General features: G+C 65.0%; 46 protein-coding genes. 27 read left to right on the forward strand and 19 right to left on the reverse strand.

Annotation, left to right across the window (positions count from 1 at the left end; genetic code table 11):
• From PSV33_RS04620 to PSV33_RS04640, 5 genes are all read left to right on the forward strand, one after another.
• Nucleotides 1–506 (forward strand): c-type cytochrome (locus tag PSV33_RS04620; RefSeq protein WP_300559257.1); only part of this gene is annotated, 506 nt, incomplete at its 5' end.
• A gap of 20 nt (nucleotides 507–526) precedes the next feature.
• Nucleotides 527–1,945, forward strand: a complete 1,419-nt coding sequence (ccoG, locus tag PSV33_RS04625; RefSeq protein ID WP_300559258.1) for a cytochrome c oxidase accessory protein CcoG — start codon at nucleotides 527–529, stop codon at nucleotides 1,943–1,945.
• Between the two features lie 26 nt (nucleotides 1,946–1,971).
• On the forward strand, nucleotides 1,972–2,271 hold the full coding sequence (locus PSV33_RS04630; RefSeq protein ID WP_300559261.1) for a FixH family protein: 300 nt from the start codon (nucleotides 1,972–1,974) through the stop codon (nucleotides 2,269–2,271).
• A 23-nt stretch (nucleotides 2,272–2,294) separates the two neighbouring features.
• Nucleotides 2,295–2,576, forward strand: coding sequence for a hypothetical protein (locus tag PSV33_RS04635; protein ID WP_300559263.1), 282 nt, complete (start codon nucleotides 2,295–2,297; stop codon nucleotides 2,574–2,576).
• A gap of 43 nt (nucleotides 2,577–2,619) precedes the next feature.
• Complete coding sequence (locus tag PSV33_RS04640; protein ID WP_300559265.1) at nucleotides 2,620–3,258, forward strand: phosphoribosyltransferase; 639 nt, start codon at nucleotides 2,620–2,622, stop codon at nucleotides 3,256–3,258.
• 54 nt (nucleotides 3,259–3,312) lie between these two features.
• On the opposite strand, the gene PSV33_RS04645 is transcribed toward PSV33_RS04640, so the two are convergent.
• Nucleotides 3,313–3,783 (reverse strand): universal stress protein, encoded by a 471-nt coding sequence (locus PSV33_RS04645; protein WP_300559268.1) that lies wholly within the window; start codon nucleotides 3,781–3,783, stop codon nucleotides 3,313–3,315.
• A gap of 188 nt (nucleotides 3,784–3,971) precedes the next feature.
• Between PSV33_RS04645 and PSV33_RS04650 the strand changes: the two genes are divergently transcribed.
• From PSV33_RS04650 to PSV33_RS04680, 7 genes are all read left to right on the forward strand, one after another.
• Nucleotides 3,972–5,441, forward strand: a complete 1,470-nt coding sequence (locus tag PSV33_RS04650; RefSeq protein WP_300559270.1) for a PAS domain-containing sensor histidine kinase — start codon at nucleotides 3,972–3,974, stop codon at nucleotides 5,439–5,441.
• Nucleotides 5,438–6,082: a response regulator transcription factor gene (locus PSV33_RS04655; protein WP_300559273.1), complete on the forward strand. Its 645-nt coding sequence runs from the start codon at nucleotides 5,438–5,440 to the stop codon at nucleotides 6,080–6,082. The genes PSV33_RS04650 and PSV33_RS04655 overlap by 4 nt, the downstream gene beginning before the upstream one ends.
• Nucleotides 6,083–6,170: 88 nt before the next feature.
• Complete coding sequence (locus PSV33_RS04660; protein WP_300559276.1) at nucleotides 6,171–7,010, forward strand: universal stress protein; 840 nt, start codon at nucleotides 6,171–6,173, stop codon at nucleotides 7,008–7,010.
• Between the two features lie 173 nt (nucleotides 7,011–7,183).
• Nucleotides 7,184–7,573: a response regulator transcription factor gene (locus PSV33_RS04665; protein ID WP_300559279.1), complete on the forward strand. Its 390-nt coding sequence runs from the start codon at nucleotides 7,184–7,186 to the stop codon at nucleotides 7,571–7,573.
• A 26-nt stretch (nucleotides 7,574–7,599) separates the two neighbouring features.
• Nucleotides 7,600–8,388, forward strand: a complete 789-nt coding sequence (gene fnr, locus PSV33_RS04670; RefSeq protein WP_300559282.1) for a fumarate/nitrate reduction transcriptional regulator Fnr — start codon at nucleotides 7,600–7,602, stop codon at nucleotides 8,386–8,388.
• 26 nt (nucleotides 8,389–8,414) lie between these two features.
• On the forward strand, nucleotides 8,415–9,341 hold the full coding sequence (locus PSV33_RS04675) for a DnaJ C-terminal domain-containing protein (RefSeq protein ID WP_300559284.1): 927 nt from the start codon (nucleotides 8,415–8,417) through the stop codon (nucleotides 9,339–9,341).
• Entirely contained in the window at nucleotides 9,322–9,651 is a 330-nt protein-coding gene (locus tag PSV33_RS04680; RefSeq protein WP_300559287.1) for a chaperone modulator CbpM, read from the forward strand. Before PSV33_RS04675 ends, PSV33_RS04680 begins: the two co-directional genes overlap by 20 nt.
• A gap of 21 nt (nucleotides 9,652–9,672) precedes the next feature.
• Here PSV33_RS04680 and PSV33_RS04685 read toward each other — a convergent pair whose 3' ends face one another.
• Entirely contained in the window at nucleotides 9,673–10,005 is a 333-nt protein-coding gene (locus tag PSV33_RS04685; RefSeq protein ID WP_300513338.1) for a metalloregulator ArsR/SmtB family transcription factor, read from the reverse strand.
• Between the two features lie 102 nt (nucleotides 10,006–10,107).
• On the opposite strand from PSV33_RS04685, the gene PSV33_RS04690 reads away from it, so the two are divergent.
• From PSV33_RS04690 to PSV33_RS04730, 9 genes are all read left to right on the forward strand, one after another.
• Nucleotides 10,108–10,968, forward strand: coding sequence for an MBL fold metallo-hydrolase (locus tag PSV33_RS04690; RefSeq protein ID WP_300559290.1), 861 nt, complete (start codon nucleotides 10,108–10,110; stop codon nucleotides 10,966–10,968).
• 162 nt (nucleotides 10,969–11,130) lie between these two features.
• The gene (locus tag PSV33_RS04695; protein WP_300559293.1) at nucleotides 11,131–12,210 is read left to right on the forward strand and encodes an efflux RND transporter periplasmic adaptor subunit; all 1,080 of its coding nucleotides are present in this window, start codon (nucleotides 11,131–11,133) and stop codon (nucleotides 12,208–12,210) included.
• A gap of 7 nt (nucleotides 12,211–12,217) precedes the next feature.
• Complete coding sequence (locus PSV33_RS04700; protein ID WP_300559296.1) at nucleotides 12,218–15,514, forward strand: efflux RND transporter permease subunit; 3,297 nt, start codon at nucleotides 12,218–12,220, stop codon at nucleotides 15,512–15,514.
• A 41-nt stretch (nucleotides 15,515–15,555) separates the two neighbouring features.
• On the forward strand, nucleotides 15,556–16,827 hold the full coding sequence (locus PSV33_RS04705) for an FAD/NAD(P)-binding oxidoreductase (RefSeq protein WP_300559299.1): 1,272 nt from the start codon (nucleotides 15,556–15,558) through the stop codon (nucleotides 16,825–16,827).
• 36 nt (nucleotides 16,828–16,863) lie between these two features.
• Nucleotides 16,864–17,088, forward strand: a complete 225-nt coding sequence (locus PSV33_RS04710) for a DUF2892 domain-containing protein (RefSeq protein ID WP_300559301.1) — start codon at nucleotides 16,864–16,866, stop codon at nucleotides 17,086–17,088.
• Nucleotides 17,089–17,090: 2 nt separating this feature from the next.
• Entirely contained in the window at nucleotides 17,091–17,537 is a 447-nt protein-coding gene (locus PSV33_RS04715) for an OsmC family protein (protein WP_300559303.1), read from the forward strand.
• 114 nt (nucleotides 17,538–17,651) lie between these two features.
• Nucleotides 17,652–18,998: a DUF3422 family protein gene (locus PSV33_RS04720; protein WP_300559306.1), complete on the forward strand. Its 1,347-nt coding sequence runs from the start codon at nucleotides 17,652–17,654 to the stop codon at nucleotides 18,996–18,998.
• Nucleotides 18,999–19,084: 86 nt separating this feature from the next.
• Complete coding sequence (locus PSV33_RS04725) at nucleotides 19,085–19,465, forward strand: rhodanese-like domain-containing protein (protein WP_300559309.1); 381 nt, start codon at nucleotides 19,085–19,087, stop codon at nucleotides 19,463–19,465.
• A gap of 51 nt (nucleotides 19,466–19,516) precedes the next feature.
• On the forward strand, nucleotides 19,517–19,756 hold the full coding sequence (locus tag PSV33_RS04730; RefSeq protein WP_300559311.1) for a hypothetical protein: 240 nt from the start codon (nucleotides 19,517–19,519) through the stop codon (nucleotides 19,754–19,756).
• Between the two features lie 302 nt (nucleotides 19,757–20,058).
• On the opposite strand, the gene katG is transcribed toward PSV33_RS04730, so the two are convergent.
• The 12 genes from katG to PSV33_RS04790 form a co-directional block, all read right to left on the reverse strand.
• Nucleotides 20,059–22,233: a catalase/peroxidase HPI gene (katG, locus tag PSV33_RS04735; protein WP_300559315.1), complete on the reverse strand. Its 2,175-nt coding sequence runs from the start codon at nucleotides 22,231–22,233 to the stop codon at nucleotides 20,059–20,061.
• Nucleotides 22,234–22,530: 297 nt separating this feature from the next.
• Nucleotides 22,531–23,181, reverse strand: coding sequence for a SagB/ThcOx family dehydrogenase (locus tag PSV33_RS04740; protein ID WP_300559317.1), 651 nt, complete (start codon nucleotides 23,179–23,181; stop codon nucleotides 22,531–22,533).
• A 32-nt stretch (nucleotides 23,182–23,213) separates the two neighbouring features.
• Nucleotides 23,214–24,740 (reverse strand): DASS family sodium-coupled anion symporter, encoded by a 1,527-nt coding sequence (locus PSV33_RS04745; protein ID WP_300559320.1) that lies wholly within the window; start codon nucleotides 24,738–24,740, stop codon nucleotides 23,214–23,216.
• 56 nt (nucleotides 24,741–24,796) lie between these two features.
• Nucleotides 24,797–25,390: an NAD(P)H-dependent oxidoreductase gene (locus PSV33_RS04750; protein ID WP_300559323.1), complete on the reverse strand. Its 594-nt coding sequence runs from the start codon at nucleotides 25,388–25,390 to the stop codon at nucleotides 24,797–24,799.
• Nucleotides 25,387–26,289: a ribose-phosphate pyrophosphokinase gene (locus PSV33_RS04755; RefSeq protein ID WP_300559326.1), complete on the reverse strand. Its 903-nt coding sequence runs from the start codon at nucleotides 26,287–26,289 to the stop codon at nucleotides 25,387–25,389. The genes PSV33_RS04750 and PSV33_RS04755 overlap by 4 nt, the downstream gene beginning before the upstream one ends.
• The gene (locus tag PSV33_RS04760) at nucleotides 26,289–27,827 is read right to left on the reverse strand and encodes a thymidine phosphorylase family protein (RefSeq protein WP_300559329.1); all 1,539 of its coding nucleotides are present in this window, start codon (nucleotides 27,825–27,827) and stop codon (nucleotides 26,289–26,291) included. The genes PSV33_RS04755 and PSV33_RS04760 overlap by 1 nt, the downstream gene beginning before the upstream one ends.
• A gap of 122 nt (nucleotides 27,828–27,949) precedes the next feature.
• A complete protein-coding gene (locus PSV33_RS04765) occupies nucleotides 27,950–29,419 on the reverse strand; it encodes a bifunctional aminoglycoside phosphotransferase/ATP-binding protein (protein ID WP_300559332.1) in 1,470 nt (489 codons plus the stop codon).
• A 10-nt stretch (nucleotides 29,420–29,429) separates the two neighbouring features.
• Complete coding sequence (locus PSV33_RS04770; protein WP_300559335.1) at nucleotides 29,430–30,629, reverse strand: HlyD family efflux transporter periplasmic adaptor subunit; 1,200 nt, start codon at nucleotides 30,627–30,629, stop codon at nucleotides 29,430–29,432.
• A gap of 20 nt (nucleotides 30,630–30,649) precedes the next feature.
• On the reverse strand, nucleotides 30,650–33,031 hold the full coding sequence (locus PSV33_RS04775) for an ABC transporter permease (RefSeq protein WP_300559338.1): 2,382 nt from the start codon (nucleotides 33,029–33,031) through the stop codon (nucleotides 30,650–30,652).
• 4 nt (nucleotides 33,032–33,035) lie between these two features.
• Complete coding sequence (locus tag PSV33_RS04780) at nucleotides 33,036–33,761, reverse strand: ABC transporter ATP-binding protein (RefSeq protein WP_300559341.1); 726 nt, start codon at nucleotides 33,759–33,761, stop codon at nucleotides 33,036–33,038.
• Nucleotides 33,762–33,772: 11 nt separating this feature from the next.
• A complete protein-coding gene (locus PSV33_RS04785) occupies nucleotides 33,773–34,201 on the reverse strand; it encodes an Hsp20/alpha crystallin family protein (protein ID WP_300559343.1) in 429 nt (142 codons plus the stop codon).
• Between the two features lie 52 nt (nucleotides 34,202–34,253).
• Nucleotides 34,254–34,907 (reverse strand): BON domain-containing protein, encoded by a 654-nt coding sequence (locus PSV33_RS04790; protein ID WP_300559346.1) that lies wholly within the window; start codon nucleotides 34,905–34,907, stop codon nucleotides 34,254–34,256.
• 348 nt (nucleotides 34,908–35,255) lie between these two features.
• On the opposite strand from PSV33_RS04790, the gene PSV33_RS04795 reads away from it, so the two are divergent.
• Nucleotides 35,256–37,010: an alpha/beta fold hydrolase gene (locus PSV33_RS04795; protein ID WP_300559349.1), complete on the forward strand. Its 1,755-nt coding sequence runs from the start codon at nucleotides 35,256–35,258 to the stop codon at nucleotides 37,008–37,010.
• Between the two features lie 59 nt (nucleotides 37,011–37,069).
• On the opposite strand, the gene PSV33_RS04800 is transcribed toward PSV33_RS04795, so the two are convergent.
• Both PSV33_RS04800 and PSV33_RS19865 read right to left on the reverse strand, forming a co-directional pair.
• Nucleotides 37,070–37,540, reverse strand: coding sequence for a phasin family protein (locus tag PSV33_RS04800; RefSeq protein ID WP_300559351.1), 471 nt, complete (start codon nucleotides 37,538–37,540; stop codon nucleotides 37,070–37,072).
• Between the two features lie 39 nt (nucleotides 37,541–37,579).
• Nucleotides 37,580–37,741, reverse strand: coding sequence for a TraR/DksA C4-type zinc finger protein (locus PSV33_RS19865; protein WP_366945581.1), 162 nt, complete (start codon nucleotides 37,739–37,741; stop codon nucleotides 37,580–37,582).
• 264 nt (nucleotides 37,742–38,005) lie between these two features.
• On the opposite strand from PSV33_RS19865, the gene PSV33_RS04810 reads away from it, so the two are divergent.
• Complete coding sequence (locus tag PSV33_RS04810) at nucleotides 38,006–40,681, forward strand: bifunctional acetate--CoA ligase family protein/GNAT family N-acetyltransferase (RefSeq protein WP_300559356.1); 2,676 nt, start codon at nucleotides 38,006–38,008, stop codon at nucleotides 40,679–40,681.
• Between the two features lie 23 nt (nucleotides 40,682–40,704).
• Nucleotides 40,705–41,169 (forward strand): universal stress protein, encoded by a 465-nt coding sequence (locus PSV33_RS04815; RefSeq protein ID WP_300559359.1) that lies wholly within the window; start codon nucleotides 40,705–40,707, stop codon nucleotides 41,167–41,169.
• Between the two features lie 263 nt (nucleotides 41,170–41,432).
• On the opposite strand, the gene PSV33_RS04820 is transcribed toward PSV33_RS04815, so the two are convergent.
• Nucleotides 41,433–42,176: a helix-turn-helix domain-containing protein gene (locus PSV33_RS04820; RefSeq protein ID WP_300559374.1), complete on the reverse strand. Its 744-nt coding sequence runs from the start codon at nucleotides 42,174–42,176 to the stop codon at nucleotides 41,433–41,435.
• 163 nt (nucleotides 42,177–42,339) lie between these two features.
• Here PSV33_RS04820 and hemN point away from each other — a divergent pair, with 163 nt between their 5' ends.
• Nucleotides 42,340–43,722, forward strand: a complete 1,383-nt coding sequence (gene hemN, locus PSV33_RS04825; protein WP_300559362.1) for an oxygen-independent coproporphyrinogen III oxidase — start codon at nucleotides 42,340–42,342, stop codon at nucleotides 43,720–43,722.
• A 13-nt stretch (nucleotides 43,723–43,735) separates the two neighbouring features.
• Complete coding sequence (locus tag PSV33_RS04830; protein WP_300559365.1) at nucleotides 43,736–44,428, forward strand: sulfite exporter TauE/SafE family protein; 693 nt, start codon at nucleotides 43,736–43,738, stop codon at nucleotides 44,426–44,428.
• Nucleotides 44,429–44,602: 174 nt separating this feature from the next.
• On the opposite strand, the gene PSV33_RS04835 is transcribed toward PSV33_RS04830, so the two are convergent.
• Both PSV33_RS04835 and PSV33_RS04840 read right to left on the reverse strand, forming a co-directional pair.
• Nucleotides 44,603–45,961 (reverse strand): MBL fold metallo-hydrolase, encoded by a 1,359-nt coding sequence (locus tag PSV33_RS04835; protein WP_300559367.1) that lies wholly within the window; start codon nucleotides 45,959–45,961, stop codon nucleotides 44,603–44,605.
• Between the two features lie 74 nt (nucleotides 45,962–46,035).
• Complete coding sequence (locus tag PSV33_RS04840; RefSeq protein ID WP_300559369.1) at nucleotides 46,036–46,950, reverse strand: delta(1)-pyrroline-2-carboxylate reductase family protein; 915 nt, start codon at nucleotides 46,948–46,950, stop codon at nucleotides 46,036–46,038.
• 182 nt (nucleotides 46,951–47,132) lie between these two features.
• Here PSV33_RS04840 and PSV33_RS04845 point away from each other — a divergent pair, with 182 nt between their 5' ends.
• Nucleotides 47,133–47,504: a hypothetical protein gene (locus PSV33_RS04845; protein WP_300559371.1), complete on the forward strand. Its 372-nt coding sequence runs from the start codon at nucleotides 47,133–47,135 to the stop codon at nucleotides 47,502–47,504.
• Nucleotides 47,505–47,638 lie beyond the last annotated feature (134 nt).

Below are 47,638 nucleotides of genomic sequence, written 5' to 3' on the forward strand. Positions count from 1 at the left end.
ACAACTGCGCCCAGTGCCACGGCTCGGACGCACGCGGCAGCAAGGGTTTCCCCAATCTGACCGATGGTGACTGGCTGCACGGCGGTGCGCCTGCCAAGCTTGTCGAGACCCTCACTCTGGGCCGGCAGGGCAACATGCCGCCCATGGCAGCGGCCGTGGGTACCCCCGATGACGTGAAGAATGTGGCTCACTATGTGCTCAGCCTGTCCGGCAGTCCGCACGACTCGCTGCGCTCCCAGCTCGGCAAGGCCAAGTTCACGGCTTGTGCCGCCTGTCACGGGATGGACGGCAAAGGCAACCAGGCCCTGGGTGCGCCCAACCTCACGGACGACATATGGCTGCACGGCTGGGGCGAACAGGCCATCGTCAGCATGGTCAATAACGGCAAGGTCAATGTCATGCCGGCCCAGGCAGGCAAACTGACCGAAGCGCAGATCCATGTGTTGTCGGCCTACGTCTGGGGCCTGTCCAACAAGCCGGCGACGCTCGCGACCGCGCGCCCCTGATAACCGAAAGAGTTCACGCCGTGCAGGAAACCCCGGTCCGCAAGATCATCCCCATCGTTCCCGAGGAAGAGATATCGCTGTACGAGGCGCAGAAGAAGCTGTATCCGCGTTCGGTGACCGGGTTGTTCGCCCGTTGGCGCTGGTTTTTCGTGTTCCTGACCCAACTGGTGTTTTACGGGCTGCCCTGGCTGGAATGGGGTCAGCGGCAGGCGGTGTTGTTTGACCTGGGGGCGCGCCGCTTCTACCTGTTCGGCGTCGTTTTGTATCCTCAGGACTTCATCTACCTGACAGGTCTGTTGGTCATCAGCGCGCTGTCATTGTTCCTTTTTACGGCGGTGGCGGGCCGGCTGTGGTGCGGGTTCACCTGCCCGCAGACCGTCTATACCGAGATCTTCCTCTGGATCGAGCGCAAGGTCGAGGGTGATCGTAGCGCGCGCATGCGACTGGATGCGGAGCCGGCTTCGGCGCGCAAGCTGCTGAAAAAGGGTAGCAAACACTTTTTATGGATCGCCCTGTCGCTGTGGACCGGCTTCACCTTTGTGGGCTACTTCACCCCGATCCAGACTTTATGGGCGCAGGCTTTCACGCTGTCGTTCGGCCCCTGGGAGTGGTTCTGGGTGAACTTCTACGCCATCGCCACCTACGGAAACGCCGGTTTTCTTCGCGAGCAGGTGTGCAAATACATGTGTCCTTATGCCCGCTTCCAGAGCGCCATGTTTGACCGGGACACCTTGATCGTGAGTTATGACACCGCTCGTGGTGAGCCCCGCGGCGCTCGCTCGCGCAAGGCCGACCTGTCCACGCTCGCGTTGGGGGCCTGTGTGGATTGCACCCTGTGCGTGCAGGTCTGCCCGACGGGCATCGACATCCGCGAGGGACTGCAGTACGAATGTATCGGTTGCGCGGCGTGCGTTGACGTGTGCGATACCGTGATGGACAAGATGAATTACCCCCGCGGGCTGATCCGCTTCAGCACCCAGAACGCCATGGCTGGTCAGTGGAATAAGGCCGAGTTGTGGCGCAGGGTGCGGCGCCCGCGTGTGCTGGTCTACAGTGTGATTCTTCTGGCGCTCTGTGTCGGACTCATGTGGAGCCTGCTTGAACGCACGCCGCTGAAGGTGGACGTGGTGAGGGACCGCGCAGCGTTATCGCGCATCGTGGCCGGCGGCAAGCTGGAGAACGTGTATCGGCTGCAGATCATGAACGCCACCGAGCAGCCGCAGCGTTACCGCATCACGGCGTCCGGTCTGGAAGGTCTGGCACTGGCTTCGGAGTCCGAAGTCGATATCGGGCCCGCCGAGTCGCGCTGGGTGCCGGTACGCCTGCAGATCGGCTACGGGTCGGCTACCCCCGGATCCCACGCGATCGAGTTCAAAGTCAGTGACCTTGCAGGCGAGAGCCATGTGAGCGAGAAGTCCATTTTCCTTGTCCCGCGATGATGGAGAGCACCATGAAGGAAAACAACATGAGTATTGTCCAGGCCCCCCGGGCCCCCCAGATGGCGCCCGCACCCTGGTGGAAATTCGGCTATGTCTGGATGGTGATTGCCGGTCCCGCCATCGTGGTGGTGGCCGGTTTTGCAACGCTCTGGCTTGCCTTGGTCAACCCCGAAACCCTGGTGGACGAAGACTACTACCGGAAAGGCATCGAAATCAACAAGACGCTTGCCGCAGAGAAGGACAAATCCCTCATGCCAGCGGTGCAGGGGCGCAACCATGCCGCCACGCCGCCCGGTGCCACTCCTGCGCCGGCCGGACAGCGCTGAACCACCAACAGACGGAGACAGCCATGTGGAACCAGAAACTGATGTGGATCGCGTGGCCCGCGTTCCTGGGTGCTTGCGCGCTTGAGCTGCTTGTTTTTGCAGTGGTGGATCCGGGAGATCTGCACTGGTCCGGCCAGCCGCTTGGGCTTTCGCGGCAGGGCGTGTACACCGCGTCTTTTTTTATATTCTGGATGGTGTGCATGGTGTCGAGCGCATTGACCGCGCTGCTGGGAATGTCTTCTGCCGAGGTCAACCGCTGTCCCGTCCCCACGGGCGATCGTCCGGACAGTTGCCGCCCGCGGTAATGCGGATACGGGGTGCACTGGCGTATTTCAGCACGGCACGGTCATGACCACCCTGTTCGAAGACCGCGCCGACGCTGGTCGTGTCTTGGCCTCCCACCTGCAGGCATATGCGGGACGCGACGATGTCGTTGTGCTGGCACTGGCGCGTGGCGGCGTGCCGGTGGCGTGGGAAGTGGCCCGGGCGCTGATTGCCGAACTTGACTTGCTGGTTGTGCGGAAGATGGGGGTTTCGGGCCGTCCCGATCTGGCCCTGGGTGCCATTGCCAGCGGCGGCGCAAGGTACATCGATCCCAAGGTACTGGTTGCCAGCGGGCTGAGCCCGCAGCAGCTCGAGGAGATCGTCGCGACCCAGAGCCGGGAACTGGCGCGCATCGATGCGCTGTATCGCGGGTCAAGGAAAGCCGTACGCATCGAAGGTCGCACGGTCATTGTGGTGGACGATGGTGTAGCCACCGGAGCCTCGATGTGCGCCGCGCTGATGGCTTTGCGGTCGGCCAAGCCCGCCTGGATTGTGGTGGCTGTGCCGGTCGCGCCCCCCGGTGCGCAGGAATGGATTGGGACCGCGGCGGATGAGTTTGTCTGCGCCCTGAGTCCGCCGGATTTCTGCGGTGTCGGAAGCTGCTACCGCAACTTCACACCGGTCGGCGACGAGAAGGTACGCACGCTGCTGGCCGCGTCCTGAAGCGCGCTCCCAGGTCAGCCCGCCCAAGTCAGCCCGTGTATCCTTGCCCCCACTTCAGTGAGCGGCTGGCTGGCTTTCCGTCTCCGATCGGATCACCAGCACCGGCACCGGGGCAAGCCGGATGACCTGCTCGGCTCCGCTACCCAGCAACATGCGCCCGACGCCGCGTCGGCCATGGGTACCGACAACCACCAGATCTGCTTTCCATTGCCTGGCTGCCTCGGCCACCGTCTCGGCGAGACGCTCTCCCAGAGTGTCGAAAAGCATCGTGTCCGCCTCCACGCCGGCGGCGGCGGCGATGGCCTTGGCGTCATTGAGGATCTGCGTCCCGGAGTCGCGCATGATCCGGGTCATGTCTCCAGAATAGCCGCCAAACTGTTCATAACCGCTCAGGTAACTCAACTCCTCCAGCACATGAACAAGACGGACCCGGCCACCAGCATCCCTGGCGAGTTGCAGGGCCGCTGTCAGGGCCTTGTTGGAGGTATCGCTGCCATCGACGGGGACAAGTATGCGCTGGTACATGATCGATTCCTTCAAAGGCTGCCTTGGTTGGATTCAGTGTGAAGGGGTGGTGGAGGAAAGCCATTGATGTGGATCAACGGCCTTTGATCGGGGAACTGGACAGAGGGAGAGTGTCAGCCTGGTCCCGGGTTGTCGCCACCCGGTTTGGGACAAAAAATGAGTACTTTTGGTCATTGCTACACTGAGGCATGGATTTTTCTCCTATCGGTCTCCTGGACACAGCCTCACTTGCTGATAACCCCGGCAGCGCAGCGGCTCTGCTTGCGGGGGTGCTGGACTCGGCCATGGATGCCATCATCACGGTGGATGAGAACCAGAACATTGTCTTGTACAACCGCGCAGCCGAAACAATCTTCGGATGGCCGCAGCAGGAGGTCATGCACCAGTCCCTCCAGAGGTTGATTCCCGGCCGTTTCCGGCAAGGACATGCCGGGCATGTCGAGCGTTTCGGAACCACTGGCGTGACATCGCGGCGTATGGGCACGCGCAATGTGGTTTACGGCCTGCGCGCCAACGGGGAGGAGTTTCCGCTGGATGCTTCTATTTCGCATCTGGACACACCGGACGGGAAGCTGTTCACGGTGATTCTGCGCGACATCACCGGTCGGCTGCTTGCGGAAGACGAACATGCGCGCCTGGCGGCCCTGCTGGACTCCGCCATGGACGGAATCATCACCGTGAACGACAAGCAGCAGATCGTGATGTACAACCGCGCGGCTGAAAAAATCTTCGGCTGGCCGAGCGGGCGGGCCCTGGGCCAGCCTCTGGGCGAGCTCATGCCCGAACGCTTTCGCGCCGGTCACGATGAACACGTACGCCGGTTCTCGGCAACCGGCGTCACCTCCCGACGCATGGGTGATGGCTCCTTGATTTACGGATTGCGCGCCAGCGGGGAGGAATTCCCGATGGACGCCTCCATCTCCCAGCTCGACACGGCCGACGGGAAACTTTACACGGTGATCCTGCGCGACGTGACCGAGCGGGTCCGGGCCCAGCAGGAACGCAGTGCCTTTGCAGCTGCCGTGAATGCCGCGCGCGAGGAAGAAAAAACCCGGGTGGCCCGTGAGTTGCACGACGAGCTGGCGCAGTCGCTGACGGCGCTGAAGATGGACACCATCTGGGTGCGCGACAACACCCGCGAGGCGCCCGATCTGGCCGCGGCCAAACTGACTGACATGCTGACGATGGTGGATGGCATGGTGGCTTCCACGCGCCGCATTGCCGCTGACCTGCGGCCGTTGTTGCTGGACGACCTGGGCTTGCTGGCCGCCATCGAGTGGCTGGTCCATAACTTCAGCCAGCGCACGGGTGTGGCCTGCACGCTTTCAGCCCACGAGGACCTGGAGCTGCAGGAGCCTTATGCCACTGCCGTTTTTCGCATCGTTCAGGAGGCGCTGGCCAATGTTGCCAAACACGCCGGCGCGAGCGAAGTGGCTGTAGCCATCGACAGCCTGCCTGGCCAGATCATGCTGTCGGTACGCGACAACGGCCAGGGATTCGTGACGGGGATGCCGCGCAAGCCGCAGTCGTTGGGGCTGATGGGTTTGCATGAGCGGGCGCAATTGCTCAACGGACGCGTCAGCATTGACAGTGCGCCGGGGCAAGGTACGCGCATCGACGTGACCATTCCTGTGCCCGAAGCGGAGACTGCCCGGTGATCAGGATAGTGATTGCCGATGACCACGCTATTGTTCGCGAAGGTCTCAAGCGCATCGTCTCTTCAGCGGATGACCTGCGGGTGCTGGCCGAAGCGGCCGACGGAACCGAGGTCATGCAGCGCGTGCGTGAATTCGAGTTTGATGTCCTGGTGCTGGACCTGTCCATGCCGGGCCGCAGCGGCATGGAACTGATCAAGCTGGTGCGCAGTGAAAAACCGAAAGTGCGGATTCTTGTGCTCAGCATGCATCAGGAGCTTCAGTATGCCGTGCGCGCCATCAAGTCCGGGGCCAGCGGCTACCTGACCAAGGAGAGTGCCCCTGGGCAGTTGGAGCAGGCCATCCGCAAGATCGCGGCTGGCGGGGCCTTCATCAGCGCCGAAGTCGCCGAGCAGCTTGCCCTGAGTGCGATGCCAGGCGGAACCTCGGCACCGCACGAGTCGCTGTCGAACCGCGAATTCGAGGTGTTTCGCCTGATTGCTGCCGGCATTTCCGTGACGGACATCGCCACGCGCCTGAAACTTTCGGTGAAAACCATCAGCACCCACAAGGCCAACCTGATGCAGAAGATGGGTCTGCAAAACCAGAGCGAGTTGATCCGTTACGCCATCAAGCACGGCGTGTCGGAGCCGCTGGAGCCCTGAGCCCTTGACCGGCGCTTGACCTTCGTCAAGCCGCTGGCGGCGTCTGTCCCCTAAGGTGGCGGGAACGCAATGGTCAAGGAGCCGCTCCATGAAAACATTCCTCACGCAACTGCTGGTTCATCTGGACGCCTCGCCGCAGGCCCCGCAACGCCTGGAAGCAGGGTGCCGTATCGGGCAGGCTTACGGCGCGGCCGTGACCGGCCTTTACGCCGTGACCCCCAGTTTCGTGGCGCTGCCTTTTGCGCCCGAGGTCGGTCCGGGCGTGGCAGCGGCCTTGCGCGAGATGGATGACGAATTGCGCTCGCGCGCCCGCGCAGCTTTCGATCGCGTGCAGACGATGCCAGGCATGCAGGCTGCCTGGGCCGAAGCGGGCGATGATCCGGTCATGGGGGTCTTTGCCGAGCAGGCCCTGTATGCGGACCTGCTGGTGCTCGGCCAGCACGATCCCGCCAGTACGCCCGCGACCGGCGTGCCGGTCGATTTTGCCGAGTCTGTGATGGTCGCCAGCGGCAAACCGGCCCTGATCCTGCCCTACATCGGCGCCCCATCGTCCATCGGAGACACCGTGGTGCTTGCCTGGAAACCGACGCGCGAGGCGGCCCGGGCGGTCAGTGCTGCGCTGCCCATGCTGCAACGGGCCAGGCGCGTGCATGTCCTTTCCTGGTCGGACACGGACGAGGCGGTGAGCGGTCAGCGACTGGACCTGGACAGTTATCTCAAACTGCACGGGGTGGACGCGACCTGGCATCGCGAGACGGGAGAGCCCGAGTTGCTCGGTGAGTTGCTGCTGTCGCGTGCCTTCGACCTCGGGGCCGACCTGCTGGTGATGGGCTGCTACGGCCACAGCCGCGCGCGCGAGTGGGTGCTGGGCGGCACGTCCCGTACCGTGTTGCGGTCCATGACCCTGCCGGTGCTCATGGCGCACTGACGGAGCGGTCACGGCGTGACGTTTGAGGGGGCGCCAATGCCCGGCACCTCCCTGCGCTCGGATTATTCCTAGAAGGGGTAGGCGCTCCGGTCTTCTGAATCCGGACTTCTCCGAGGGGTGCATTCAGCCGCTGCCTATGGCCGCCAGGTCCGGTTGCGGCCACAGTAGGAGCCATGTCTTCCCGCCAAGCGCCTCTCAAAGTTTTTATCGCCGATGACTCGGTCCTGATCCGGGACCGTGTTACCGCCATGCTCGAAGCCAGCGCAATACGCGTCGTCGGTTCGGCTGCCACGCCGCAGGATGCCATTGACGGCATCCTGGCCGCGTCGCCCGATGTGGTGGTGCTGGACGTCCAGCTCGAAGGCGGCTCCGGGCTGCAGGTTCTGCGCGCCGTCCACCTGGCCGCACCGGGCATCGCCTTTGTGGTGTTCAGCAGCAATTCCGGCCCCGCCTACCGAAAACGTTATTTCGGGGAGGGCGCCGAAGCTTTTCTCGACAAAAGCACCGAATTTGATCAGCTCGTTCAGACGGTGGCGAAAGTCGCCCCGTATGTCGCGTGCTGACGCCTGAATCCCCCAAGGAGAATCCCATGTCTGCAGCCATCCTCAACACCGTCGCCGCCCCTGTCCGCATCGTGCCCCGGCAAGCTGTTCCCGCGACCGCAGCGGTCGCGCCGCTCATGACCCATTGCTCGACCTGCCATCTGCGCGACCTGTGTCTTCCCTGTGGCATGACAGGCAGCGACGTGGAGCGGCTGGACGGCCTGATGTTCAGCCGGCGCAAGGTGAAAGCTGCCCAGACGCTGTACCGCGAAGGGGACCGTTTCCAGTTCATCTATGCCGTGCGCAGCGGCACCTTCAAGTCCAGCCTGATGCTGGCAGATGGCCGTGAGCAGGTGGGCGGTTTTTACATGGCTGGTGAACTGATGGGCCTGGATGGCGTCGCCAACGGCGCCCATGCCAGCAGCACCACCGCGCTGGAAGACACCGAGGTGTGCGCCATACCCTTTGCCCATTTCGCCGAAGTGGCGGCTGGCAACCCCGGCATGCAGCATGTGGTCACCCGGCTGATGAGCCGCGAGATCGTGCGCGAGCACAGCCTCATGGTATTGCTGGGCAGCATGAATGCCGAGGAGAGGCTGGCGGCATTTTTGTTGAACCTGTCGCAGCGCATGAAGGCGCGCGGGTATTCTGCCACCGAGTTCCATCTGCGCATGTCGCGCGCCGAGATCGGCAGTTATCTCGGCATGACCCTTGAAACCGTGAGCCGGACTTTCTCGGCCTTTCAGCAGCAGCGCCTGCTGGAGGTGGACAAGCGCCACATCCGAATCACCGACCTGGACGGCCTGACCCGGGCTTTCGAGACACGCGTTCACTGAACGCGGGTTGAGCGGCGAGCCCTGGCATGAAGTACAAGGACTATTACGCTGCCCTGGGTGTGCCCCGCGATGCGGACGCCGAGCAGATCAAGAAGGCCTACCGCAAGCTCGCGCGCCAGCACCATCCCGACGTGTCCAAGGCGCCCGATGCCGAGGCCCGCTTCAAGGAAGCAGGTGAAGCGTATGCGACGCTCAAGGACCCCGAAAAACGTGCGGCTTACGACCAGTTGGGACGCCGTCCTGCCGGGGAGGAGTTTGCACCGCCGCCGCAGTGGCGCCATGATTTCGGTGCGGACGGCCAGGGGTTCGAGGGGGTTGATCTGGCCGATCTGCTGGCGGCGATGGGCCGGGGGCAAAGGTCGGCCCGGGAACCTGTCCCGGTGCGCGGGCGTGACTATGAGACCAGCATTCGCATCACGCTGGAAGACGCGCACCGGGGCGCCAGCGTCAATCTCAATCTGGCCGATGATGAAGGTGAACGCGCGCTGGAGGTCACCATTCCGCCTGGCGTGACCGAGGGCCAGAAGTTGCGCTTGCGGGGCAAGGGTGGAAAGGGCAGCAACGGGGGTACGGATGGCGACATTTACCTGCACATCACGCTGGCAGCGCATCAGGTGTTTCGTCCGGATCACCACGACCTGTACTTTGATCTGGCGCTGACACCCTGGGAAGCAGCGCTCGGTGCGGACGTGGAAGTGCCGACGCTGGACGGGCCGGTGCTTCTCACCGTGCCGCCGGGAACACACTCGGGCCGCAAGCTGCGCCTGCGGGGCCGGGGTCTGACCGATGGCCGCAGCGGGCGTGGCGACCTGTACGCCGCCGTGCGCATCGACGTGCCCGCCCACCTGACCGAACGGGAGCGCGAGCTCTTCGGGGAGTTGGCAAAAACCTCGCATTTCAACCCGCGCGAACCAGCGGGGAGGGAGAAGTCTCATGGAAAAACAGCTGTTTGACGTTGCCTGGCTCGATGCACGCGAGGCGGTGACCCTGGCTGAACTCGCACAAATCTGCGCCATGAGCGTGGATGAACTGGACGAACTGACGGACTATGGCGTCCTTGTGCCGACGGGGGATGGGCGGCAGGAGCGCCTGTTCAGTGCCGAATGCGTCGTGCCGCTCCGCACGGCTGGCAAGCTGCGCCAGGATTTCGACCTGGATCTGTTCACGGTCGGGCTCCTGCTTGGTTACCTGAACCGCATCGAGGTGCTGGAGCGCCAGCTGCTGTCCCTGCAGGCGCAACTGCCCGGCAACGCGCCGGCCTAACCCCGCCAGGTTCAGCGGGGGTCAGCGCTTTTTCTTGCCGGGAACGCTGCAGAACTGGTCGTAGAGAACCTTCATCACGTCGAGCGCCTGCGGGCTGTCGATGCGGTAATAAATGGCCTTGCCGTCGCGGCGGGTGCTGACCAGGCCCTCGTCGCGCAACACACCAAGCTGTTGCGACAGTGTGGGCTGCAGGATGCCGACCGACTCCTCCAGCTCGCCGACGCGCATCTCGCCCTGGGCCAGCTGGCACAGCAAGAGCAGGCGATCCGGATTGGAAAGCACTTTCATCAGTCGGCAGGCGGCATCGGCAGAACTGCGCAGGTTGCCGAGATCCATCACGGTGTCTGCGGGCATGAAAAAACTCCTTTTGATTTGCGACAATGATATTATATTGACAAATATAATGTATTTAAATATACTTTAGAAATCAAAACGGAACAAACCGGAAAACAAGACATGACACCGATTGTCACCAGCTTTTTTGACCCCGACACCTGGACCGTCAGCCACGTGGTCCAGGAGAAGCAGGGCGGGGCCTGCGCCATCGTCGACCCCGTGCTGGACTACGACGCCAGGTCCGGCCGCACCCGGACCACCTCTGCCGACAAACTGGCGGCTTTCGTGCAGGACAACAGGCTGCAGGTGGCGTGGATCCTGGAAACCCATGCCCATGCGGACCACCTGTCTGCCGCGCACTATCTGCGCGGGAAGCTGGGCGGGAAGATCGCCATCGGGGCGGCCATCACCCAGGTTCAGGCCACGTTCAAGCGTATCTTCAACCTCGAGCCCGGATTCCTGACCGATGGTCGCCAGTTCGACCACCTGGTGCAGGATGGCGAGACCCTGGCCATGGGTGCACTCGAGATGCGCGCCTTGTGCGTCCCCGGCCATACGCCGGCCTGCATGGCCTACCGACTCGGCGATGCCGTATTCGTCGGCGACACGCTGTTCATGCCCGATGTCGGCACGGCGCGCTGTGACTTTCCTGGCGGGGACGCCTCCGCTCTGTACCGTTCCGTGCGCAAGCTGCTGGACTTTCCGCCTGAAACCCGCCTGTTCATGTGCCATGACTACCCGCCCGCAGGCCGGTCTCCAGCTTGGGAAACCACGGTTGCCGAGCAGCGCGCCAGGAACATCCATGTCCATGACGGCGTGGGCGAAGAAGAGTTCGTGAAGATGCGCACCGCCCGGGACGCCACCCTTGACATGCCCAACCTGATCCTGCCGTCGGTGCAGGTCAATATCCGCGCTGGCGAGATGCCCCCCGCGGAGGACAACGGCGTGTCCTACCTCAAGATTCCGCTCAATGCGCTGTGATTCAGCGCGACTTCCCATTCGGAAAAAGAAGATGCCTGGCTGCAAAAGAAGCGGGACATTGACATGAAGCAAGTGCAGAAACAGCTGTTGAACCCACTATGGAAAAACAGGTTGCAGCTCTGGACGCTGGCGCCCGGCGACCTCGCGCATGACAAAGGACAAATGATGAAAAAGTTGCGGTTTCCCGCTTTTCCGGTGCTCGCCGTGCTGCTGGGCCTGACGCTCAGCGCTGCTTCGGCGCGCGCTGTCACGGCCGTCGAGGTGCCGGTGGTACAGATCCGGGCGAAGGCCGTGCCCACGGGCTTCGAGCTCGATGGTGTGGTCCAGCCGGTGCAGCAAAGCACCTTGTCGGCGCAGGCGTCGGGACGTGTGGCGTCCCTGCTGGTGAAGGCGGGGGACCGGGTTCGTGCCGGACAGTTGCTGGCCACCATTGATGATCGCGAGACCCAGACCGGCGTGCAGCGCAGCCAGGCGCAGGTGGCGCAGGCCGAGGCCGAGTTGCGCAATGCCCGGGCCAACGCCGAGCGTTCCCGTGAGCTGCAGGCCATGGGCTTTGTCAGCAAGGCTGCACTCGACACCGCCAATACGCAGCTTAACGCCGCGCAGGCCGGGCGCGACCAGGCCGCCGCCGGTTCCCGCCAGTCGGCACTGGCGCAAGGCTTCACGCGCGTGACCGCTCCTTATGACGGCTGGGTGTTGCAGACCCTGAGCGAAGCGGGTGATCTGGCCATGCCGGGGACGCCCCTCCTGACGCTTTATGCGCCGCTGCCTTTGCGTGCCGTGGTGCAGGTACCGGCGTCGCTGGGCGACATTGCCCGGTCGGCCAGCCGGGTGGACATCCAGGGTCCGGCCGGCAAGACCGGATCGCAGTGGCTCGTCCCGGTGGCCCGCAGTGTGCTGCCCTCGGCGGACCCGGTATCGCAGACCATCGAGTGGCGGCTGGAGCTGCCGAGCGCCGGCGCGGAGGGCCTGGTGCCGGGCCAGCAGGTGCGTGTGCGTTTTGTCGGTGGCGCGTCCGAGCGCATGGTGGTACCGGCTTCGGCCGTGGTCCGGCGTGGTGAGTTGACGGCGGTGTATGTGGTGGCCGGGCAGGGTTTCGCGCTCAGGGCAGTGCGGTTGGGTGCCGACCATGGATCGGCTGGTGTGGAGGTGCTGGCGGGCCTGTCCGCCGGGGACAGCGTGGCGCTGGACCCGGTGCGCGCCGGTCTGTCCGGTGCCCGTCCGCAGGCCACTGCGCGCTGAGGTGACCATGAACGAGCCCACCTCTTCCGGTTCAACCCGTCTCGGCGCATCGGGCCGCATGGCGGCGGCCTTTCAGTCCAATGCCATCACGCCGCTGCTGGCCCTGGTGGCCTTGCTGCTGGGGCTGTTTGCCGTGCTCGTCACGCCGCGCGAGGAGGAGCCGCAGATCAACGTGACCATGGCCAACGTGCTGATCCCGTTCCCCGGCGCCAGCAGCGAAAACGTGCAGAACATGGTGGCCCGGCCCGCCGAGCAGGTGCTCAGCCAGATTGCCGGCATCGAGCATACCTATTCTGTGGCCCGTCCCGGCCTGGCCGTGCTGACGGTGCAATTCAAGGTAGGTGTGCCGCGCACCGAGGCGCTGGTGCGCCTGTACGACGTGCTCAACGCCAACCAGGACTGGCTGCCGCGTGACCTGGGCACACTCGCGCCCATCGTCAAGCCCAAGGGCATTGACGACGTGCCAGTGCTGGCCGTCACGCTCTGGAGTGGCGATGCACTGGCCGCCAACGATATCGAGCGGGTGGCGCGCACCCTGGAGATGGAACTCAAGCGCGTGCCGGGCGCACGCGAAGTGCAAACCATAGGCGGCCCGGGCCGGGCCGTGTTTGTGTGGCTGGACCCGGTGCGCCTGAGGGAACGCGGGGTGGATGTGCTGGGGCTCAAGCAGACGCTGGCCGCTGCCAATTTCGGCATGCCCTCGGGCTCGGTGCTGGACCCGTCGGGCCCGATCCCGCAGATGCTCAGTGTGGAGACCGGCGAGTTCCTTTCCTCCGCCGAGGAGATCGGCTCCCTGGTCGTTGGTGTCAGCAACGGCAAGCCGGTTTATCTGAGCGAGGTGGCCCGCATCGAGGCCGGCGCCCAGTTGCCGCAGCGTTATGTGTGGTTCACGCCGGGCGCCGCCGTGACCGACGGCAGCCCGACGGCCGCAGCGCCACCGGCGGCGGGCCAGGTCTATCCGGCAGTGACGCTGACCGTGACCAAGAAGCCGGGCGAAAACGCCGTGGATGTGGCGCGTGCGGCCAATGCCCGCCTGGAGGAACTGCGCAACACGGTGATCCCGGCCAACATCCAGACCACCGTCACGCGCGACTATGGAGAGACCGCCGCAGAAAAAGCAAACAAGCTGATCCAGAAGCTGGCCTTTGCAACCGGTTCGGTGATTCTGCTGGTGGGCTTCGCCCTGGGACGCCGGGAGGCCGTGATAGTTGGCGCAGCCGTGATCCTGACGCTGATGGCCACGCTGTTTGCCAGCTGGGCCTGGGGCTTCACGCTGAACCGCGTGTCGCTGTTCGCGCTCATTTTTTCCATCGGAATCCTGGTGGACGATGCCATTGTGGTGGTGGAAAACATCCACCGCCACCAGCAGCTCTACCCGGAGAAGTCGCTGGCCGACATCATTCCCGGTGCGGTCGACGAGGTCGGCGGGCCGACCATTCTGGCCACCCTCACGGTGATTGCCGCACTGCTGCCCATGGCTTTTGTGAGTGGCCTGATGGGCCCCTACATGAGCCCGATCCCGATCAACTCCAGCCTCGGCATGGCGATTTCACTGGCGATTGCTTTCACGGTCACGCCCTGGCTGGCGCTCAAACTCATGAAGCCGCACGGCGCCGGGCACGGCCATGAGGCAACGGCAAAGCCCGGGGGGTTGGGCCCCAGGCTGCAGCGCTTTTTCACACGCATCCTCACACCCCTGCTCGACAGCGCGCGCAAACGCTGGCTGTTGCTTGGCGGCATCCTGGTGGCCTTGCTGCTGTCGGTCGGCCTGACCATGGTGCAGTGGGTGGTGCTCAAGATGCTGCCCTTTGACAACAAGAGCGAGTTCCAGGTGGTGGTGGACATGCCGGCCGGCACGCCGCTGGAAAATACCGCAGCCGCCCTGCACGAGCTGGGCGCTTTCCTGGCGCAGCAACCCGAGGTGCGTGACCTGCAGGGTTATGCCGGCACGGCCAGCCCGATCACCTTCAACGGCCTGGTGCGCCAGTATTACCTGCGTGCCGAGGCCGAGCAGGGCGACCTGCAGGTCAACCTGGTCGACAAGCATCACCGCAGCGACAAGAGCCACGTGATTGCCCAGCGCCTGCGCCCGGAACTGGAAAAAATCGGTGCGCGGCATCAGGCCCGGGTCAAGGTGGTGGAAGTGCCGCCCGGCCCGCCGGTCATGAGCCCGCTGGTGGCCGAGGTCTACGGCCCGGACGAGGCCGGGCGCCAGGCACTGGCCCGGCGCATCGCCGCCGCCTTTGCGGCCACGCCCGACATCGTGGGCATCGACACCTCGCTCAAGGAAGACGCGCCGCGCGCGCACCTCACGGTGCGCCGCCAGCGCGCCGAGTCGCTGGGCATTCCGGTGGCGGCGATTGCCCAGACGGTGCAGGGCGCACTCTCGGGTGCTGATGCCGCCTACATGCACGATGGCCAGTCCAAGAACCCGGTGCCGGTTCGCCTGCAACTTCCGCTGGACAGCCAGGTGGGGCTCGATGCCCTGCTGGCGCTGCCCATGAAGGCCGCCAACGGCCGCATGGTGCCCTTGTCCGAACTCGTGCGCGTGGACCGGGGCGTGATCAACAAGCCGCTGTTCACCAAGGACCTGCAGCCGGTCAGCTATGTGTTTGGCGACATGGCGGGCAAGCTCGACTCGCCGCTCTACGGCCTGTTCGGCATCCGGCCCAAGCTGGCAGAGGCGGCGCTGCCCAACACCGGCGAGCTCGGTGAATACTGGATCCACCAGCCCTCCGATCCCTACCGCCAGTACGCCATCAAATGGGACGGCGAGTCGCAGATCACCTATGAAACTTTCCGCGACATGGGCACCGCCTACGGCGTGGGCCTGATCCTGATCTACCTGCTGGTGGTGGCGCAGTTCAGGAGTTACCTCGCGCCGCTGGTGATCATGGCGCCCATTCCGCTGACCATCATTGGCGTGATGCCGGGACACGCGCTGCTCAATGCCCAGTTCACGGCCACCAGCATGATCGGCATGATCGCGCTGGCCGGCATCATCGTGCGCAACTCCATCCTGCTGGTGGACTTCATTGAGCTGCAGGTCGCGCAGGGCATGGCCTTCAAGGAGGCCGTGGTCAGCTCGGCCGCCGTGCGCGCCCAGCCGATTGCGCTGACCGGCCTGGCCGCCATGATTGGCGCCTTCTTCATCCTGGACGACCCCATCTTCAACGGCCTGGCCATTGCACTGATCTTCGGCATTCTGGTGTCCACGCTGCTGACACTGGTGGTCATTCCGGTTCTCTATTTCGCGCTGTACCAGCACCGGGCGGCGCCGCCGGCTACGCGCAGTGAAGCCTGAGCGACGAACTGACTTTTCAACCTGAACCAAGGAGACATGACATGGCCAACATCATCATCATGGGTGCCGGGATAGGCGGCATGCCCGCGGCCTACGAAATGCGGGAACTGCTGCCGCCTGAACACAAGATCACGGTGGTCAGCGCGGTGGACTATTTCCAGTTCGTGCCTTCCAACCCCTGGGTGGCGGTGGGTTGGCGCAAGCGGGACGACATCGTTCTCAAGATCGCGCCCCTGCTGGAGCGCAAGGGCATCGCCTTTGTGCCCAAGGCCGTCACCACCATCGACCCCGAAGCCAGGCGCCTGACGCTGGAAGGCGGCGACAGCCTGGACTACGACTACCTGGTCATCACCACCGGGCCCAAGCTCAGTTTTGACGAGGTTCCGGGCGCCGGCCCCCACGGCGGACACACCCATTCCGTGTGCACCGTGGCGCACGCGGAGGCCTTCTGGGCGGAGTATCAGGAGTTCCTCAAGAACCCCGGCCCGGTTGTCGTCGGCGCCATGCCGATGGCCAGCTGTTTCGGGCCGGCCTACGAATTCGCCTTCATCCTTGACGCCGACCTGCGCAAGCGCAAGCTGCGCCATCTGGTGCCCATCACCTTTGTGACCAGCGAGCCTTACATCGGCCACTTGGGCCTGGGCGGTGTCGGTGACAGCAAGTCCATGATGGAGTCGGAGATGCGTGGCCACGACATGAAGTGGATCACCAACGCCAAAACCACGCGCGTCGAGGACGGAAAAATGTTTGTTACCCAGGTCGATGACCTCGGCAACCTGTACAAGGAGCATGAAGTCCCGTTCAAGCTGTCCATGATGCTGCCGGCCTTCAAGGGCGTGGACGCGGTGGCGGCGGTGCCGGGGCTGTGCAACCCGCGCGGCTTTGTGCTGATCGACGAACACCAGCGCAGCAAGGCCTGGCCCAGCATCTTTGCGGCCGGCGTCTGCGTCGCCATCCCGCCGGTGGAGGTCACGCCGGTACCGACGGGTGCGCCCAAGACCGGCTACATGATAGAGACCATGGTGACCGCGATCACCCACAACATCGCCGACGAAATTGCAGGCCGGCCGGTGCAGGCGAAAGCCACCTGGAACGCGATCTGCCTGGCCGACATGGGCGACACGGGAGCAGCTTTTGTGGCCCTGCCGCAGATACCACCGCGTAACGTGAACTGGTTCAAGAAGGGCAAATGGGTGCACCTGGCCAAGATCGCGTTCGAGAAGTATTTCATCCGCAAGATGAAAACCGGCAACTCGGAGCCGGTGTATGAGAAGTACGTGCTCAAGCTCCTGGGCATCGTGCGCCTGAAATAGAACCGCTTTTTTCTTTTTAACTCTCTGGAGAATTTCATGACCGTCGAACGTTACATCCGCATCCTTGCCGGCCTCTTCATCCTGGCCTCCCTCGCGCTCGGCGTTGAGGGCAGCCCGCTGTTTGTGAGCAAGTGGGCCCTGGCCTTCACCGCCTTTGTGGGGGCCAACCTGTTCCAGTTTGGTTTCACCAACGTCTGCCCGCTCGGCTTCATGCTGAAGAAGCTGGGCGTGCCCGAGTCCAAAGTGTCCTGCGGCGCCTGACCATGAGCGACACCCTCGTCCAGGTCAGCCTGGTCCAGCAGCACGACTACCGGTTTGACATCCACTTCGGTGGCGACATTCCGCTGCTGACCGGTGATGAGCCGGCGCCACTGGGGACGGGTCTCGGGCCCTCGCCGGTGCAGCTGCTCAGCGCGGCCGTTGGCAACTGCCTGAGCGATTCGCTGCTGTTTGCGCTGCGCAAGTTCAAGCAGACCCCGGAGCCGATGCGCTGCGACATCACCTCGCAGGTGGGCCGCAACCCTGAAGGGCGCCTGCGTGTGCTGGCCATGACCGCCCGGTTGACGCTGGGCGTGCCTGCGGCCTCGCTGCAGCACCTGGAGCGCGTGATCGAGCAGTTCGAGGCCTTCTGCACCGTCACCCAGAGTGTGGGGCAGGGCATCCCGATCACCATCGAGATTTCCGACAGTACCGGGCAGCGCCTGAAATAAACCGTGTCGATCTTCCACGCCTTCCGCTTCCCGTTGGTGAGGGACCCTCATGAAAACTGGCCTTAGCCCTTATAGGGAAAGCGCAGACCGCTATCAAAACGGTAGTATCCGGCCATGACTTCCAGCCTGCCTTCCACTGCTGCCTTCTCCGCTGCGTCTTTTGCACTGCTGCCGCCCGACGACGCGCAGCGTGCCGTGCTGCACAACGAGTTGCATGCGCGGCCATCGGCCCGCGTGTGCCTGCCGGCACTCATCGTCTATGTGGCGGTGCTCAACGCCGGCGTGACGCGCGAGCAGGAATGTGAGCATCTGCGCCGGCTGCCGGGCCAGCAGGATTTGCCGCAGGACAGCCTGAACGGCAACTTCCTGAGCCTGCACTGTGAGGGCTACAACGTGCAGTGGGAACGTCACACCGAGTTCACGCGTTACGCCGTCGTGCAGGCGCTGCCTGACAGCGCGCTGCTGGGTGCCACGGAGCCACCCCTGCTGGCTGCCCCGGTGGTGGCGCCGGGCTGGTTGCCGGGCATCCCCGGACGCACGGTGGCGGCCATCCAGCTGGCCATGGTTCACGGCGACCTGTCCGGAGAGGCGGCGCTGATGGCACAGGCACTGGCCTGGTTCGGCGGCCGGGCCGTGGTGGCCTCGCAGCTGGGCAACGGCCACTCGTGGGCGGTGACCGAGTTCCACCTGGGCGCTGACGGGTTCGAGCGCATGCTGGTGATCGCCCCGCCGGGCATGACCGACATGCGTGCCGGCCGCATCTCCCAGCGCCTGCTGGAACTCGAGACCTACCGGTTGATGGCGCTGCGCGGCCTGCCCGTAGCCAAGGCGCTGGGCCCGATGCTGGCCGAGGCCGAAGGGCAGCTGGCCGACATCACCGCGCGACTGGAAAACAAGTCAGCTTCGGACCAGGGTCTGCTGGACACGCTGGTGTCGCTGGCGGCCCGTGTGGAGCGGGCCACGGCCGAGCATAGCTACCGCTTCTCGGCCACGCGCGCCTACAGTGCGCTGGTCGGCCAGCGCATCGCGGAGCTGCGCGAAAAACCCATTCCCGGCACCCAGCTCCTCGGTGAATTCATGCAGCGTCGCCTGTCGCCGGCCATGGCCACGGTGGAGGCTACCGCGCAGCGGCTGGCTTCCCTGTCCGGGCGGGTGTCGCGCACCAGCGCGCTGCTGCGCACGCGGGTGGACATCGCCACCGAGGTGCAGAACCAGCAATTGCTGGAAAAACTCACGCGCGGGCAGGAACTGCAACTGCGCCTGCAATCCACGGTGGAAGGCCTGTCGATTGCGGCCATCTCCTATTACGTGGTGAGCCTGCTGCTGTATGTGGGCAAGGCGTTCAAGGCCGCGGGTGCGCCCGTCAATCCGGAGATCGCCGCCGGGGCCCTGATCCCGCTGGTGTTGTGGGGCGTGTGGCGCACCACCCGCCGCATCCACGAAAAAATCCGTGCGCCCTGACCTTCCGAAGGTCCGGCGCAGCTGCCGGGGCAGGCTGCCCCCGTTGTTCCTCATCCGATTCATCACTTGTTACCAGGAGCCATTCCATGAAGACCGCCCATGATCTCGTTGCCGCTGCCAAAACCCGCGTGCAGGAAATCGCCCTGTCAGACGCCGAAGCTGCCGTGCGTGATGCCGACCTGCTGGTGGACGTGCGTGAAGCCGACGAATACGCCGCCGGTCATCTGGCCGGCGCGGTGCTCGTCCCGCGCGGCCTGCTTGAATTCAAGTTCAGCAGCACGCCGGCGCTGCAACCGCGCGACCTGAAGATCGTGCTGTATTGCAAGACCAGCGGCCGCGCCGCCTTGTGCGGCGCCGCTTTGCACGAGATGGGCTACCTGAACGTGCGGTCGATTGCCGGCGGCATCGACGGCTGGCTGGCGGCCGGCAAGCCGGTGGTCAAGCCGGAGGCGCCGTCCTTTGAATGATGATCTGCCTGTTTGCCCGGCTGGCCCGTCGCAGCGTCGGGAGGCCCGGCCATGAGATGGCTGGACCGCATTCCGCTGGTCTGGCTGGTCGTTCTGGCGCTCTGGATGGCCGTGGCGCCGATCACGCCCGAGCCGCACCTGATTGAAAAATTGCGGATGCTGGGTCAGGGCTTGCTGTCCCGGCCCCTGGACATCTTCGACCTGTTCATTCACGCCCTGCCCCTGGTGCTGCTTGTACTGCGACTCTGGCGCCGGGTGGCCAGCGCACGCGCCGCAGCAGGGAAGCACTGAGCCTGCGAGCGGCGGGCCTGACGGGTCATGACCAGATGCTGCACTGCCCGCCGGTGGCCCTGGCAGCATCGGAACAGTGGTAAAAAGTTGCCCCAGCCCTTTCCTGTATTGCGCAAGCAGCTATCAAATAAATAGCAAATTTTGGTCGATGGCTGTGTCTGCACCGCTGCCACGGTTACTCACTGGCTATGGCCCGCAAAGCCCGTCACGGGGCAGCGCGTGATCTGGTCCATGGCACCGGAAGGACCCCACGCCGCCGCTACGCGTGACGTGGGGATGTCTGCCAGACCTCAGCCCGTACTTCAGACCAGATCGAAGCGGTCAGCGTTCATGACCTTGGTCCATGCAGCGACAAAGTCCTTCACGAACTTTTCCTGGTTGTCGTCCTGCGCGTAGACCTCGGCATAGGCGCGCAGGATGGCGTTGGAGCCGAACACCAGATCCACCCGGGTGGCTGTCCACCTGACTTGACCCGTCTTGCGGTCGCAGATGTCGTACAGGTTTTTGCTGGTGGGCTTCCACGTGTAGGCCATGTCGGTCAGGTTCACGAAGAAATCGTTTGTCAAAGCACCTGCGCGATCGGTCAACACCCCGTGGCGGGTACCCCCGTGGTTGGTGCCCAGAACGCGCAGGCCGCCCAGCAGCGCCGTCATCTCGTGGGCGCTCAGACCCATCAGCTGCGTTCGGTCGAGCATCAACTCTTCGGCGCTCACGGCGTAGTCTTTCTTGAGCCAGTTGCGGTAGGCGTCATGGACTGGCTCCAGCGCCTCGAACGACTCGATGTCCGTGGCATCCTGGGTCGCGTCACCACGGCCTGCAGAGAACGCTACCGTGATGTCGAACCCGGCAGCCTGGGTCGCCTGCTCCACGCCGAGGTTGCCGGCCAGCACAATCACGTCCGCCACACTGGCGCCACTCTCGGCCGCAATACCTTCAAGGACGCCAAGCACCCTGCCCAGACGCGCAGGCTCATTGCCTTCCCAGTCCTTTTGCGGCGCCAGCCGGATGCGGGCGCCGTTGGCGCCACCGCGCATGTCCGAACCACGGTAAGTGCGGGCGCTGTCCCAGGCGGTGCTGACCATGTCGCTCACGCTCAGGCCGCTGGCTGCAATTTTTGCCTTCACCGCCGCCACGTCGTAGTCGGTGCGGCCTGCGGGTACCGGGTCCTGCCAGATCAGGTTTTCCTCGGGCACCTCGGGGCCGATGTAGCGCGACTTCGGGCCCAGGTCGCGGTGGGTCAGCTTGAACCAGGCGCGCGCAAAAACTTTCGAGAAGTAGTCGGGGTCCTTGTGGAAGCGTTCGGAAATCACCCGGTAGGCCGGGTCCATTTTCATGGCCATGTCGGCGTCGGTCATCATGGGCATGCAGCGGATGGAGGGGTCTTCCACGTCCACCGGCATGTCTTCTTGACGGATGTTGACCGGCTTGTACTGCCAGGCGCCCGCCGGGCTCTTGGTGAGTTCCCAGTCATACCCGAGCAGCAGCTGGAAGTAGCCGTTGTCCCACTGGGTCGGGTGGGTCGTCCAGGCGCCTTCAATGCCGCTGGACATGGTGTCGCGGCCGATGCTGCGGGTGGTCTTGTTCATCCAGCCCAGGCCTTGCTCGTCCACATCGGCGCCCTCCGGGACGGGGCCCAACAGTTTGGCGTCGCCATTGCCATGGGATTTGCCCACCGTGTGGCCTCCGGCGGTCAGGGCCACGGTTTCCTCGTCATTCATCGCCATGCGCAGGAAAGTCACGCGCACGTCCTGTGCGGTCTTCAGCGGGTCAGGCTTGCCATCCACGCCTTCCGGATTGACGTAAATCAGGCCCATCATCACGGCAGCCAGCGGGTTTTCCAGATCGCGCTCGCCGGAATAGCGGCTGTTTTCGCTGCCGCTCGGAGCCAGCCATTCTTTCTCGGCGCCCCAGTAGATGTCCTCTTCCGGATGCCAGATGTCGGCCCGGCCAAAGGCGAATCCGTAAGTCTTCAGGCCCATGGATTCATAGGCCACGTTGCCGGCGAGGACGATCAGGTCGGCCCAGCTGAGCTTGTTGCCATATTTTTTCTTGATGGGCCAGAGCAGCCGGCGTGCCTTGTCCAGGTTCACGTTGTCGGGCCAGGAGTTCAGTGGCGCGAAGCGCTGGTTACCGGTGCCGGCGCCGCCGCGGCCGTCGGCAATGCGGTAAGAGCCGGCCGAGTGCCAGGCCATGCGAATCATCAAACCGCCATAGTGGCCCCAGTCCGCCGGCCACCACTCCTTGCTGTCGGTCATGAAGGCGGTCAGATCCTTCTTGAGTGCTGTCACGTCGAGCTTTTTGACTTCTTCCGGGTAGTTGAAGTCCTTGCCCATGGGATTGGTTTTGGTGTCGTGCTGATGAAGAATGTCCAGGTTCAGCGCCTTCGGCCACCAGGCCATGTTCGAGTTGCCGGTGCTTGTATTGCCGCCGTGCACCACCGGGCATTTGCCGGCAGTGTTCAGATTTTTCAGGTCCATATAAATTTCCATTCAAGGCATCGTCAGTTGAAGTTCGCCAAAGTGAGACGATCGGGCTGTGAAGCGCCTGCCGTGCGCAAGGCTTGAAAAAAATCAAACACTGCGGGCCACCTTTTCGATTGAAGGGCCAGTGTACGGACCGGGAGGAGTTTTGAATGTCATTTTTAACAATCGTCCCGATAGTCCAGGGTTGAGACTTCCACACGGCCAGCGGGAAGTCTCAAAGCCGCAAGGGTCGGCTGGAACAGCACTCCCCCGGTCATGGCGGGTCGGCGCTCAACCAGTCGCGCCGCGCAGTCAGGGGACGGCGGCCGGATAACCGACCGTCTGCGACAGCAGGACCTGCTGGTCGTGGCTCAGGCCCAGGGCGTCGGCGATCGCACTGCGGTCTATCCAGGCGCGTATCACCGTGGCCAGGCCGCTGCTGGCAGCAAACAGGTAGACGTTCTGCGTGATGGCGCCTGCGGCAACGTGGGCGTAGGCTTCGCGCTGCGCAGCAGGAACCAACCCCATGCGCGGGTAGTTGGCGACGTAAACCAGGTCCAGAGGCGCGGTGTCGACGAAATCCTGATAGCCGGTCACGCGTCGCAGGTCGGCGCCGGCGACCAGGTGCAGGCGGTGGCTGCTGGCGTTGTAGCGGTAGGCACCTGCAGGCAGGGCTACAAAAATGTCAATCTCCTGGGCGTTGAGGGCCGATGGCGCGGTGCGTCCACCGTCGGCGCGGTTGACGCCGCAGGCGGCCCACAGCAATCCGGACAGCAGCTCGAGCGGCAGAGGCTCCGGCCTGTAGTCGCGGCTCGACTGGCGTTTGGCCAGGGCCTGCATCAGGGGCAGCCCTGCCTTCCTGTCGGGTTGCGGGAGGGTGATCAGGGCATCGGAATTCCCGAGGGCGGGCTGTGGCCGCAATTTGCCCATCATGCCCAGGGCGAGCTTGGTCAGGGTAGTCATGTTCTTTCCTCGTGTTCGGAGCTCGGCGGGACTCAAACGGCCTTGGTCATGTAGCCCATCCACGGCCAGTAGGTCAGAGCGAAGACGACCAGCAGCGCCATGGCGGCCGCCGTGATCACCAGGCCGGTGCGCACAAAGTCGCGCGCATCGAAGGTGTCCGTGCCGTAGGCGATCATGTTCTGCGGTGCGTTGACCGGAAGGATGAAGCCGAAACTCACCACGAACTGCAGCAGCATCGTCATGCCGATCACGTTGATGCCCGGCGTCTGCACCGCCATCAGCACGCTGATGATGATGGGGATCATGGTCGAGGCCAGCGCCGTGGCGCTGGCAAAGCCGAGGTGGATCACGATCAGGAACAGCGACAGCAGCATCAGGATGGCAAAGGCGCTGGCCTGCTGCAGGCCCAGGTGCAGGACGATCAGGTTGGCCAGCCAGCCCGCGGCGTTGGTTTTCAGCAGGGCGGTGCCCACGCTGATGCCGACCGCGAACAGGATCACCGTGCCCCAGGGGAAACCGCGCTGCGATTCCTTCCAGTCCATCACACCCAGGCGCGGCACCAGCATCAGCGCAATGGCCGCGATGGTGGTCGACGAGGTGTCGAAGTTGTGCAGCACTTTTTCGGTGGCCCAGAAGCCCAGCAGCACCAGCACGATGGTCAGCAGCTTCCACTGCCTGAGCGTCATCGGCCCGATCGCTTCGAGCTGCTGGCGTATGGTGGCCTGGCCGCCCGCGATCTCCTTCATCTCCGGTTTCATCAGGCGGGTCATGATGAAATACACCGCCACGCTCAGGAGGGCTGAAAACGGTGCACCGGCGATGAACCACTCGGTCCAGCTGATGCTGCTGCTGAACTGCTTTTCGATGAAGCCAATGGCCACCATGTTCTGCGCTGCCGCCGTCTTGATGCCGATGTTCCAGACGCTGGCAGTTTGTGCCGCGGTGATCACCAGCAGGCCGGCAAAGCGGCTGCGCCTGTCGACCTTGAAGGCCAGGATGAAACCCATCATGATGGGCACCAGGCAGGCGACGCGTGCCGTGGTGCTGGGCACGATGAAGGACAACAGGAAACCCGTCACCATGGCGCCGATCACGATGTGGTTGGTGCCCGCATCCACCTTCGACAGCACCAGTAGCGCGATGCGCCGGTCCAGCCCGGTGGCGGACATGGCCGCGGCAATGAAGCAGGCCGCGGCCACCAGCGCCACGGCGCTGTTGGAAAAGCCGGACAGGGCCAGACCGAGCGCCGCGCCGGTGCCCATGTCGGGGCCGGCGGGCTTGGCCGCGTCAGGCGCGTAGGCCAGCAGAAAAATCATGAGTGCGCCAATGACCACCGAACTCACGGCGTAGTCGAGCGCCTCGGTCATCCAGACGATCACGGCAAAGGCCAGGATGGCCAGCATCACCTGTCCGGCGGCGGGCAGGCCCTGCAGGGCCGGCATCCAGACGATGGCCAGCAGGGCCGCCAGCGCGGCGAGCAGGCCGACCCGCTTGACGATGTCGCTGCCGGGCTTGCCGGTCGCGGGCGTGCCGGGTGGCGCCGTGGGTGCAGGGTTCATGGGAGTTTTTCCTGAGTGGATAGAGTGGTGGAGTGCGCGGGTTGGCCAAACATGCCCTATTGGGCGAGTTGCCCGAGCCGCCGCAGTTTGGCCAGCCAGCGGCTGGCGTCGTTCGCCTTCAGGTCGCCGACCATGCCGATCAGCGTTTCATGCACGGGGGCAATGCCGACAAAGCCGAGGATGTTGCGCCGCAGGGACTTGACGCTGTGGGCGCGGAAATACCAGCGGTAGATCAGGGCCGGCATGCCCATGGTCACCACTACCCGGGCCGAGCGGCCCGTCAGCCCCTTTTTTGTGAAGGTCGCGTGGCCCGCCTCGTGTTCAAAGGCAAAGCCGGGCCGCGCCACCTGTTCCAGAAAACCCTTGAGCAGGGCTGGCATGTCGCCCAGCCAGAGCGGAAAGAACAGCACGATGTGTTCGGCCCAGCGGATGTCAGTCTGCGCCTGCTGCAAGCCGGCGGGCAGCGGGCCCTCTTCCCAGGCCTGCTGGCTGCGCAGCAGCGGGAAATCGAGGTCGGCAACCTGGATGAAACGCACGGTGTGTCCGGCATCCTCGGCGCCTGCCGCGTAGGCGGCTGCCAGTGCGTGGCACAGATGGGGCACGGTGGTGTCGGGATGGCCCTGGATCAGGACAATGCGTTTTGTTGTCATGGGGCGGGCTCCTTGTTGTCTGCGCTCAGCTGGCGCACGGCACGGGCCAGCAGCGGGGCCATCCGTATCGCGTTGGACGGGTGGGTGATGGTGTCGCAGCTCAGCACGCGGGTGGCGCCTGCTTCGAGCAACTGACGCTGGGTTTCTGCGTCGAAGAGCGCATGCACGCCTATGCACAGCGGCGCCCCCAGACCGGCCTTTTTCAGCAGCCGCGTGGCCCCCAGCATGGTTTGGCCCGTGGAAATGATGTCGTCGAGCAGTACCGGTGTCCGTTCCGGCCAGCGTTCTCGGCTGGACAGCCGGATACCCACCTCACGGTCGCCGCGCCGTGTTTTGGCCAGCACGGTCCAGGGGGCGCCAGCGAGTCTTGCCACTTCGGCGACCCACTGTTCGCTTTCCTGGTCCGGCCCGATCAGCCAGGGCGCTGGCACGTGGCTGCGCAACCAGCGCGCAATCAGCGGTGCGGCCGGGATGACCTGCGTGCGGATGCTGTAGATCTCGCCCAGGTCGTGGATGCGGTGCAGGTGCGGGTCCACGGTGACCAGAAAGTCCAGCGATGCGGACAGCAGTCGGGCGTAGCTGCGCGAAGTCAGTGCCTCGCCGGGTTCAAAACGTTTGTCCTGCCGCATGTAGGCCAGGTAGGGTGCGACCAGCCCCACCTGCCTCGCGCCCAGCTCACGGGCCGCGTCGGCAGCAAAAACAAGCGGCAGGGTCTTGCCATCGGGCTGGTCCAGGCTGCCGGCCAGCACCACGCAGCGGCCTTTGACTGGCGCGTCGATACGCACGCCGGTTTCGCCGTCAGGAAACCGGTGCAGTTGCAGGCTGATGCAGTCGCAGCGCAGGCGGCTGGCAAGGCCGGCCGCGAGCGGCTCACCACCGGGCAGGGCCAGGACCAGCATCAGGCTTCCTCCATCACATGCACCGCCTCGGCCTGGGAGGTCGCGTACTCCAGGGCATAGGCGAGTTCGCCCGGCGTTGCCGCATGCAGCGTGAACAGCGGCTGGCCCCGCTCGACCACCGTGCCGAGCTGCACATTCATGTCGATGCCTGCACACGCCGCCGAAGGCGCCCCGGCGAGTTTGGCGATGCGCGCCAGGCGCCGGTTGTCGATGGCGATCACCGTGCCGCCATGCCGGGACAGCACTGCTTGCTGGTGAGGGGCCACAGGCGGCTCGCGCAGGCCACCCTGCGCCTCGCAGATTTCCTGGAATTTCTGCCAGGCGCGACCGTCTTCCAGCACCGCTCTGGCCTGGGCCAGGCCGGCGCCGGCGGGCGCCGCGCCACCGAACTCGAGAATCTGTCCGGCCAGCTGCAGCGCACGCAGTGCCAGGTCGGCCGGGGCCGAGGTTTCGCGGCGAAGAACAGCCAGCACGTCGCGCGCTTCCAGCGCGGGGCCGATGCCACGGCCCACGGGGGCTACACCGTCGGTCTGCACCACCCGCACCTGCATGCCCAGTGCCTGGCCCACCTGCTCGAGCTGCTGACCCAGCAGGTGGGCAGCACGCGCGCTGCGCACCTTGGCCGTCAGTCCGACCGGCATGTCGATCAGCACATGGGTGGCGCCGGCCGCGGCTTTCTTGGAAAGGATCGAGGCGACGAGTTGCCCCTGGCTGTCCAGGTCCAGCGGGCGTTCCACGCGGATCAGGATGTCGTCCGCGGGGCTGAGCCGCACGGCGCCACCCCAGACAATGCAGCCGCCGGTGCGCTCGACCACGCGCCGGATCTGTGCCACGTCCAGGTCCACCGGCGCCAGCGTCTCCATGGTGTCGGCGGTGCCGGCCGGCGAGGTGATGGCGCGCGACGAGGTCTTGGGCATGCGCAGCCCGCAGGCCGCGATGATGGGCACGATGACCATGGTGGTGCGGTTGCCGGGCAGCCCGCCGACGCAGTGTTTGTCCATGACCAGGCCTTCGCCCCAATGGATGCGATCGCCCACATTGACCATGGCGCGGGTCAACGCGATGGTTTCATCCATGTCCAGATGATCGCCGGCGCAGGCTGTGACAAAGGCCGCGAGCTGCAGGTCGGAGTAGCGCCCGGCCGCCACGTCCCCGATGACCGCGTCGATGGCGGCCTGGCCGAGGCGGCGGCCGTAGACCTTGGCGCGTACATGACTGAGCGACTCAAGCGGTGCGGGATGGTGCAAGGAGATTTCATCTCCTGATTGCGCATGGAGCAGGCGCCAGGCTGCCTCGGACAGGCCGGCCTCGTCGGCGGCGAGGAAGTCTCCGGTCACCACATTGAGCGTCGCCACGATGGTGCGGCCATTCAGCCGCAGTTCCACGCGCGACCGCGCCTCGAAGCCTTCCGAATGACAGATGGGGCAGTCGCGGTGCATATAGAGCACGGGCTCCTGGTAGGTGTCGATGCCCAGCCTGCGCAGGCGCAGGCGGTTGACGGTAGAAGGGGCAGGGGCAGGGGGCGGCGTTGCTTGCATGGGGGTCCTTCGCATCACTGTAGGCAAGGCGCTTCCCGCCGGCCTTGATAAAACGCAAGTCCGGCTTCCGTGCGGGGATCCAACAAGCACACCGATGCTCTCCACTGCTCGCCAGTGCAGGATCACGCAGGTTTGTCGGGTGCCATGGGGCGTACGAAAGAAAGCTCTTCCCGCGACAGCGGTTCCCCGACTTCGCGCACCTGTTCCAGCACGGTCACGTTGGCCTCCGAGGCATCGCCGCGGCGGGCCAGCAGGCGTTCACGCAACACGTGGAGAGGCGCCTCGCAATGCACGATGGAAAACGGCACACCCAGGTCTTGTGCCAGTGCGTGCGCCTGATCACGTTCGATGCGACGCGGGAAAGCGGCGTCCAGGAGCACCGGATATCCTGCCTGCATTACCGTGCGCGTCAGGCCGAACAGCTGCGCATACGTGCGTGCGGTGGTGTCCGCGCCGTACAGGTCCAGCCCCCGGGCACGCGAATCCTTCAGCATGCCCAGGCCGTACAGGCGCTTGCGTTCCACGTCCGAGCGCAGCCGGATCGCGCCTTCCTGTTCAAGAAGGCGCTGCGAGACCCAGGTTTTGCCCGACCCCGGCAGGCCGTGCATGATGGCCAGCCGGGCCTGGCCTGGTCGCGTCCAGGCCAGCGCTGTTTCCAGGTAACGCCTGGCTGCTTCGCTCCCGGCGCTGCGCAACTGCTCCACCTGGGCTCGGACCAGTGCCCGGTAAACCACCGAAAAACGCAGTGCGGGCAGACCGGCATGATCGCCTGTGCGATCCAGCCACGCATTGAGGAAACGAAAGCACAGGTCCTGCCGCTGGTGGACAGCGAGGTCCATCACCACGAAGGCCGCATCGTCGAGAACGTCGATCCAGCGCAGTGCCGGGTCGAACTCGATGCCATCGAAGGCGGCCACGCCGTCGTCCAGCCGCACGACGTTGGCCAGGTGCAGGTCGCCGTGGCATTCGCGCACATGCCCGTCTGCCAGTCGGCATGTCCACAGAGGCGCCAGTCTGTCGGCCTCGGCCGCCAGCCAGCTTTGCAAGGTGGACAGCGCGGTTTCGCTGGCCCATGGACGCACACCTTCGAGCGCAGCCAGCGCGATGCGGCGACGCTGGTCAGCACCGGAAAAACCATCCGCTGCAGCAGCGCGCGGCGCGCCTTCATGGAAGCCGGCCAACAAGGCGGCCAACTCGTCCACATCCTGGTTGTCCAGGGTGCCGGCGGCGATTCTTTCGCTGAACAGCGCGCCGGGCGGAAAGCGGCGCATGCGCACCGCGCATTCCAGCACCGGCCCGGCACCATCGAGGTCGGGCGAGGCGGGCATACCGGTGATGTCTGTGACGCCCAGGTACAGCCCTGGCGCCAGCCGCTGGTTAAGCCGGACCTCTTCCTCGCAGAAATGGCGCCGGGCCTGCAAGGTGCTGTAGTCGACGAAGGGCAGGTGTACGGGCTTCTTGATCTTGTACGCGGTGTCTGCGGCCAGCAGCACCCAGGAGATATGGGTTTCGATCAGTTCCGCGCGCAAGGCGCCTGCCAGCGTGGTGACCAGTGCCCGGGCAGGGACCGTGGAATCGTCTGGGGTGGACATGATGGCTGGCTCAGGGCGTGCGTACGCGCACTTTGCTGCCGTCCCGGATGGTGGAGGGAGGGTAAACAATCACGACCTGCCCCTGCGTCAGGCCGTCGCTCAGCCAGGCCTCGTTGTTGTTGCGTGCGCCCACTTCGACCGGTTGCAGCCGGGCATGGGAACCATCCAGCCTGTAAACCGCCATACCCTTGCCGTGAGGAAACATCGCCCCCAGGGGCGCAAGCACAGCCTGCTCGACACTGGCGGTGACAATCCGCACCGACACCCGAAAGCCGTCGCCCATGTTGCGCCAGGCCTGGGGCGGGTTGCTGACGTCGATCAACACGTTGACACGCTGCTCTTCGATGCCCAGCGCAGAAACCTTGGTGAAGGCGGCAGGTTCCACCCGGCGCACAACGCCCTCGATGGGCGGTCCGCCCCAGCGTTCGATCACCACGCGACGACCTGCCGTGGCCTGGACGGCGTCGGTGGTCAGCAGTTCGCTGATCACTTCCATCCGCTCGGGGTCACCAATGTCCAGCAGGGCGGTACCGGCGGCAAGGGTGGCCTCGCTGGGCTGTGGCACGCGCAGCACCACCCCGCTGACAGGCGAACGCACGCTCAGCGGCCGGGTGCTGCTGCCGGCAACAGCCGGCTGCAGCGCCGCGGCGGCCTGGGCCTTTTCCTGCACTGCCATTTCACGCTCCGCGTCTGCCACCTCCAGTTCACGGCGTGCGCCTGACTGGGCCAGCCGCACCGCATCGAGCCGCGAGGTCGAAAGGAATCCTTCACCGGCCAGCTTCTCGGTACGCTCTTTTTCCAGCTGCGCCTCCTGCAGGGAAATTCTGGCGCGTGCCACGCGGGCCGAGGCGCGTTCCACCCCGGCAGCGGCCGCTTTCAGCCGCGCCGTTGCTTCGCGCGCACTGCGTTCATCGACCATCGAGGACATGACCGGCGTCAGCACCGCCACGACGTCACCTGCGGCCACGCTGTCGCCCTCGCGCAGCACCATGCGCGCCACGCGTGCGGCCACCGGTGCCGAGACGGTATAGCGATCCTTCAGCCGGGTGCGTCCATCCTCCTCGATGGACTGCTCGAAATGACCCTGTTTGATCGCTGCGGTTTCGACTTCGACGGGCTTTGTCGAAAAGGCCCAGGCCAGCGCAGCAAGCACCGCGACGCCCGCCGCTACCCAGAGCCAGGTTGATTTCTTCAGTTTCAGCACATTCATTGCCCTGTTTCCCCTATTTCCTATTCCCTTGTCTTGAGCGCCGCCACCATGTCCAGCCGGTCGATGCGCCGTCGCACCACCAGGGCGCTGGCCAGGCCGGCGGCGACCACGCAGATGGCTGCCCACGCATAGGTCCGCGGCTGGATCACCACGGGAAACTGGAACTGGTCGGATTTGAGCAGTTCCGCGACCAGATGCACCAGGCCCCAGCCCATCAGCATGCCCAGCGGCAGTGCAATGGCGATGCTGATGGCCAGCTCCCCGAGCAGCAAGACCGAGACTTCCGCGCGTGTGAAGCCGAGCACCCGCAGGCTCGCCAGCTCCCAGGTTCGCTCCGACAGCGCGATACGTGCGTTGTTGTAGACCACACCCACGGCGATGACGCTTGCAAATACGGTGAGCACCAGGCTCATGAGACGGACGTTGCGCGCACTCACTTCCTGCATGTTGCGCAGCAGGTTGGCTTTGCTGAAGGTGCCGGCCACGCGCGGCAGGCCCTGGCTGGCTGCCAGGAAGGCGGCTTCGCTGCCGCGCTGCAGTGCCACCGCGTATTGCGAAGCCACGTCGCCTTCGCGCATCAGCCGGTTCAACGCGCGGCGCTCCATGTAGGCGTTCAGCCCCATCATTTCCCGCGCGGTGGCTGCCAGTGTCAACTGCAGCGTCTCGCGGCGCCCTTCGAGCACCTCGGCGCGCACCGTGTCACCCACACGCAGGCCCAGCTTGCTGGCCAGCCGGTCGGTCATCACCAGGCCGCCATCGGGCAATGGCACTTCCCTGCCGCGAATGTCGATGATGCGCCTCAACTCGGGGTTCTCTGCAAAACCCTGGATGAGGCCGCGCTCACTGACCGGGCCGTTGACGAAACGCACCGGAACGTCGCGGGTCGCCTCCACCGCGATCACCCCGGGCATGCGCGCCACCTCATGGCGGGCCTCGTTGCCAATGGGCTCGCTCATCCACAGGATCACGTCGCTGCGCATGGCCAACGTGAACTGGGTGTCCACAATGTGGTCGATCGCGTCGCGGATGAAATTGCCCATCACCACGATGGCCACAGCTGCGGCCACGCCGGCAATCGACAGGCCTGTTCGCAGCGGCCGGCGCTCCATGTTGCGCAGGATCATCTGCAGGGCCGGCTTGACCCCCCTGACGCCCAGGCGTTCCAGCAGCGTGCGCCTGAAGTGCCCCGGTGCAGGCGGGCGCATGGCCTCGGCCGGCGCCAGGCGCACCGTGGCGCCGATGGCACTGAGCGTTCCGAGCACGGCGGTTGCCAGCGTCAGGCCCGCGCCCACCACCAGCAGCCATGGCGCGAGGTGGTGCTCGAACGTCGGAAAGTAGAAGAAGTCGGCATACAGCCGCGTGAAGGCGGCGCCCAGCCAGTCGCCGATTGCTATGCCCAGTGCCAGTCCCAGGATGACGATCACCAGCACCAGCTTGAGGTAGTGCGCGCCTATGGTGCGATTGGGGTAGCCCAGCGCTTTCAGGGCGGCGATCTGCTCGCGCTGCGTGGAGACCAGCCGTGAGACCACTACATGCAGAAGAAAGGCTGCCACGCCAAGGAAGATGGAAGGCAACACCGTCCCCAGCACCTGCTGCTCCTTGATCTCGGCGTCCAACATGGCATGGGACATCTGGTCCTCGCGGCCATAGGCTTCTCCGGCGCCGTAGCGGGCCAGCAGCCGGCTCAGGCGGGCCATGACGTCGCGCTGCGACGCCCCCGGCGCGAGCCTGATACTCACGCGGTTGAAGGCGCCTTGCATGTCGTAGGCCGCGGCCAGGGTGTCGCGGTCCATCCAGAACACCCCGAAGCCGCGCTGGTCAGGGCTGCCGCCCAGGCCGGCAAAAATATACTCCGGTGACAGCGCGATGCCGGCGATCAGGAGGGTACGCTGTTTCCCGTTGATCAGGGCGGTGAAGATGTCGCCCGGTTTGACGCCCCGCGATGTCGCAAAGCCTGCGGAGACCAGTACCTCGATGCGGCCGTCGCTGCGTGCGCCGGAGGAGAGTCCCGCGTGGTCAAGTGCCCGGCCGTGCGAGACGCTCACCTGATTCAGGCGGGGCAACTGTTTGCGATCCACGCCGATCAGCTGGCCGAGGATGGGGTCGCTCACACCCGGAACCCCGATGCGGACCACCTGTTCGATCGTGGTCTGCACGTCGGCCACGCCGGACACCTGCCGGAGTGTCTCGACCAGGGCGTTCGGCGCGCGTTTGACCGTGGCGAACACGTCAGCAAAGTGTGCCTCGGCATAAAAACGCTCGCGTGCCAGACCCAGCGAGTCGACCGCACTCAGGCTGGTGATGAAACCACCGATGCCGCTGGCCACCACCAACGCGATGGTCAGTCCCTGGCTCCAGAGCAGCCGAAGGTCCCTGAGCAACTTCCGGTCCAGTGCTTTCATGGCTTCACCACGACAATTCTGCGGGGGTGAGGCGCCGCGACGGGACCTCAATGCTGGCGATGCGCCCGTCCGCCAGGCGGATGACGCGGTCGGCCATGCCGGCGATGGCGGCGTTGTGCGTGATGACGATGGCCGTGGTACCCAGTTCCTGGTTGATGCGGGCGATGACTTCGAGCACCAGCTTGCCGGTGGCATAGTCCAGCGCGCCGGTTGGCTCGTCGCATAACAGGAGCTGAGGACGCTTGACGATGGCGCGCGCAATGGCCACGCGCTGCTGCTCGCCGCCGGACAGCTGGGAAGGGAAGTGGTCCTGCCGGGGCGTCAACGCCACCAGCGCCAGTGCCTCGTCCACCGGCATGGGATTGCTGGCGATATCGGTGACCAGTGCCACGTTCTCGCGAACGGTCAGGCTGGGAATGAGGTTGTAGAACTGGAAGACGAAACCGACATGTTCGCGCCGGTAACGCGTCAACTCATCATCGGACGCATCGGTCAGCCGGTGGTCCAGGAACTCCACCTCGCCGGTGCTCGGCCGGTCAAGCCCCCCCAGGATGTTCAACAGCGTGGACTTGCCGCTGCCCGAGGCGCCCAGCAGCACCAGAAATTCGCCCGCCCGCACATCGAGATCCACGTCTCGCAAGGCATACACAGCGGTTTCACCGCTGCCATAGGTTTTGGACAGCGACCGGATGCGCAACACCGGGGCGTCCGGCTGTTGCGCCGTGGTCATGCGTGAAGCGCCTATTGAACCGTTATTTTCCTGCTCGCTGCCGAGGCCTTCTTCGGCAGATCCAGCGTCAGCACGCCGTCGGCGTACCTGGCCTGGACCTTGCCGTCGTCCACATCCTGGGCCAGGCTGAAGGTGCGCGAGATATTGCCCCAGTAACGCTCGCTGCGCAGAATCTTGTCGCCATGGTCCCTGGTCTCTTTTTCCTGCTTGACCTCGGCATCGATCTGCACCACGTTGCCGTCGATGCGAACGTTGATGTCGTCCTTTCTGACACCGGGGAAGTCGGCCTTGACATGGTAGCCATCATCCTTCTCCGAAACATCGATGCGCATTTTCAGCGCCGGGGTCTCCGTCTCGAAAACCCCGGGGGAGAAGAGGCGGCGCATGGCCGACTCGAAGGAATCGGTGAAGCTCGGATCCAGGACACGAAGATTGCTCATGATTGACTCTCCTTGAAGGATTCTGAAAAGATGAAGGGAATCTGCCTTCCGGTCAGACGCCGACTTCGAGTTTGTCCACGACGTGCGATACACCGCGCGCCGAGGACGCTGCGCCGACGGCCGCTTCGCGCTCGGCCAGCGAATGCACTTTTCCCCAGAGGGTGACGACGCCGCCTTCAACCTCCACGGTGATGTGTTTGGCTTCGCGCGCGGCCTGTCGCGTTAGGGCCGCAGTGATCTGGGCGCCGACGTCCTTGTTGCTTGCGCGGGATTTGATGGTGATTCGGTTGGACAGGCCGCGCACGCCCGCCAGCGGCCGTACACACTGTTCGGCGCTGGCCAGCTGGTAACTCCAGTCGACTTCACCGGTGAGGGTGACCCGGCCATTTTCCACCTGGACCTGGATATGCTCATCCGGCACCAGGGAATTCAGCCGCAGGGCCATTGCAGCTGCCTGTGCGATGTCGGAATCGCTGCGCTTGTGCTCAGCGGCCAGCCGGACGTCGAGTTCGATCGCGATGCCGCGCACGCCCGCCACGCGGTGCACGGCCCGTTCCACCGCATGCTTCTCGGCGTAGCTGTCCAGGTGACCGGTCAGGGTCACCACACCCTCCCTGACCGCGACGCCGACGCCGGTGGCATTGACGGCGGGATCCCACGCGAGCTCGTCGGTGACGTCGGCCTTGATGTGGGCATCCGTTTTCATGAAAATCTCCTGTGGTGCTGGGATCCGAGCGCGGCTGCATGGCGCTACCAGCACTCTCAATCTATGCTTCTTTGCGCGGCGTGCATTGACATTGCTCAAGTCGACGCAGAACCCGGCTCACGCGGGGATGCGGCGCTTGCGGCACAGGTTTCGATGCTGACGTGGTTTCTTGCCGGAAGAGGCGGCAATCATTGCGAACATGGCATCGACCGGAATGGGACGCAACGGGTGAGGCCGCGGCCCTGGATTGACGGGTTTTGTTGACCTCGCGCAAACGCGGGGCGGCGCTGTTACGGGACGATCCAGTCTTCGACTGACTGTTGGCGTGTATTCGCACCGGACTTCCTCATGGCACTTCCCGATTCCCCCCCGCTCGGGCACTCGCCCGCTCCGATGGACCTTCCACTCAAGCTCGGCTTGGCCAGATTCACGCACGGCGTCTCGCCGGCATCGGTTGCAGGGGCGTATGCCGACTGGTTCACGCACCTGCTGGTGTCACCTTCCCGGCAGGCCGACTTGCTCGCCGACGCCCTTCGCAAGGGCTTGCTGTGGGCCCAGTACGCGCCGCACACCTGGCGGGGCGACTGTGTGCGTTGCGTCGAGCCGGTCCCCCAGGACAAGCGTTTCTCGCCGCCTGAGTGGAACATGCTGCCGTTCAGCGCCATGGCCCAGGCTTTTCTGCTGCAGGACCAGTGGTGGACCGGCGCCATGACAGGCGTGCGCGGCGTCTCCCGGCACCATGAAGATGTGGCGGCATTCACCACACGCCAGTGGCTGGACATGTGGTCGCCTTCGAATTTCCCGTTGACCAACCCCCAGGTTCTGAAAGAAACCCTGACCACCGGCGGGGCCAATCTTGCCCATGGTTTTGCCAACTGGTCGCGCGATGCCATGGCGGTTCTGACCGAGGGTAAACCACGCGGCGTGGAGGCTTTTCTTCCGGGTAAAGGGGTGGCGCTGACCCCTGGAAAAGTGGTCTTTCGCAACCGCCTGATCGAGCTGATCCAGTACGAGCCGGCCACGGCGAAGGTTGATGCGGAGCCGGTACTGATCGTGCCATCGTGGATCATGAAGTACTACATCCTTGATCTGACACCGGCCGATTCGCTGGTCCGTTATCTGGTGGACCAGGGCCACAGCGTCTTCATGGTCTCCTGGAAAAATCCCGGCAGCCAGGACCGGGACCTGGGTCTCGACGATTACCTCGAGCTCGGCGCGATGGCCGCGCTGAAGGCGGTGGGCGAGTTGCGGCCCGGCACCGGCATTCACGCGGCGGGTTATTGCCTGGGCGGCACCTTGCTGGCCATGGCGGCTGCGGCCCTGGGCGCCCGGCCGGGCAATCCGCTGAAAACCGTGTCATTGCTGGCCGCGCAGGTTGATTTCCACGAGCCGGGCGAGTTGGGGCTGTTCATTGACGAGAGCCAGATTGCTTTTCTGGAAGACCTGATGGCGGAGCGTGGTTATCTCGATGGCCGACAGATGGCCGGCGCCTTTGCGTTGATCAATTCCAAGGACCTGGTGTGGTCCAAACTCGTGCATGAATACCTGATGGGCGCCCAGACACCGATGACGGCGTTGCGCGCATGGAATGCCGACGCCACGCGTTTGCCGGCGCGCATGCACAGCGAGTACCTGCGTCGGCTGTACCTGCACAACGACCTGGCAGAGGGGCGCTACATGGCAGGTGGCCGCGCCATCTCGCTGGCCGACATCAAGGTCCCCGTGTTTGTGGTGGCCACCGAGCGCGATCATGTGTCACCGTGGACCTCGGTCTACAAGATTCAACGCCTGACGCGTGCTCCGGTGAGTTTTGTGCTGACCTCCGGAGGACACAACGTCGGCATCGTCAATCCGCCATCCGGCGCAGCAGCTCATCCCCACGCCAGTTACCGCTTCGCAACCCACGCGGAAGGCGCAGCACCAGCCGATCCCAAGGACTGGCTTGAAAGCTCGCCGCTGGTGGCCGGGTCATGGTGGCCATGCTGGCATGCGTGGCTGCGAAAACAATCCACGAGACAGATCAAGGCTGTGCCCGGCGTCGCGGGCTTGCCCCTGGCTGGTCGGATGGAGGGCGCGCCGGGTACCTACGTTCACCAGACTTGAGGCGCAGTTGCCCGCTGCTGGTCACGAACACGGATCTGGAACGTTTCAGGCGCGGACCGTCAGACGGGGGATTCCGGCTTGCCTCCAAAAAACCTGTTTCCGGAAGTGACGACTGCCTGAAAATTTGCCATGACTGACTTCCATCCCCCATTTTGTTCGTCGGTGAGAAGATGGCTTGCGCTGGCCATCATCTCGATCTGGGACTGCAGTGCTGCGGTAGTGATCTGTTGCCAGTACTGGGAGGCGCCTTGCAGGTCAAAGCGCAGCAGATCCGACTGGATGGCCAGCAGGTCGGCCGGCGTGCAGCCACCGTGCAGCTTTTGGGCTGCGGCCTGATGACGCAACGATGCTTCGTGCGCCGCCTGCTGCTGGATGACGCGCATGGCTTCGCTGCCGCGGAACATGGCACAGGCCGCATCGGTGGCGACGGCCAATTGCTGACGGCCAAGATCGGCCAGAAAGTCCTTGGGGTCGGGGCTGCTGCGGTTGCTTGCGGGAGACGCAGCAGCGCGAGATGTTCTTGCACTCATGATGAAAACTCCTTTGGGGGGGGGTGGATAAAGTCAGGGTTATTTGCCGCATGACGGGTAGGCGCTCATGCCATGGATGGCCTGGCACGCGGTGCACAGGGTTGCGCCAGGCCCGCCTTTAAGGCGCCGCAGATCGGGCCCTTCGCCGCAGTCCAGGCAATGGCCAGTTCCCGGGCGACGGCCCTGAGGCCCATCACGCAGTGCTGCCCGGTGCCGCCCGTCTCACGGGTCGGCTTGGCAGTGGCACGCACAGGGGCACGCAGTTCGGTTTCGCGCTGCACCAGCATCTGGCTGAAGCGCGGCATCAAGGTGCTGTCGTATGTTTCCATGGAGAGTCTTGTGCTGGCGTGGTCATTCTGCGGGCCATCCAGCACCCGGGTCTTTGATCTGGAGCAACTGCGGGCTCTGCCCGGCCGCTAATCTTCCAGCGTGGGGCATGTTGGCCCCCCTGTTTCAAGGATATTCATGAGCGTACGCAATCTCGAGCCCCTGTTTCACCCCGCCTCTGTGGCCCTGATAGGCGCCTCTGACCGCGAGGGCAGTCTGGGGGCTGTGGTCCTGCGCAACCTCAGGGCGGACGGATTTCATGGGCCGGTCTGGCCGGTCAACCACCGGCATACCGAGGTTGGCGGAGGCTCGGCCTGGCCCGATGTCGAGTCCCTGCCGCAGGCGCCGGACCTGGCCATCATCTGCACGCCGGCCGAGACGGTGCCCGACCTGATCACGGCCCTGGGCCGCAAGGGAACGCGCGCCGCCATTGTGCTGTCGGCTGGGCTCAAGCAGGCCCCGGCGGCGGGCGGGCCCACGCTTGAGCAGGCCATGCTGGATGCGGCGCGGCCCTGGCTGCTGCGCATCCTGGGGCCCAACTGCATCGGGGCGCTTGTGCCGGGCATCGGGCTCAATGCCAGTTTTGCGCCCGGCAATGCCTTGCCCGGCAAGCTGGCCTTTGTGACGCAATCGGGCGCGCTGGCGACCGCCATGCTGGATTGGGCCAACAGCCGGGGCATCGGATTTTCGCATTTCATCTCGCTGGGCGACAGCGCCGACGTGGACTTCGGCGATGTCATCGACTACCTGGCCAGCGATCCCGGAACGCGGGCCATCCTGATGTACATGGAGTCGGTCAAGGCCGCGCGCAAGTTCATGTCGGCGGCGCGCGCCGCCGCACGCAACAAGCCGGTGATTGTTGTCAAGGCCGGGCGTGCGCCGGAGGGCGCCCGGGCGGCAGCCTCGCACACCGGTGCGCTGGCCGGCTCCGATGTGGTGTTCGACGCCGCCGTCCGCCGCGCCGGCATGCTCCGGGTGGACACCCTGGAGGCGCTGTTCGACGCGGCCGAAACCCTGACCCATGTGAAGGGCTGGCACGGCGAGCGGCTGGCCGTCCTGACCAACGGCGGCGGTGCCGGGGTGCTTGCCGCCGATGCGCTGGCGCTGGGCGGCGGCAAGCTGGCCCTGCTGGATGACAGGACGCTGGAAGCGCTCAACCAGTGCCTGCCGCCTACCTGGTCGCACGGCAACCCCATCGATATCGTCGGGGACGCACCTGTCAGTCGGTATGAGGATGCGTTGAAGGTGTTGCTGGCCGCGCCCGAAGTCGATGGTGTGCTGTTCATCCATGCACCTACGGCCATTGTTCCGGCAGACCAGATTGCAGCGGCCTGCCTGCCTTTGATCCAGACGTCGGCCAAACCTGTGCTGACGTGCTGGCTGGGCGGCGCGGCGGTAGCGGCGGCCCGGCTGGCCAGTGCCGCGGCCGGTGTTGCCGGCTACAACACGCCGGAACGCGCTGCGGCGGCCTGGCTGCAACTGGCCACCTACGCGCGCAATCAGCAGGCGTTGCAGCAGCTCCCTGCATCCGCGCTGGAGGACTTCACGCCAGATCGACAACTGGCGCAGTCGCTGCTCGAGGACGCACTGCAGGAAGGCCGCGAGTGGCTCGGTGACGCGCAGGCCCAGGCGCTGTTGCGGGCCTACGGCATCCCCACGGTGCAGACCGTGCGGACCGGCGATGTCGAGGAGGCGGTCGCGGCGGCCAAGCGCATCGGGTACCCCGTGGCCTTGAAGATCGTGTCGCCCCAGGTCATCCACAAGTCTGATGTCGGCGGTGTGGCGCTCAACCTGGTTTCTGAAGAAGACCTCCGGCGCGCAGCCGGGAAGATGCGCCGGCAGGTGACTGGTCTGCTGCCGCAGGCGCAGATACTCGGCTTCACTGTGCAGGCAATGGCTGAACGCCCAGGGGCGCATGAACTGATCGTCGGTATTGCCTCGGATCCCGTGTTCGGGCCGGTGATGTTGCTCGGCGAGGGAGGTGTTGCCGTCGAGTTGCACAAGAACCATGTGGTGGCGTTGCCGCCGCTCAACACCCGCCTGGCGCAGGACATGCTCGCCGGCAGCAGGCTGTCGCTCCTGCTGGCGGGCTACCGCGGGCGACCGCCCGCCGACGAGGCAGCGCTGCTCGCCACGCTGCTGAAGGTCTCACAGATGGCCTGCGACCTGGCCTGGCTGGCGGAACTCGACATCAACCCCCTGCTGGTGGATGAACACGGCGTGCTGGCGCTCGATGCACGGGTCAGGTTGCGCCCGGTCCCGGCGGGCGAGCGCAGCCGCCTGGCCATCCGTCCCTACCCGCAGAACCTGGAAGAACATGTGAGCGTCAAAGGCCAGGACGTGCTGCTGCGCCCGATTCGCCCCGAGGATGGCCAGCGCCTGATGGCCTTTTATGCCGGAGCGTCGCCCGCCGACATGCGACTGCGGTTTTTCATGGCCCGGCGCGAGGTACCGCATTCCGAACTGGCTCGTTACAGCCAGATCGACTATGACCGCGAGATGACCTTCGTGGCGATGGTGCCTCAGGCCGGTGGCGAGCCGCTCATGGTGGCAGAAGCGCGGGCCGTCTGCGACCCGGACAACCTGCAGGCGGAATTCGCGATCCAGGTGGCCACGGGCTGGCAAGGGCACGGCCTGGGGCGCCAGTTGATGGACAAGCTGATTCGCTACCTGCGCGAGCACGGCACTGCCGAGGTCGTGGGGCAATGCCTGCCGGAGAATGTGGGCATGGCCGCCCTGGCCCGCCAGACCGGTTTCGACGTGTCCATCGCCAGCGGGCAGGAAACCGTGGCCATGCGTCTGTCCTTGCGCTGATTTTTTTGACTGGGGAGAAAATTGTGTCCGCTTACCATCAGATTCTCGTTCCCTTCGACGGCAGCCCGACTTCGGAAAAAGCGCTGGACGAAGCCATTCGCCTGGCCGGGCTGACCGGCGCGCGGTTGCGGCTGATCCACGTGGTCGACGAGCTCAGTTACGTCAACGGGTTTGAGACGGCGATGAATTACGCCAATGAAATCGTGCCGCTGATGCAGGCGGCTGGTGAAAAACTGCTGGCACTCGGCCGGCAAAAGGCCGTGGACAAGGGCGTCGAGACCGACAGCGTGCTGATTGTGGGCGGGCCAGGTCGCGTCTGCGAACATGTGGCCGAGCAGGCCCGGAGCGTGAAGGCGGACCTGATTGTGGTTGGCTCACACGGCCGGCGCGGCATAGGCCGTGTGCTGATGGGCAGCGACGCCGAACAGATTGTGCGGACCGCGCCGGTGCCGGTTCTGGTGGTGCGCGGGGCCGAGGATGCGGCCTAGGGCCTGTTCACACTATTTATGCAAGATGCGTTGCGAGTCAAAAAGGCCATGCGCGAGGCGCAAAATGCAGCCGGGCTGGAGCCCGGCAAGGCTTTGCAACGCTGCGCATGGCCTTTTTGGCCGCAACCCGGAGGGAACGTGGTTAAAACAGCGCCACTCGTCGTTGCACTCCTAGCCCAGCCGCCCAGGCTGAGCGTCGTCGCGCGCCTAGATTGGCGCTGTTTTAACCACGTTCGCACTTGTATAAGTAGGGTGAACAGGCCCTAGTTACAGCCCTGCTGGTTGACGATGGACTGCAGGGCGGCGGTGTCGAGGATGCGCACATGGCGCTGGTGGACATCGATGATGCCGTCTTCGGCAAACTTTGAGAAAGTACGGCTCACGGTTTCCAGCTTCATGCCCAGGTAGCTGCCGATTTCCTCGCGTGTCATGCGCAGGACCAGCTCCAGCCCCGAGAAGCCCCGCGCGTGCAGCCGCTGCACCAGGTTCAGCAGGAAGGCCGCCACACGTTCTTCAGCCCGCATGCTGCCCAGGAGCAGCATCACGCCGTGTTCGCGCACGATCTCGCGGCTCATGATGCGGTGCACATGGTGTTGCAGTGCGTTGATCTCGCGCGAGAGCTCCCCGATGCGATTGAAAGGCATGACGCAGACCTCCGCATCTTCCAGGGCCACGGCATCGCAGGTGTGGCGGTCGTTGACGATGCCGTCCAGCCCGATCACCTCGCCAGCCATCTGGAAGCCGGTGACCTGGTCGCGGCCGTCGCCGGAGGTGACGCAGGTCTTGAAAAAGCCGGTACGAATGGCGAACAGCGACTCAAAAGGTTCGCCATTGCGAAACAGGGTGGCGCCGCGTTTGACCTTGCGGCGCACGGCCACCACCTCGTCGATCCGTGCGAGCTCCTGCGGGCTCAGTCCCACCGGCATGCACAGTTCGCGAAGGTTGCAGTTCGAGCACGCCACCTTGATGGCTTTTTCATCGACAAACGGCGCGTCCGTGGCATGCATTACCAGATTCGCGGGGGGCGTACGTACGGGGATTTCCTTCATGGGAGCGCCTTCTATGATCTTGATCAAATTGTGCGGTCCCCCGCCCCGGCGCCCTTGATCCATGTCAAGCGCTCAGGGGGGCAGACGCGGCACAGTCACTTACCTCCACGAGAAACATGTCATGACCAATGTATCGCCCGATCTGCTCCAGCGATTCGACGTTCCGGGGCCGCGGTATACATCCTACCCAACGGCCGATCGTTTCGTAGAAGCCTTTACCGCAGCGGACTATGGACAGGCCCTGGTCCAGCGCCGCACCGGCCCCGCCGGGCTGACCATGCCGCTGTCGCTGTATGTCCATATTCCGTTCTGCGAATCGCTTTGTTATTACTGCGCCTGCAACAAGATCATCACCAAGCACCACAACCGGGCCGTCAGCTACCTGCGTTACCTGAGCCGCGAGATCGACCTGCACACGGCCCAGCTCGGCCAGGGCCAGACGGTCACCCAACTGCATCTGGGCGGCGGTTCCCCGACCTTCCTGTCCGACGATGAGTTGAGGGAACTCATGGCCATGCTCCGGCGCAGTTTCACGATGGTTCCCGGCGGCGAATACTCCATCGAGATCGACCCGCGCACGGTGGATGGCTCGCGATTGCGCGCCCTCGCCGACATGGGTTTTAACCGGCTGAGTTTTGGTGTGCAGGACTTTGATCCCGATGTCCAGAAGGCGGTGCACCGCGTCCAGCCTTATGAGCAGGTCAGCGAGCTGATGGCCCAGGCGCGTGAAGTGGGGTTTGACTCCATCAATGTGGACCTGATCTACGGCCTGCCGCGCCAGACGCCTGAATCCTTTGCCCGCACGCTGGCCCAGGTGGCGCAGTTGAAGCCCGACCGCATTGCGCTGTATGCCTATGCCCACCTGCCCGAGCGCTTCAAGCCGCAGCGGCGTATTGTCTCCGCCGACTTGCCCGGCGCGGCGGCCAAGGTGGCCATGCTGTCGCAGTCACTCGCGGCCTTCATGGCCGCGGGGTATGTCTACATCGGCATGGACCACTTTGCGCTGCCCAACGACGCGCTGGCCGTCGCCAAGCGTCAGGGCCGGCTGCACCGCAACTTCCAGGGCTACAGCACCCAGCCCGACTGCGACCTCATTGGACTGGGCGTCTCGGCCATCGGCCGCATCGGTGCGACCTACAGCCAGAACGCCAAGACGATGGAAGAGTATTGCGACCACCTGGATCAGGGACGCCTGCCGGTGGTGCGCGGGCTGGCGCTCAACCGCGACGATCTCGCACGCCGGGCCGTGATCATGGCGCTGATGTGCCAGGGCCAGGTGCTCTTCGAATCGGTCGAACTGGCCTGGTTGCTCGACTTCCGCAGCTATTTCGCGGCCGAACTCGAGCAGCTGCGCAGTCTGGCAGATGCGGGTCTGGTACTTCTCGACGAATCCGGCATCCAGGTCACGGCGCAGGGCTGGTTCTTCGTGCGTGCGGTGGCCATGGTGTTCGACCGCTACCTGCAGGCCGACCGCAACCGCGCGAGGTTCTCGCGCATCATCTGAACAGCTTGTTGCCATGTCCACCACACTGGCTGTGACCGCCCTGATGATGGGGCTGGCCGGCGGTCCGCATTGCGCTGCCATGTGCGGCGCAGCTTGTGCGGGCATCTCTCGCCTGGGTCCGCGTCAGGGCGCGGGCGCGTCATCGCGTTCGCTCTGGAGTTTTCAGGCCGGGCGCCTCGCCGGGTACTCGCTGGCCGGCGCTGCTGCCGCGCTGGCCGTGCAGAGCCTGGCCTGGCTGACCACGAACACTGCAGCCCTGCGTCCGGTCTGGACGCTGTTTCATCTGGCTGTTCTGCTCTGGGGGCTGATGCTGCTGGCACAGGCCCGACAGCCGGCATGGGTCAGCGACGCCGGCCGCGCCGTCTGGGCGCGCATGCGGCCGTTGGCTGCTGCGCGTGGCGGCATCTTCGCCACCGGTGCGTTATGGGCCTTCATGCCCTGCGGCCTGCTGTATTCGGCGCTGCTGGTCGCGTCGCTCAGCGGCGGGCCGCTGGAGGGCGCATTGTCGATGGCGCTGTTCGCAGCCGGCAGCAGCGTATCGCTGATGCTCGTTCCCCTGCTGTACGACAAGCTGCAGGGCCGCGGGAACAAGCTCAAGCAGGACTGGGGAACACGCGCCGCTGGTGGCCTGCTGATCCTCGCGGCTGCCTGGGCACTCTGGGCGGATGCCTTTCACCGCTTTGCCGAGTGGTGCGGCCTGGGGTAACTGGCCCCCATGCTTGCCACTTCGTGTGCTGCGCTGCCCCCCGAGGGGCGTTCGCGCCTTGAGGCGGCCCGGCGGCGCGACATGTCGCCCCCACGCTTTTCACTTCGTGTAATGCGCTGCCCCCCCCGAGGGGGCTTTCGCGCCTTGGGGCGGCCCGGCGGCGCGAAGCTGACTCTAACGGAGTGTGACCGTCTCGAGGTAGAACGGCATGTGCACGTCCCAGTGCAGTTCGCGCTCGATGTGCTGACGCATCGCGTCGGCAGCTGCGGGTTCGCCGTGGGTGATGAAGGTCTGCCGGGGCGGCGCCTTGAAACCCCTGAGCCAGCTCAAAATTTCGGCGGCGTCGGCATGCGCCGACAGGTCGTCGAGCATGGCGACTTCGGCCCGGATGGGCACGTCCTCGCCGAAGATACGCACCGTCGGTACACCCCCCGCGATGGAGGCGCCGCGGGTGCCGCCGGCCTGGAAGCCGGCGAACAGGATCGTGTTGCGCTTGTCGGGCGCAAAGGCCTTGAGGTGGTGCACCACGCGTCCGCCCGTGGCCATGCCGCTGGCGGAGATGATCACCATCGGACCATGGCGTGCGTTGAGCAAGCGAGATTCTTCCGGGGTCTGCACGATATGCGCGGCGTGCGCCAGTGCACTGCACTCGGCGGCTGTCAGCCGGAGTTCCGGTTTGTGTTTCAGGTACACCTGCATGGCATTGGCCGCCATGGGGCTGTTGAGGTACACCGGGATATCCTGGATCACGCCCTGGGCCTTGAGCAGCTGGATGCAGTGCAGCAGGCTCTGGGCCCGGCCCACGGCGAAAGCCGGGATCACCACCACGCCGCCGCGCGCGGCGGTGCGGTTGATCACCTTGCCCAGTTCCAGCAGCGGATCCGAATTCTTGTGCGGGCGGTCGCCATAGGTGGATTCCACCACCAGGTAGTCGGCGCCGTCCATCGGCGCAGGGGGCTTGAGCACCAGGTCATGGGGCCGGCCGATGTCCCCGGAAAACAGGATGGAGCGCGATCCGTCGTCCAGCCTGATAAACGAGGAGCCGACCATGTGGCCCGAGGGCGCCAGGCGGGCATGCAGGCCCGGTACGGGCTGCCAGTCGGTGTCATAGGGAACGGGCTGGAACAGCTTGAGGCAGGCCATTGCGTCCTCGCGGGTGTACAGCGGCAGCGCTTCTTCGTGCTTGGACAGCTTGTGGCGGTTGGTGTACTCGGCTTCTTCCTCCTGCAGATGCCCGGAGTCGGGAAGCAGGATGCGGCACAGGTCGTAGGTGGCGGGGCTGCAGAACACCTTGCCACGAAACCCCTGGCGGGCCAGCAGGGGAAGGTAGCCGCTGTGGTCGATGTGGGCGTGCGTGAGGATCACGGCGTCGATCGAAGCCGGCTTCAGCGGTAGCGGCGCCCAGTTGCGCAGGCGCAGCAGTTTGTAGCCCTGGAACAACCCGCAATCGACCAGCACCCTGGCCTTGTCGTGCTGGATCAGGTATTTGGAACCGGTGACGGTATCGGTTGCGCCCAGGAATTGAAGTTTCATGGGTTCAGTCTAGAAAGAGCGGTGGCGGACCTGTTTGCGGTGGATCAACAGGGCTGGACGTGACGAACCCACTTTTACGGCGCCAGCGCCGTCCGCGCGGCGGCCAGGTCCCAGCCGGCCCAGCCGCAGCTCTTGAAAAGCACCGGCCCGGCTGGCCGTTGCGTTCCCTGGACCAGCACGTCCGCGAGTGTTGCAAAGCGGCCCACATCAAGCCCGGCCTGCAGCAGATCGCCCGCTTCATGGCTGGCGTCGGCGGTGTCCACAAACACCGCGCCCTGCTGCGCAAAGTGACAACACAGGTCCGGCCCGAGCTCCACCATCTGCGGCGTGAAGGCGCCGACCGCGCTGATGAAAGCATCCCGGCGCGGCAGCCTGTCAAGCACCACGCCATGCGCCGGGGTGCAGGTGACCGCCAGCGGGCAGTCGGCCAGCGCCGCGTTGGCGTCCCCGACTGCGCGGGCCTGCAGGCCCAGCGCCTGCGCGTGTTGCACCAGGGCCTGCGCACTGGAGCCGCTGCGCGAGGCGATCACGACTTCGCGGACCTGCAGGACTTCGGCAAAGGCTTCGAGGTGAGCCTTGCCCTGGACCCCGGCACCCACAATCAGCAGCGGCCCGCGGGTGTTGGGGGCCAGTCGCTGCGCCGCCAGCAGGGAGACGGCAGCGGTGCGCCGCGCTGTGACGGTCGGGCCGTCCAGCACCAGCCGGCGCTCGCCGCTGGCGATGTCAAACACCACCACATCGCCCTGGATGGTCGCGCGCGCGGTTCCTGCATTGGCGGGCGTGAAGGTGATCAGTTTGGTCATGGCCACCCGGCTGTCCGAGGCTGGCATCACGAACAGGCTGCCGCCACCGGCCAGCGGCTGCACCAGACGCTGCGGGACCTGCACCGAGGCATCGCCCAGCAGGCGCACGATCTCCTGCAGCAAGGCAGGGTAGGGCAGGCGGGCCGCGGTCTGCGCGGCGCTCAGCAGGATGGGCACATCGGTCATGGCTGGATGGTAAGCCAGCCTGTGCATGGCCAGTGCGTGAAGTCTGGGCGACGTGTGCAAGGGTCGGTCAGGGGCTGTTCGCGGGAAGCGGTTTTATCCTACAGAGGCACGGGAAGTGCCCCGTGTTGCATGGCCGGGGTGCTTTCATACCATCGAAACAGTCGTAACGAGGAGTCTGTTTCATGTTTTCCACCCATCTGCCCCAAACCCATACCGTCCACCGTGAATATTTTTATCTGGGCGCCGGGGTGGTCCTGATTGCGAGCCTGCTGGCAGCCATTGCCATGGTGGCCAGTGGTGAAGTCAAAAAGGCCCAGGCGCGTGACTCCATGCTGGCCTCCCAGCAAACCGCGGTGGCTTATTGTGTGGAAACCCTGCGTGGTGCGGCCCTCAGCAACTGCATGCGGCACGCGCGGGCAGACATGTACAACGACGGTGCAAAGTCCACCCTGGCCGTCAATGAGCCGTCTGGCGCTGTGATGGCCGTCGGCCAGACCACCGCGCCTGCGAACAACATGGGCATGCTGCCGGTCTCCTTCCGCGCGGTTCGCTAAACCCTGCTTTCTCCCTCCTGTTTTCCGGCAGGCATCGGTCTGCTGTGCGACAGGTTTCGGTTTGAGGAAGGAGCGCCGCCAGCGGTTAGCATTCCTTCCATGAAGTTATCCCGCCTTTTTCAGCCCCGCAATCC

This window comes from Polaromonas sp. (assembly GCF_029945895.1).
GTDB lineage: Bacteria > Pseudomonadota > Gammaproteobacteria > Burkholderiales > Burkholderiaceae_C > Polaromonas.

What these genes read in the sequence shown, in the direction of transcription:
- fnr (WP_300559282.1), top strand. Translation starts at nt 7,600, where the DNA reads ATGTCTGCAGCCATCCTCAACACCGTCGCCGCCCCTGTCCGCATCGTG.
- PSV33_RS04725 (WP_300559309.1), top strand. Translation starts at nt 19,085, where the DNA reads ATGAAGACCGCCCATGATCTCGTTGCCGCTGCCAAAACCCGCGTGCAG.
- PSV33_RS04795 (WP_300559349.1), top strand. Translation starts at nt 35,256, where the DNA reads ATGGCACTTCCCGATTCCCCCCCGCTCGGGCACTCGCCCGCTCCGATG.
- PSV33_RS04830 (WP_300559365.1), top strand. Translation starts at nt 43,736, where the DNA reads ATGTCCACCACACTGGCTGTGACCGCCCTGATGATGGGGCTGGCCGGC.
- PSV33_RS04675 (WP_300559284.1), top strand. Translation starts at nt 8,415, where the DNA reads ATGAAGTACAAGGACTATTACGCTGCCCTGGGTGTGCCCCGCGATGCG.
- PSV33_RS04845 (WP_300559371.1), top strand. Translation starts at nt 47,133, where the DNA reads ATGTTTTCCACCCATCTGCCCCAAACCCATACCGTCCACCGTGAATAT.
- PSV33_RS04705 (WP_300559299.1), top strand. Translation starts at nt 15,556, where the DNA reads ATGGCCAACATCATCATCATGGGTGCCGGGATAGGCGGCATGCCCGCG.
- PSV33_RS04790 (WP_300559346.1), bottom strand. Translation starts at nt 34,907, where the DNA reads ATGAAAACGGATGCCCACATCAAGGCCGACGTCACCGACGAGCTCGCG.
- PSV33_RS04720 (WP_300559306.1), top strand. Translation starts at nt 17,652, where the DNA reads ATGACTTCCAGCCTGCCTTCCACTGCTGCCTTCTCCGCTGCGTCTTTT.
- PSV33_RS04700 (WP_300559296.1), top strand. Translation starts at nt 12,218, where the DNA reads ATGAACGAGCCCACCTCTTCCGGTTCAACCCGTCTCGGCGCATCGGGC.
- PSV33_RS04710 (WP_300559301.1), top strand. Translation starts at nt 16,864, where the DNA reads ATGACCGTCGAACGTTACATCCGCATCCTTGCCGGCCTCTTCATCCTG.
- PSV33_RS04650 (WP_300559270.1), top strand. Translation starts at nt 3,972, where the DNA reads ATGGATTTTTCTCCTATCGGTCTCCTGGACACAGCCTCACTTGCTGAT.
- katG (WP_300559315.1), bottom strand. Translation starts at nt 22,233, where the DNA reads ATGGACCTGAAAAATCTGAACACTGCCGGCAAATGCCCGGTGGTGCAC.
- PSV33_RS04745 (WP_300559320.1), bottom strand. Translation starts at nt 24,740, where the DNA reads ATGAACCCTGCACCCACGGCGCCACCCGGCACGCCCGCGACCGGCAAG.
- PSV33_RS04780 (WP_300559341.1), bottom strand. Translation starts at nt 33,761, where the DNA reads ATGACCACGGCGCAACAGCCGGACGCCCCGGTGTTGCGCATCCGGTCG.
- PSV33_RS04685 (WP_300513338.1), bottom strand. Translation starts at nt 10,005, where the DNA reads ATGCCCGCAGACACCGTGATGGATCTCGGCAACCTGCGCAGTTCTGCC.
- PSV33_RS04660 (WP_300559276.1), top strand. Translation starts at nt 6,171, where the DNA reads ATGAAAACATTCCTCACGCAACTGCTGGTTCATCTGGACGCCTCGCCG.
- PSV33_RS04760 (WP_300559329.1), bottom strand. Translation starts at nt 27,827, where the DNA reads ATGCAAGCAACGCCGCCCCCTGCCCCTGCCCCTTCTACCGTCAACCGC.
- PSV33_RS04730 (WP_300559311.1), top strand. Translation starts at nt 19,517, where the DNA reads ATGAGATGGCTGGACCGCATTCCGCTGGTCTGGCTGGTCGTTCTGGCG.
- PSV33_RS04770 (WP_300559335.1), bottom strand. Translation starts at nt 30,629, where the DNA reads ATGAATGTGCTGAAACTGAAGAAATCAACCTGGCTCTGGGTAGCGGCG.
- hemN (WP_300559362.1), top strand. Translation starts at nt 42,340, where the DNA reads ATGACCAATGTATCGCCCGATCTGCTCCAGCGATTCGACGTTCCGGGG.
- PSV33_RS04775 (WP_300559338.1), bottom strand. Translation starts at nt 33,031, where the DNA reads ATGAAAGCACTGGACCGGAAGTTGCTCAGGGACCTTCGGCTGCTCTGG.
- PSV33_RS04820 (WP_300559374.1), bottom strand. Translation starts at nt 42,176, where the DNA reads ATGCATGCCACGGACGCGCCGTTTGTCGATGAAAAAGCCATCAAGGTG.
- PSV33_RS04680 (WP_300559287.1), top strand. Translation starts at nt 9,322, where the DNA reads ATGGAAAAACAGCTGTTTGACGTTGCCTGGCTCGATGCACGCGAGGCG.
- PSV33_RS04740 (WP_300559317.1), bottom strand. Translation starts at nt 23,181, where the DNA reads ATGACTACCCTGACCAAGCTCGCCCTGGGCATGATGGGCAAATTGCGG.
- PSV33_RS04640 (WP_300559265.1), top strand. Translation starts at nt 2,620, where the DNA reads ATGACCACCCTGTTCGAAGACCGCGCCGACGCTGGTCGTGTCTTGGCC.
- PSV33_RS04665 (WP_300559279.1), top strand. Translation starts at nt 7,184, where the DNA reads ATGTCTTCCCGCCAAGCGCCTCTCAAAGTTTTTATCGCCGATGACTCG.
- PSV33_RS04755 (WP_300559326.1), bottom strand. Translation starts at nt 26,289, where the DNA reads ATGCTGGTCCTGGCCCTGCCCGGTGGTGAGCCGCTCGCGGCCGGCCTT.
- PSV33_RS04645 (WP_300559268.1), bottom strand. Translation starts at nt 3,783, where the DNA reads ATGTACCAGCGCATACTTGTCCCCGTCGATGGCAGCGATACCTCCAAC.
- PSV33_RS04715 (WP_300559303.1), top strand. Translation starts at nt 17,091, where the DNA reads ATGAGCGACACCCTCGTCCAGGTCAGCCTGGTCCAGCAGCACGACTAC.
- PSV33_RS04695 (WP_300559293.1), top strand. Translation starts at nt 11,131, where the DNA reads ATGATGAAAAAGTTGCGGTTTCCCGCTTTTCCGGTGCTCGCCGTGCTG.
- PSV33_RS04635 (WP_300559263.1), top strand. Translation starts at nt 2,295, where the DNA reads ATGTGGAACCAGAAACTGATGTGGATCGCGTGGCCCGCGTTCCTGGGT.
- PSV33_RS04750 (WP_300559323.1), bottom strand. Translation starts at nt 25,390, where the DNA reads ATGACAACAAAACGCATTGTCCTGATCCAGGGCCATCCCGACACCACC.
- PSV33_RS04765 (WP_300559332.1), bottom strand. Translation starts at nt 29,419, where the DNA reads ATGTCCACCCCAGACGATTCCACGGTCCCTGCCCGGGCACTGGTCACC.
- PSV33_RS04835 (WP_300559367.1), bottom strand. Translation starts at nt 45,961, where the DNA reads ATGAAACTTCAATTCCTGGGCGCAACCGATACCGTCACCGGTTCCAAA.
- PSV33_RS04810 (WP_300559356.1), top strand. Translation starts at nt 38,006, where the DNA reads ATGAGCGTACGCAATCTCGAGCCCCTGTTTCACCCCGCCTCTGTGGCC.
- PSV33_RS04690 (WP_300559290.1), top strand. Translation starts at nt 10,108, where the DNA reads ATGACACCGATTGTCACCAGCTTTTTTGACCCCGACACCTGGACCGTC.
- PSV33_RS04840 (WP_300559369.1), bottom strand. Translation starts at nt 46,950, where the DNA reads ATGACCGATGTGCCCATCCTGCTGAGCGCCGCGCAGACCGCGGCCCGC.
- PSV33_RS04785 (WP_300559343.1), bottom strand. Translation starts at nt 34,201, where the DNA reads ATGAGCAATCTTCGTGTCCTGGATCCGAGCTTCACCGATTCCTTCGAG.
- PSV33_RS04800 (WP_300559351.1), bottom strand. Translation starts at nt 37,540, where the DNA reads ATGAGTGCAAGAACATCTCGCGCTGCTGCGTCTCCCGCAAGCAACCGC.
- PSV33_RS04630 (WP_300559261.1), top strand. Translation starts at nt 1,972, where the DNA reads ATGAGTATTGTCCAGGCCCCCCGGGCCCCCCAGATGGCGCCCGCACCC.